The sequence below is a fragment of the Streptomyces sp. AN091965 genome, assembly GCF_022698285.1.
In the GTDB taxonomy this organism is placed as follows: domain Bacteria; phylum Actinomycetota; class Actinomycetes; order Streptomycetales; family Streptomycetaceae; genus Streptomyces.
This window is the reverse complement of the sequence record NZ_JALDMY010000001.1, coordinates 2,040,001-2,097,671: the sequence shown is the minus strand read 5'-3', so window position 1 is coordinate 2,097,671 and position 57,671 is coordinate 2,040,001. Positions and strand designations below refer to the sequence as shown.

General features: G+C 73.8%; 44 protein-coding genes (1 of these 44 running past the window's edge). 21 read left to right on the top strand and 23 right to left on the bottom strand.

Annotated elements, in window-relative coordinates; translation table 11 throughout:
* Positions 1-584, bottom strand: partial view of a glycerophosphodiester phosphodiesterase gene (locus MQV74_RS08360; RefSeq protein ID WP_242715390.1) — the 5' portion only. 184 nt of this gene lie to the left of the window's left edge; 584 of the gene's 768 nt are visible here — the first part of the coding sequence; its start codon is at positions 582-584; its stop codon lies beyond the left edge, outside the window.
* Positions 581-1,234: a membrane protein YczE gene (gene yczE, locus MQV74_RS08355; protein WP_242728545.1), complete on the bottom strand. Its 654-nt coding sequence runs from the start codon at positions 1,232-1,234 to the stop codon at positions 581-583. Before yczE ends, MQV74_RS08360 begins: the two co-directional genes overlap by 4 nt.
* 163 nt (positions 1,235-1,397) lie before the next feature.
* Between yczE and MQV74_RS08350 the strand changes: the two genes are divergently transcribed.
* Positions 1,398-2,894: an SCO1417 family MocR-like transcription factor gene (locus tag MQV74_RS08350; protein WP_242715389.1), complete on the top strand. Its 1,497-nt coding sequence runs from the start codon at positions 1,398-1,400 to the stop codon at positions 2,892-2,894.
* Between the two features lie 42 nt (positions 2,895-2,936).
* Here MQV74_RS08350 and MQV74_RS08345 read toward each other — a convergent pair whose 3' ends face one another.
* Together MQV74_RS08345 and MQV74_RS08340 are read right to left on the bottom strand one after the other, a co-directional pair.
* Positions 2,937-4,514, bottom strand: a complete 1,578-nt coding sequence (locus tag MQV74_RS08345) for a type IV secretory system conjugative DNA transfer family protein (RefSeq protein WP_242715388.1) — start codon at positions 4,512-4,514, stop codon at positions 2,937-2,939.
* Between the two features lie 37 nt (positions 4,515-4,551).
* Positions 4,552-4,746 carry a hypothetical protein gene (locus tag MQV74_RS08340; RefSeq protein ID WP_030674661.1) on the bottom strand — a complete coding sequence of 65 codons (195 nt, stop codon included), beginning with the start codon at positions 4,744-4,746 and terminating at the stop codon, positions 4,552-4,554.
* Between the two features lie 324 nt (positions 4,747-5,070).
* On the opposite strand from MQV74_RS08340, the gene MQV74_RS08335 reads away from it, so the two are divergent.
* From MQV74_RS08335 to MQV74_RS08310, 6 genes are all read left to right on the top strand, one after another.
* Entirely contained in the window at positions 5,071-5,463 is a 393-nt protein-coding gene (locus MQV74_RS08335) for an ankyrin repeat domain-containing protein (RefSeq protein ID WP_242715387.1), read from the top strand.
* A 300-nt stretch (positions 5,464-5,763) separates the two neighbouring features.
* A complete protein-coding gene (locus MQV74_RS08330) occupies positions 5,764-7,182 on the top strand; it encodes a HEAT repeat domain-containing protein (protein WP_242715386.1) in 1,419 nt (472 codons plus the stop codon).
* Between the two features lie 85 nt (positions 7,183-7,267).
* On the top strand, positions 7,268-7,564 hold the full coding sequence (locus MQV74_RS08325; protein ID WP_242715385.1) for a hypothetical protein: 297 nt from the start codon (positions 7,268-7,270) through the stop codon (positions 7,562-7,564).
* 13 nt (positions 7,565-7,577) lie between these two features.
* The gene (locus MQV74_RS08320; RefSeq protein ID WP_242715384.1) at positions 7,578-8,702 is read left to right on the top strand and encodes a glycosyltransferase family 4 protein; all 1,125 of its coding nucleotides are present in this window, start codon (positions 7,578-7,580) and stop codon (positions 8,700-8,702) included.
* A gap of 134 nt (positions 8,703-8,836) precedes the next feature.
* Entirely contained in the window at positions 8,837-10,027 is a 1,191-nt protein-coding gene (locus MQV74_RS08315) for a glycosyltransferase (protein ID WP_242728544.1), read from the top strand.
* Positions 10,024-10,881, top strand: a complete 858-nt coding sequence (locus tag MQV74_RS08310) for an SGNH/GDSL hydrolase family protein (RefSeq protein WP_242715383.1) — start codon at positions 10,024-10,026, stop codon at positions 10,879-10,881. Before MQV74_RS08315 ends, MQV74_RS08310 begins: the two co-directional genes overlap by 4 nt.
* Here the strand turns inward: MQV74_RS08310 and MQV74_RS08305 are convergent.
* The 5 genes from MQV74_RS08305 to MQV74_RS08285 form a co-directional block, all read right to left on the bottom strand.
* Positions 10,853-11,746 carry a biotin-dependent carboxyltransferase family protein gene (locus MQV74_RS08305; RefSeq protein WP_242715382.1) on the bottom strand — a complete coding sequence of 298 codons (894 nt, stop codon included), beginning with the start codon at positions 11,744-11,746 and terminating at the stop codon, positions 10,853-10,855. The two genes, MQV74_RS08310 and MQV74_RS08305, sit on opposite strands and share 29 nt — an antisense overlap.
* Positions 11,743-12,357: a 5-oxoprolinase subunit B family protein gene (locus MQV74_RS08300; protein ID WP_242728543.1), complete on the bottom strand. Its 615-nt coding sequence runs from the start codon at positions 12,355-12,357 to the stop codon at positions 11,743-11,745. Before MQV74_RS08300 ends, MQV74_RS08305 begins: the two co-directional genes overlap by 4 nt.
* Before the next feature lie 23 nt (positions 12,358-12,380).
* Positions 12,381-13,145: a LamB/YcsF family protein gene (locus MQV74_RS08295; RefSeq protein ID WP_242715381.1), complete on the bottom strand. Its 765-nt coding sequence runs from the start codon at positions 13,143-13,145 to the stop codon at positions 12,381-12,383.
* A 125-nt stretch (positions 13,146-13,270) separates the two neighbouring features.
* The gene (locus MQV74_RS08290; protein ID WP_242715380.1) at positions 13,271-14,038 is read right to left on the bottom strand and encodes a putative hydro-lyase; all 768 of its coding nucleotides are present in this window, start codon (positions 14,036-14,038) and stop codon (positions 13,271-13,273) included.
* Positions 14,035-15,336: an MFS transporter gene (locus tag MQV74_RS08285; protein ID WP_242715379.1), complete on the bottom strand. Its 1,302-nt coding sequence runs from the start codon at positions 15,334-15,336 to the stop codon at positions 14,035-14,037. The genes MQV74_RS08290 and MQV74_RS08285 overlap by 4 nt, the downstream gene beginning before the upstream one ends.
* A gap of 234 nt (positions 15,337-15,570) precedes the next feature.
* On the opposite strand from MQV74_RS08285, the gene MQV74_RS08280 reads away from it, so the two are divergent.
* The 4 genes from MQV74_RS08280 to MQV74_RS08265 all read left to right on the top strand — a co-directional run bounded on the left by MQV74_RS08280 (position 15,571) and on the right by MQV74_RS08265 (position 23,637).
* A complete protein-coding gene (locus MQV74_RS08280) occupies positions 15,571-16,275 on the top strand; it encodes a GntR family transcriptional regulator (protein WP_242715378.1) in 705 nt (234 codons plus the stop codon).
* A 93-nt stretch (positions 16,276-16,368) separates the two neighbouring features.
* Positions 16,369-17,895, top strand: a complete 1,527-nt coding sequence (locus MQV74_RS08275; RefSeq protein ID WP_242715377.1) for a hypothetical protein — start codon at positions 16,369-16,371, stop codon at positions 17,893-17,895.
* Positions 17,896-17,971: 76 nt separating this feature from the next.
* Positions 17,972-18,865 carry a hypothetical protein gene (locus tag MQV74_RS08270; RefSeq protein WP_242715376.1) on the top strand — a complete coding sequence of 298 codons (894 nt, stop codon included), beginning with the start codon at positions 17,972-17,974 and terminating at the stop codon, positions 18,863-18,865.
* 89 nt (positions 18,866-18,954) lie between these two features.
* Complete coding sequence (locus tag MQV74_RS08265; protein WP_242715375.1) at positions 18,955-23,637, top strand: hypothetical protein; 4,683 nt, start codon at positions 18,955-18,957, stop codon at positions 23,635-23,637.
* A 44-nt stretch (positions 23,638-23,681) separates the two neighbouring features.
* On the opposite strand, the gene MQV74_RS08260 is transcribed toward MQV74_RS08265, so the two are convergent.
* The 5 genes from MQV74_RS08260 to MQV74_RS08240 all read right to left on the bottom strand — a co-directional run bounded on the left by MQV74_RS08260 (position 23,682) and on the right by MQV74_RS08240 (position 30,879).
* Positions 23,682-24,797: an aromatic ring-hydroxylating oxygenase subunit alpha gene (locus MQV74_RS08260; RefSeq protein ID WP_242715374.1), complete on the bottom strand. Its 1,116-nt coding sequence runs from the start codon at positions 24,795-24,797 to the stop codon at positions 23,682-23,684.
* A gap of 10 nt (positions 24,798-24,807) precedes the next feature.
* Positions 24,808-25,986, bottom strand: coding sequence for an N-methyl-L-tryptophan oxidase (gene solA / locus MQV74_RS08255; RefSeq protein ID WP_242715373.1), 1,179 nt, complete (start codon positions 25,984-25,986; stop codon positions 24,808-24,810).
* Positions 25,987-26,052: 66 nt separating this feature from the next.
* On the bottom strand, positions 26,053-28,530 hold the full coding sequence (locus tag MQV74_RS08250) for a GcvT family protein (protein WP_242728542.1): 2,478 nt from the start codon (positions 28,528-28,530) through the stop codon (positions 26,053-26,055).
* A 134-nt stretch (positions 28,531-28,664) separates the two neighbouring features.
* Positions 28,665-29,750: an S-(hydroxymethyl)mycothiol dehydrogenase gene (locus MQV74_RS08245; protein ID WP_242715372.1), complete on the bottom strand. Its 1,086-nt coding sequence runs from the start codon at positions 29,748-29,750 to the stop codon at positions 28,665-28,667.
* Between the two features lie 385 nt (positions 29,751-30,135).
* Positions 30,136-30,879 (bottom strand): IclR family transcriptional regulator, encoded by a 744-nt coding sequence (locus tag MQV74_RS08240; RefSeq protein WP_308402376.1) that lies wholly within the window; start codon positions 30,877-30,879, stop codon positions 30,136-30,138.
* 749 nt (positions 30,880-31,628) lie between these two features.
* Here MQV74_RS08240 and MQV74_RS08235 point away from each other — a divergent pair.
* Entirely contained in the window at positions 31,629-31,985 is a 357-nt protein-coding gene (locus MQV74_RS08235) for a bifunctional 3-phenylpropionate/cinnamic acid dioxygenase ferredoxin subunit (RefSeq protein ID WP_242715370.1), read from the top strand.
* Positions 31,982-33,340 (top strand): NAD(P)/FAD-dependent oxidoreductase, encoded by a 1,359-nt coding sequence (locus tag MQV74_RS08230; protein ID WP_242715369.1) that lies wholly within the window; start codon positions 31,982-31,984, stop codon positions 33,338-33,340. Before MQV74_RS08235 ends, MQV74_RS08230 begins: the two co-directional genes overlap by 4 nt.
* 191 nt (positions 33,341-33,531) lie before the next feature.
* Here MQV74_RS08230 and MQV74_RS08225 read toward each other — a convergent pair whose 3' ends face one another.
* Entirely contained in the window at positions 33,532-34,161 is a 630-nt protein-coding gene (locus tag MQV74_RS08225; protein WP_374120771.1) for a hypothetical protein, read from the bottom strand.
* Between the two features lie 714 nt (positions 34,162-34,875).
* Between MQV74_RS08225 and MQV74_RS08220 the strand changes: the two genes are divergently transcribed.
* From MQV74_RS08220 to MQV74_RS08200, 5 genes are read left to right on the top strand one after another with little or no spacing between them, the layout of a single operon-like run.
* A complete protein-coding gene (locus MQV74_RS08220; protein WP_242715368.1) occupies positions 34,876-37,878 on the top strand; it encodes a sensor histidine kinase in 3,003 nt (1,000 codons plus the stop codon).
* Positions 37,875-38,315 (top strand): roadblock/LC7 domain-containing protein, encoded by a 441-nt coding sequence (locus MQV74_RS08215; protein WP_138958487.1) that lies wholly within the window; start codon positions 37,875-37,877, stop codon positions 38,313-38,315. Before MQV74_RS08220 ends, MQV74_RS08215 begins: the two co-directional genes overlap by 4 nt.
* A 9-nt stretch (positions 38,316-38,324) precedes the next feature.
* On the top strand, positions 38,325-38,732 hold the full coding sequence (locus MQV74_RS08210) for a DUF742 domain-containing protein (RefSeq protein WP_138958486.1): 408 nt from the start codon (positions 38,325-38,327) through the stop codon (positions 38,730-38,732).
* 25 nt (positions 38,733-38,757) lie between these two features.
* A complete protein-coding gene (locus tag MQV74_RS08205) occupies positions 38,758-42,486 on the top strand; it encodes a hydantoinase B/oxoprolinase family protein (RefSeq protein WP_242715367.1) in 3,729 nt (1,242 codons plus the stop codon).
* Between the two features lie 17 nt (positions 42,487-42,503).
* A complete protein-coding gene (locus MQV74_RS08200; RefSeq protein WP_242715366.1) occupies positions 42,504-43,109 on the top strand; it encodes a GTP-binding protein in 606 nt (201 codons plus the stop codon).
* A 227-nt stretch (positions 43,110-43,336) separates the two neighbouring features.
* On the opposite strand, the gene glpK is transcribed toward MQV74_RS08200, so the two are convergent.
* The 5 genes from glpK to MQV74_RS08175 all read right to left on the bottom strand — a co-directional run bounded on the left by glpK (position 43,337) and on the right by MQV74_RS08175 (position 48,613).
* A complete protein-coding gene (gene glpK / locus MQV74_RS08195) occupies positions 43,337-44,872 on the bottom strand; it encodes a glycerol kinase GlpK (RefSeq protein WP_242715365.1) in 1,536 nt (511 codons plus the stop codon).
* 76 nt (positions 44,873-44,948) lie between these two features.
* Positions 44,949-45,704 carry an MIP/aquaporin family protein gene (locus MQV74_RS08190; RefSeq protein ID WP_242715364.1) on the bottom strand — a complete coding sequence of 252 codons (756 nt, stop codon included), beginning with the start codon at positions 45,702-45,704 and terminating at the stop codon, positions 44,949-44,951.
* A 408-nt stretch (positions 45,705-46,112) separates the two neighbouring features.
* Positions 46,113-47,303, bottom strand: coding sequence for a lipid-transfer protein (locus MQV74_RS08185; RefSeq protein ID WP_242715363.1), 1,191 nt, complete (start codon positions 47,301-47,303; stop codon positions 46,113-46,115).
* Positions 47,300-47,725: a Zn-ribbon domain-containing OB-fold protein gene (locus tag MQV74_RS08180; protein ID WP_242728540.1), complete on the bottom strand. Its 426-nt coding sequence runs from the start codon at positions 47,723-47,725 to the stop codon at positions 47,300-47,302. The genes MQV74_RS08185 and MQV74_RS08180 overlap by 4 nt, the downstream gene beginning before the upstream one ends.
* Positions 47,726-47,809: 84 nt before the next feature.
* Positions 47,810-48,613, bottom strand: coding sequence for a M15 family metallopeptidase (locus tag MQV74_RS08175; RefSeq protein WP_242715362.1), 804 nt, complete (start codon positions 48,611-48,613; stop codon positions 47,810-47,812).
* Between the two features lie 71 nt (positions 48,614-48,684).
* Between MQV74_RS08175 and MQV74_RS08170 the strand changes: the two genes are divergently transcribed.
* Positions 48,685-49,218: an NUDIX domain-containing protein gene (locus MQV74_RS08170; protein ID WP_242715361.1), complete on the top strand. Its 534-nt coding sequence runs from the start codon at positions 48,685-48,687 to the stop codon at positions 49,216-49,218.
* Positions 49,219-49,261: 43 nt separating this feature from the next.
* On the opposite strand, the gene MQV74_RS08165 is transcribed toward MQV74_RS08170, so the two are convergent.
* Entirely contained in the window at positions 49,262-51,652 is a 2,391-nt protein-coding gene (locus MQV74_RS08165) for a glycoside hydrolase family 31 protein (RefSeq protein ID WP_242715360.1), read from the bottom strand.
* A gap of 214 nt (positions 51,653-51,866) precedes the next feature.
* Between MQV74_RS08165 and MQV74_RS08160 the strand changes: the two genes are divergently transcribed.
* Together MQV74_RS08160 and MQV74_RS08155 are read left to right on the top strand one after the other, a co-directional pair.
* Positions 51,867-53,849 carry an acetoacetate--CoA ligase gene (locus MQV74_RS08160; RefSeq protein WP_242715359.1) on the top strand — a complete coding sequence of 661 codons (1,983 nt, stop codon included), beginning with the start codon at positions 51,867-51,869 and terminating at the stop codon, positions 53,847-53,849.
* 76 nt (positions 53,850-53,925) lie between these two features.
* Positions 53,926-54,816 (top strand): hypothetical protein, encoded by an 891-nt coding sequence (locus tag MQV74_RS08155; RefSeq protein ID WP_242728539.1) that lies wholly within the window; start codon positions 53,926-53,928, stop codon positions 54,814-54,816.
* A 96-nt stretch (positions 54,817-54,912) separates the two neighbouring features.
* Here MQV74_RS08155 and ptsP read toward each other — a convergent pair whose 3' ends face one another.
* Positions 54,913-56,583, bottom strand: coding sequence for a phosphoenolpyruvate--protein phosphotransferase (gene ptsP, locus MQV74_RS08150; RefSeq protein WP_242715358.1), 1,671 nt, complete (start codon positions 56,581-56,583; stop codon positions 54,913-54,915).
* Between the two features lie 80 nt (positions 56,584-56,663).
* Complete coding sequence (locus MQV74_RS08145; protein ID WP_138958474.1) at positions 56,664-57,113, bottom strand: PTS sugar transporter subunit IIA; 450 nt, start codon at positions 57,111-57,113, stop codon at positions 56,664-56,666.
* Between the last annotated feature and the right edge of the window lie 558 nt (positions 57,114-57,671).

Below are 57,671 nucleotides of genomic sequence, written 5' to 3'. Positions count from 1 at the left end.
CCCGACTGCGCCTCGGGCACCTGTGCGCACACCGCGGACGCCCGCGGCACCGCCGGGAGCCCCAGGGAGCGCAGCCGCAGCGCCAGGACGCCGCGCGTGCCGTACGACGTGGCGAGGCGCGGCCCCGCGAGCCGCTGGGCCCGCGCCACCCGCGCCTCGGAGAACGAGCCGACGCAGACCCGGCCCCACGCGGAGGCGCGCTCGATCAGGTCGAGCAGCGGCACGAGGGCGGGCTCGGCCTTCACGTCCACGTTCCAGCGCGCCTCGGGGAACGTCTCCAGGAGGTCCTCGAAGAGCGGCACCGGCTCACGGCCCGCCACGCGCGCGTGGCTCACCTCACGCCAGGGCAGGTCCGCGATGCCGCCGGTCCCGTCCGTGACCCGGTCGAGCGTGGCGTCGTGGAACGCCACGAGCCGGCCGTCCGCCGTGGCGTGCACATCGGTCTCCAGGTACCGGTAGCCCTGGTCGACGGCGCGCCGGAACGCCGTCGCGGTGTTCTCCAGGCCCTCGGCCGCGCCTCCCCGGTGGGCGAAGGCCAGCGGCCCCGGATGGTCGAGGTACGGATGGCGTACGCGCGTGGTCACCGATGCAGTATCGCCCGCTCCGATGGCCTCCCCGCGGCCACCACGCCTCCGGCGGACGGGGCGGGGAGGGCGAACAGGCGCAGGAAGAACTGGGCGAGCGGGCCGATCGTCACGGCGTACACGACGGTGCCCACGCCGACGGTGCCGCCGAGCGCGAAGCCGGTGACGACCACCGCGATCTCCACCAGCGTGCGCATCAGCCGGATCGAGCGGCCGGTGCGCTCGTGCAGGCCCGTCATCAGGCCGTCGCGGGGGCCGGGGCCGAACCTCGCCGCGATGTAGAGGCCGGTCGCCACGCCGTTGAGGACGATGCCCGCCACCATCAGCGGGATCCGGACGCCAAGCCCGTGTGCGTCCGGGGCGAGCGCGAGCGTGCCGTCCATCGCCAGGCCCACGACGAAGACGTTCGACACCGTGCCGAGGCCCGGCCGCTGCCGCAGCGGGATCCACAGCAGCAGCACCGCGGCGCCCACGAAGATCGAGACGACGCCGATGGACAGGCCGGTCCGCTCGGCCAGACCCTGGTGCAGCACGTTCCACGGCTCGAGGCCGAGGCCCGAGCGCACGAGCAGCGCCGAACTCGCGCCGTACAGGACCAGACCCGCGTACAGCTGGACGATCCGCCGGGCGAGGCGGTCGCCGCCCGCCAGCCTGGGTACGGACCGGCCCCGGCGCTCCGGGGCCAGGACGGACGGAACTGGATGCTCCCTGGACAAGTGGTGCCCCCGTGGTGGTAGTGGCCTGACTCATGACACTCTGTGGCTTGGCGCAAGGCGCCATCCATGGCCAATTCGATGAAGGTGGACTGGGATCATGGCTCAGTGGACATCGGCGGTGGGCGCGACTCAGCTCGCCCGGCTGCTCACCTCCCAGCAGGCGCGTCCCGCGGGCGCGGGCAGTCGCCGCCCGCCCGCCTACCGCGCCCTCGCCGACGGCATCAGGCTCCTCGTCCTGGAGGGACGCGTTCCCGTGGCCGCCCGCCTGCCCGCCGAGCGGGAACTCGCGGTCGCGCTCTCCGTGAGCCGCACCACGGTGGCCGCCGCCTACGAGGCGCTGCGCACCGAGGGGTTCCTGGAGTCCCGCAGGGGCGCGGGCAGCTGGACCGCCGTCCCCGCCGGCAACCCGCTCCCCGCGCGCGGGCTCGAACCCCTGCCGCCCGAAGCCGTCGGCTCCATGATCGACCTGGGCTGCGCGGCCCTGCCGGCCCCCGAGCCCTGGCTCACCCGCGCCGTGCAGGGCGCCCTGGAGGAGCTGCCGCCTTACGCCCACACCCACGGCGACTATCCGGCGGGGCTGCCCGCCCTGCGCGCCATGCTCGCCGAGCGCTACACCGCGCGCGGGATCCCGACCATGCCGGAACAGATCATGGTCACCACCGGCGCCATGGGCGCCATCGACGCGATCTGCCACCTCTTCGCGGGCCGCGGCGAGCGCATCGCCGTCGAGTCGCCCTCGTACGCCAACATCCTCCAGCTGATGCGCGAGGCGGGCGCCCGTCTGGTGCCCGTCGCGATGGCCGAGGGGCTGCGCGGCTGGGACCTGGACCGCTGGCGGCAGGTGCTGCGCGACGCCGCGCCGCGCCTCGCGTACGTCGTCGCGGACTTCCACAATCCGACCGGCGCGCTCGCCGACGAGGACCAGCGCCGCCAGCTCGTCGACGCGGCGCGCTCCGCGGGCACCGTCCTCGTCGTCGACGAGACCATGAGCGAACTCGCCCTCGACGACGTCGAGATGCCCCGCCCGGTGTGCGGGTTCGACCCCGCGGGCGCCACCGTCATCACCGTGGGCTCGGCCAGCAAGGCCTTCTGGGCGGGCATGCGCATCGGCTGGGTGCGGGCCGCGCCGGACGTGATCCGCAGCCTGGTGGCGGCGCGCGCGTACGCCGACCTCGGCACGCCCGTCCTGGAGCAACTGGCCGTCAACTGGCTCCTGAGCACCGGCGGCTGGCGCGAGGCCGTGAACGTGCGCAGGGAGCAGGCCCGCGACAACCGCGACGCGCTGGTCGCCGCCGTGCGCAGGGAGCTGCCCGGCTGGGAGTTCGAGGTGCCGCACGGCGGCCTGACCCTGTGGGTGCGCACCGGCGGCCTGTCCGGGTCGCGCCTGGCCGAGGTCGGCGAACGTGTCGGCGTCCGCGTGCCGTCCGGGCCCCGCTTCGGCGTGGACGGCGCCTTCGAGGGCTATGTGCGGCTGCCGTTCACCGTCGGGGGAGCGGTCGCGGACGAGGCGGCGGTGCGCCTCGCCGCGGCGGCCCGTCTGGTGGAGAAGGGGGCGGGCGGGGGGATGCAGGCCCCGCAGTCGTTCGTGGCCTGAGCGGGCGGGCCCGGTCCGCGCGGCGGCCGGTCCCGCCGCGCCTCAGCTCTCCGCGGCGGCGGGTGCCGCGGTGAGGGCCGCGTCCGCGGGCCTCGTGCGCCCCGGGACCAGCTCCAGGACCGCCCGCCGGTGCGCGTCGCTCGTCGCGTCGTCGTACGGGTCAGGTGTCGCCGGGACCTGGAGGCGGTGCACCGGGCCCGTGCCGAGGCGGGCGTAGCCGCGGCCCGCGGGGACCTCCGCCGTGGGGGTCGTGGGCGGCGCCGCCCCGAGGATCTGCTCCAGCTGGCCGGGGGTGGCCGGGCCGAGCACCACGCGCGCGCGGGTGTGCTGCCGCACCGCGTCGCTGAGGGCGTCCACGCTGTCGAGCTGGTCGGCCACCACGATGGTGACGCCTGCCGCGCGGCCGTGCCGCAGCGGCACCTGGAGCAGCGACTGGGGGTCCCGGTGCCCGTCGGCCGCGGCCAGGTGGCCGAGCGTGCTCGGGCGGTCGAGGAGGATCCACAGCGGGCGCCGGGTGTCCTCGGGCGGCGGCTGGCCCGCCTGCCGGGCGCGGTTGGCGGCGATGAGCCGCCGCTCCGTCTCGTGCGCCGCCCACTCCAGGCTCGCGAGGGCCCCGGTGAGCCCGCACTCGACGGCCAGGACGCCGTCGCGGCCGGTGAGGCACGCGTAGTCGCCGGTGCCGCTGCCTTCGACGATCACCACGTCGCCGTGTTGGAGGGCCTGCAGGGCGATCGAGCGGAGCAGCGTGGTGGTGCCGCTGCCGGGCGTGCCGACGGCCAGCAGGTGCGGCTCGGTCGAGCGCGGGCCGGTGCGCCACACGACGGGCGGCACGTCGCGCTGTTCCTCGCCGTCGGCCACGGGCAGCGTGCGCTGGACCGACGTCGGGTCGGTGAAGCCGAGGACGGTCTCGCCAGGAGCGGTGACGAACCGCTGCGCGGCGATGTCGGTGGGCAGCGGCGGCAGCACGTCCACGGTGAGAGTGTTGCCCTCCTCGTCCCACTCGAAGTGGTACTCGCGGCCGCGGCCCGACTTGGCGTGCAGCAGCTGCTCGATCCGCGCGCGGGACTCGGCCTCCCCGTCCGTGAAGTACGCCGGGTAGCGCACCACGAGGTGGGACACGCGGCCGGTGTCGTCGAACTCGTGGGCGGTGAAGGCCTTCTCCCACTCGCCGCCGTGCGTGAACAGCGGGCTGGGGTCCTCCGGGACGGAGAAGTACGGCACCAGCGCTTCGTAGAGGGACTGCAGGCGCTGCACCTGCGCCTCGTCCGGGCCGGTGGGCGCGGGGACGGTGCGCTCACGGCCCTTCCAGGCGGCCGCCGCCATCAGGCTGATGACGGCGAGCAGCGGCCCGTAGGGGATGAGGGCCACCACCAGGATCACCGAGGCCACGAGGAACAGCAGCGGGCCCCGCCGGTCCTTGGGGGTCGCGGACCACTTGCGCCGCCCGGCTCCGGCGAGGCGGCGCAGCCCTCGGGTGATGGTGATCAGCGGGTGCAGGACGTCGGTGGCGCTGTCGGCGGCCGACCGGGCCAGCTCGCGGCTGCGCGCGATGTGCTCCCGGCCCCGGGCGATCTGGGCGGTGCCGGTGCTCAGGATGCGGGGGAGAGGGCGCCGGGCCACGTCGGTCTCCTGGAGGTGGTGGTGAGGGGCTCAGCCGTCAGAACTTGATGCCGCCGAGCAGGCTCGCGAGGCTCGCGCTGCCCGCCTGGATGCTCGGCGCGATCGCGGTGCCCGCGAGGAAGAAGCCGAAGAGGGCGCAGACCAGGGCGTGGGAGGCCTTGAGTCCGTCCTTGCGGAAGAAGAGGAAGACGATGATGCCGAGCAGCACGACTCCGGAGATGGACAGGACCATGAGAGTTCTCCTGATTGAGGGGGACAGTCACCATCAGTACTTCCAGGCTCACAGCATGTATCCATACGAGATGGGGTGCAAATGGGGGAAATTATCGAAATTTCCCCTGAACGGCGGCGGGTCGCCGGGCCGTCCTGGGGGAGGGGCGGGCGGTCGGCCGCGCCCGCGGTGATCTTTGCCGCGGACGCGGTCGGTCATGTGCCGTGACGGGCAGTACCCTGTCGATTCACTCGTACGGCTGCACGGCTGCGCAGCCGGGAACCATCTGGGTCCCAGCACGCGCTGGGGCCCGGCTCACGCGCATCGCGAAAGGCGGGCACCACCATGGGCGAAGCCCTCGACCCCGAGGTCATGGAGCTGGCGGGCAAGATCTTCGATCTGGCGCGCGCCGGCGACACCGACGCCCTCACCGCGTACGTCGACGCGGGCGTCTCCGTGAACCTCACCAACGACAGCGGCGACTCGCTCCTCATGCTCGCCGCCTACCACGGGCACGCGCCCGCGGTGCGGGCTCTCGTCGAGCGCGGCGCGGACGTCGACCGCGCCAACGACCGGGGGCAGACGCCGCTCGCCGGTGCCGTCTTCAAGGGCGCGGACGACGTGGTCAGGGCGCTGGTCGACGGGGGTGCCGATCCGGCCGCGGGCACGCCCTCGGCCATCGACACCGCACGGATGTTCGACAAGATCGAGCTGCTCACGCTGTTCGGGGCCGCCTGACCGGGTACCCGACCTGGTGCGACGGGGGCGCCGGAAATGTGGTCGCGGCGGGTGGAACCGCTGGGTCATCATGACGACGTGATTCACGGACACGACGTCGGGGCAGGAGTTGCCGCAGCGCGTGGCCCGTGATCGGCCCGAACCCGGACCTGGTGTCCGGCATCCCCCCGGGCCACCGACGAAAGGCAGAGGAAAATGGTCTTCGACAAGCAAGAGACGGCGGGCGGCCCGACGTGTTGGCGCACGGCCAGGTAATGCGGATTCCCGGTTGCGTCGACGCTTGATGTGAGGCTGTTTCCCATGTTCGAACCGGTCATAGCGCCCAGCGGTACGCTGCTCGGCCTGCTGCAGAGGGGCCGCGGCGACGGCACCCTGCACGCGCTCACCGCACCCCGGGCCGAGGCGCTCGCCGCCCTCGACCACTGCGTGCTCAACGACCCGCGGCACGACTGGCAGGTGGAGAACCGCTCCCTGTACTACGCCCGCCTGTACCTCGATCTGAACGGTGAGCTCGACGCTGTCGAGCGCCACCTCTTCGACCCCGAGGACGCCCTGGTCACGGACGACTCGCGCACCGGCCTCGCGCTCTCGGTGCTCGGCCACCTCGCCTCGTACGACCGCCTGGACGCCCTCAGGCTGCTGCGCCGCTACGCGGAGTACGGCAGCAACTGGGCCTGGGCCCTGGACGAGCTGGCCCTGCGCGACGACGACGCGGCGCTGCGCGCCCTCGCCGGGCCCGTGCTCGCCCGCTTCTCACCCGACGCCGAGGGCGAGGCCGCCCTCACCGTCGCCGTCCGCGACGCCTTCGAGCCGCGGCCCTGGCGGCTGTGGGCCGAGGACCCCCGCCCGGAGATCGGCGCCCGGGTGCGTGCCGCCCGGGAGCGCGGCTCCTTCGACCGCTGGCAGCGCCAGCTGGAGCCGTCCGGGCCGCGGCCCGGCTGGAGCGTCAAGGCCGTGCTCGACTGGGCCCAGGAAGGGCTCGAACGCGGCGCCGCGCTGCACGTCCCCGCGGCCCGCTGTCTGGGCGCCGTCGCCGGGCCCGAGGACCGCGCCGAGATCATCGCGGCGGCGCGGTACGGCGCGGACGGGGCGCGCGGCACCGCCCTGCGCTATCTCGCCGACGCGCACGACCCCGACGTGCTCGACCTCATCGAGGAGGCGGCGCGGAGCGCGTCGTCCGTCGTCGTGGACGTCGCCGCCGAGACCTTCGAGCGGATGCGCTCCGTCGCCGCCGTGCAGCGGGCCCGGCAGTGGGCCGGACGCCCGGACGTGCTCGGCGCCGCCGCCGGGCGCGTGCTCGCCTGCCGGGGCGGCGCCGAGGACAGCCAGCTGGTGCTCGCCGCGCTGCGCGAGGCCGTGCGCGGCGAGGGGCCCGACGCGCCGACGCTGTGGCCGCTGGTCGACGGCGCCGGACGCCTCGGCATCGGCTGCGCGGCGCCCGTCCTGCGCCACGTCTACCGCGAGACCGCCTCCTCCCACCTCAGGGGCCGGGCCGCCGGGGCGCTCGCCGTCACCGACCCCTCCTTCGCCGCGGGCTTCGCCGTCGAGTGCCTCTGGGACTGCGAGGAGACCACCCGCGAGGTCGCCGCACGGCACGCGGAGACCGGCGACGCGCGCGTCGTCGCCCAGCTCCGGAGGCTCGCCGCCGATCCCGCCGAGGAGGACGAGGTCCAGTCCGCGGTGCGCAACCGCATCGGTCCTGACGCACCCGCCGTGTGAGCACCCGGCGCGCGGCGGCGGTGACCAGGACCTGGGGGCCGCCGCCGCGCGCATGGCGTCCCGGCTGTGAGCCGCCCCCGCGCGCGTGACGTTCCTGCCGTGGGCCGCCGCCGCGCGCATGATGTCCCGGCCGTGGGCCGCCCCCGCCCATGTGGCGTCCCTGCCCTGGGTCGCCCCCGCCCACGTGGCGTCCCGGCCGTGGGCCGCCCCCGCCCACGTGGCGTCCCTGCTCTGGGTCGCCCCCGCCCACGTGGCGTCCCGGCCGTGGGCCGCCCCCGCCCACGTGGCGTCCCTGCCCTGGGTCGCCGCGCGCGGAGCGGAACGCTCATGGGACGTTCCTCGCCAGGAAAGATCCACGTTGACGTGGGCACGCCCCATCTGACGACAACATCGGTATGCGTGTCGTCATCGTCACCGAGTCCTTCCCGCCCGATGTCAACGGCGTGTCGCACTGCGCCCTGCAGACCGCGCGGCAGCTCGTCGCCCGCGGCCACGACCCCCTCGTCATCGCCCCGGCCGCCGTGCCCGGGGCCGAGTCCGACGGCCGCGCGCCGTGCCCCGTCATCCGCGTGCCCTCGCTGCCGCTGCCCGGATACCCGCAGGTCAGGGTGGCGCTGCCGAGCCGCCGCCTGGCCGCGACGCTGAGCGCGCACCGGGCCGAACTCGTCCACCTCGCCAGCCCGTTCGTGCTCGGCGCCCGGGGCATGACCGCCGCGGCCCGCCGGCGCATCCCCACTGTCGCCGTGTACCAGACCGACCTCGGCGGCTACGCGCGTACGTACATGGGCATGGGCGAGGCCACCGCGTGGCGGCGCATCCGGGCCGTGCACGCCGCCGCCGACCGCACGCTCGCGCCGTCCTCCGCGGCCCTCGCCGACCTGGTGGCCCACGGCGTTCCCCGGGTGCGCCTGTGGCCGCGCGGCGTGGACACGGACCGCTTCCGCCCCTCACTGCGCGACGAGGCGCTGCGGCGCGAGCTCGCCCCCGGCGGCGAACTCCTCGTCGGCTACGTGGGGCGGCTCGCCCCGGAGAAGCACGTCGAGCTCCTGGCACGGGTGTGCGACCTCCGCGGAGTACGCGTGGTCGTCGTGGGCGACGGACCGAGCAGGGCCGCGCTGGGCACGGCGCTGCCGGGCGCGCTGCTGCTCGGGCGCCGTACCGGCGGCGAACTCGCCCGGATCTTCGCCTCCTTGGACGTCTTCGTGCACACCGGGCCCCTGGAGACGTTCTGCCAGACCGTGCAGGAGGCCATGGCCAGCGGCGTTCCGGTGGTCGCCCCCGCCGTGGGCGGGCCGCTCGACCTGGTCGTCCCCGGCCGCACCGGGAGCCTCGTCCCGCCGGGCGACGCCGAGGCCCTGCGCGACGCCGTCTGGGCCGTGGCGGCCGACCCCGGTCTGCGCGCGGCGTACGGCGCAGCGGGGCGCGCCGCGGTCGCGGGGCGGACCTGGGACGCAGTCGGCGACCAGCTCGTCGGGCACTACGAAGAGGTCCTCGCGAAGCGCACGGCGGTGGCGGCGTGAGGCCCGGGACGAGGCAGGGGCCCGGAGCGGGTGCCGCGGCCGAGGCGGCGGGGCCGGGGGTGGTGCGGCGCGGAGGCCTCGTCCTGGTGCCGCGCACCGGCCCGGCCCCCGTACGGCCCGACGGGCCGTTCCCCGTGCGGCACACGGGCCCCCTGCGTATCGTGCGCATCGCCAACTTCGTGACGCCCTCGTCGGGCGGCCTGCGCACCGCCCTGCGCGAGCTGGGCCGGGGCTACCGGGCCGCCGGGCACGAGCCCCTCCTGATCGTCCCCGGGGAACGCGCCTCCGTGGCCGACACCGACCAGGGGCGCGTCGTGACGGTGCCCGGGCCCGAACTGCCCGGCACGGGCGGCTACCGCGTCCTCGCCGACCGGCGCGGGGTGGCCCGCCTCCTGGAGCGCCTGGCCCCGGACCGCCTCGAAGTCTCGGACCGTACGACGCTGCGCTGGACCGGGGCGTGGGCGCGCCGCGCCCGGGTTCCCGCCGTGATGGTCTCCCACGAGGCCGCCGACGCGGTGATGCGCACCTGGGGGCTGCCGCCGCGCCTGGCCCGCCGGGCCGCCGACTCCCTGAACTCCCGTACCGCGTACGCCTACGCGCGCGTGGTGTGCACCACCGAATGGGCCGAGCGTGAATTCGTCCGCATAGGGGCGAGCAATGTCGTACGGGCTCCCCTGGGGGTCGATCTGCGGGACCGGCACCCGGGGCTGCGGGACGCCCGGCTGCGCGCCGCCCACGCGCGCGAGGGCGACGTCCTGCTCCTGCTGTGCTCCAGGCTCTCGGTGGAGAAGCGGCCCGGGAGAGCCCTCGACGCCCTGGCGGAGCTGCGGGGGCGCGGCGTGCGCGCGGTGCTCGTCGTCGCCGGGGACGGGCCGCTGCGCCCGCGCCTCGAACAGCGGGCGGGGGAGCGGCGGTTGCCGGTGACCTTCCTGGGGCACGTCGCCGACCGGGCCGTGCTCGGCGCGCTCCAGGCCACCGCCGACGTGTGCCTGGCGCCGGGGCCCTGCGAGACGTTCGGGCTCGCCGCCCTGGAGGCGCTCGCGTGCGGCACCCCCGTCGTAGCAAGCGCCTCGTCCGCCCTTCCGGAGATCGTGGGCGGGGCGGGAGCGGTGGCCGCCGACACGGCGGTCGCGTTCGCGGACGCGGTCCAGACCGTCCTCGACAGGCCCGAGCGGGACCGGAGGCAGGGCGCACGCGCGCGTGCGGAGGGCTTCGGCTGGGACGCCGCGGTGGCGGCCTTCCTGGCGGCGCACGACGCGGGCGCCGTGGCGGAGCCGCAGGCCCCGGGCGCCGTGGCGCTGCCGGGGCCCGGCGGTGCCGGATGAGCGCCCGCACCTACGTGGCCCTGGGGGACTCCCTCACCGCGGGCGTGGGCGACCCCGTGGACGGCGCCTGGCGGGGCTGGGCGGCCCTGCTCGCCGCGGGCATCGGCCCGCCCGAACGGCCCGTGGAGTTCCACAACCTCGCCGTGAACGGCGCCCGGACCTGGGACGTCCTGCACCGTCAGACGCCCGAGGCGCTGACCCTGCGACCCGGCCTGGCGTCCGTCGTCGTGGGCGTCAACGACACGCTGCGCCACACCTTCGACCTGCACGCCGTGGCCGCCCGCCTCGACGAGGTCTACGGCACGCTGACCGGGCGCGGCGCCGCCCTGCTCACCGCCTGTCTGCCCGACCCCGGGGCGATGCTCGGGCTCCCCGGCGCCCTCGGCCGTCCGCTGGCCCGGCGCCAGCGCGCGGTGAACGCGGTCGTGCACGCGCTGTCGGAGCGCCACGGCGCGCTGCACCTGCACGCCGCCGACGAGGAGTGGGTGGCCGACCGCACCCTGTGGAGCGCGGACCGGCTGCACCCCGGCGAGCGCGGCCACCGGGTGTTCGCCGCCCGCTGCCACGCCCTGCTCGCCGCCGAAGGCCTGGCCGTGGGCGCCGCGCCCGGGCACGAGCCCGAACTGCCGCCGCCCACCCGCTCGGCGAGTCTGTGGTGGCTGGCCACGGCGGGCACGGGGTGGGTCGCCCGGCGCTGCACCGACCTGCTGCCCCAGCTCCTCGCCCTGGCCGCGACGGAGGTGCAGCACGGGCTGTGCGGCACCAGCGGCGGCCTCGACGCACGGGCCGCGCGGTCGGTCGCGGCGGCGCTCACCGGGCTCACGGTCACCGAGGCCCGGCCGGAGGCGGCGTGAGCGCCCCCGCGACCACGAACCGCACGGGCGTCCCCGGCGCCGCCTGGGCCGCTCCCGCCAGGTCCGCGCGCCGCACCACGCCCACCACCGGATAGCCGCCCGTGGTCGGGTGATCGGCGAGGAACACCACGGGCCTGCCGTCCGGCGGCACCTGGACCGCGCCGAGCACCATGCCCTCGCTGGGCAGTTCCCCGCTCACCGCCCGGTCGAGCGGGGGCCCTTCCGTGCGCAGGCCGATGCGGTTGCTCGCCGACGCCACGCGGTACGCGCGCGTGGTGAGGGTCCGCAGCGCCCCGGGCGTGAACCAGTCCGCACGCGGCCCGGCCGTCAGACGCAGCACCAGTTCGCTCGGCGGCGCCGGGTGCGGGACGACGTCCACGCGCGCGTGAGCCGGGGCCGCGTCCCCCAGGGGAAGCACCGCCCCGTCCGTGAGGGGCGGCGGCCCGAGGCCCGAGAGCAGGTCCGTGGAGCGGCTGCCGAGCACCGGCTCGACGGCCACGCCGCCGCTCAGGGCGAGGTAACCGCGTACTCCGGAGACGGCGGTTCCCACGTCGAGCAGGGCCCCGGCGGGCACCCGTACCGGCATCCCCCAGGGGGCGGGCCTGCCGTCCACCGTCACCGGGCACGGCGCGCCGCCCACCGCGACGGTGACCGCGCAGCGGGGCCGCACCGCGCAGCCGTTGAGGGTGGTCTCCAGGACGGCCGCTTCGGGAGGGTTGCCGACGAGACGGTTCACGAGGGCTGCGGCCGGCCGGTCGAGGGCTCCGGAGTGCGGCACCCCCAGATGGGCGTGCCCGGGCCGCCCCTCGTCCTGCACGGTGGTCAGCGCCCCGGAGCGCACGACGGCGAAGGCCCGGTCGGTCATCGGGCCTCCGGGACGAAGCGGACCCGCGCACCGGGCGTCAGGAGCGCGGCCGGTACGCGCGCGTGGTCCCACAGCACGGCCTCCGTGGTGCCGATCAGCTGCCAGCCGCCGGGCGACGTACGCGGGTACACGCCTGTGTAGGGCCCGGCGAGGCCCACGGAGCCCGCGGGCACCGCCGTGCGCGGCGTGGCCCGGCGCGGCACGTCGGGCAGCCCGCCGAGGCCCGTCAGATAGCCGAAGCCGGGGGCGAACCCGCAGAAGGCGACGCGGAACTCGGCCGCCGCGTGGATCCGCGGCACCTCCCGCACCGGCACCCCCCACAGCGCGGCGACGTCCGCCAGGTCGGGGCCGTCGTACCGCACGGGGAGTTCGAGGACGTCCTGCGCGCGCGGGGACAGCGGCGGGATCTCCCAGGAGGGCAGGCGGGCGGCGAGCCGCTCCGGGGCGTCGAGGCCGTCGAGCAGCACCGTACGGGCCGCGGGGACGATCTCCCGCACCGTGAGCTCCCCGGCGGCGCGGCGGCGCAGCAGCTCGGCGTGCAGGGCCTCGGCCGCGCTGCCGTCGGACAGCTCGACGAGCAGCGCGCGTTCGCCCATCGGCAGCACCGTCATGCGCGGCCGCGAGGGGGAGGCGCTCACGCGAACGCCTCCACCCGGACGCCCGCCGCCTCCAGGCGGGCGCGGACCTGGCGGGCCAGTCCCACCGCCCCCGGTGTATCGCCGTGCAGGCACAGGGAGCGCGCGCGGACCGGGACGCGCTCTCCGCTGTGCGCGGTCACGGTGCCGGAGCGGGCGATTTTGACGGAGCGTTCCACGACGGCGTCGGCTTCGGTGATGACGGCGCCGTCCGTGCCGCGCGGCACCAGGGTTCCCTCGGCGGTGTACGCGCGGTCGGCGAACGCCTCGGTGACGACGGGGAGTCCGGCCTTCTCCGCCGTCTCCAGGAGGCGCGATCCGGGCAGGCCGAGCACCGGGAGGCGGTCGTCGGCGAGCAGCACCCCGTCCACGACGGCCGCCGCCGGCTCGGCGTCGTGGACCACGCGGTTGTAGAGCGCGCCGTGCGGCTTCACGTACGACACGCGCGTGCCCGCCGCCCGGGCGAACACCTCCAGGGCGCCGATCTGGTAGGCCACCTCGGCCGCGAGCTCCAGGGGCGGTACGTCCATCGCGCGCCGCCCGAAGCCCGCCAGGTCGCGGTACGAGACCTGGGCGCCGATCCGCACGCCCCGCTCGGCCGCCCGCTCGCACACGCGCCGCATGGTGGCCGCGTCGCCCGCGTGGAAGCCGCACGCCACGTTGGCGCTGGTGACCACGGACAGCAGCTCCTCGTCGTCGGTGAGCCGCCAGCGTCCGAAGCCCTCGCCGAGGTCGGCGTTGAGGTCGATCGAGGCCCAGGTCATGAACGTCTTCGCTCCTGTTCGTTGTCGCGTGCCCACGCGCGTGTGGGTGTGGCGTCGATGTGCGCGCCCGTGATGCCGACGAGCAGCGCGTGCCCACGCGCGCGTGGGTGTTGCTGCCGGTCCGGTCAGGCCACGCGGTACTGCTCGTCGCGCGCGTCGGTGAGGAACATCCGGCCCGGCGCGTGCGTGAGCGCGAACGGCGGCCGGGAGGCCGTCACGGCGGCCTGCGGCGTGACCCCGCACGCCCAGAAGACCGGGATGTCGTCGGGCTCGGCGTCCACCGGGTCGCCGAAGTCGGGCTCGCCGAGGTCGGCGATGCCTAGCCCGGCCGGGTCCCCGCAGTGGACGGGGGAGCCGTGCACCGCGGGCATCAGGGAGCTCTCCTCGATCGCCGCCGCCAGGTGCGCGGGCGGGACCGGTCGCATGGAGACCACCATGGGTCCCTTCAGGCGCCCCGCGGGCCTGCACGGGCGGTCGGTGACGTACATGGAGACGTTGCGGCCCTGCTCGATGTGGCGCAGCGGCACGCCCGCCGCCGCGAGGGCCCCCTCGAAGGTGAAACTGCACCCGATGAGGAACGCCACCAGGTCGTCCCGCCAGTGCGCGAGCACGTCGGTGGGCTCCTCGACCAGCTCCCCGTGGACCCACACCCGGTAGCCCGGCAGGTCCGTGCGCAGATCGGCCCCCGGGGCGAGCGGCGTGGTCCAGGAGCCCGCGTCGGTGACGTCGAGGACGGGGCAGGGCTTCGGGTTGCGCTGGCAGAACAGCAGCATCTCGTACGCCCAGTCGGCGGGGACGGCGATCAGGTTCGCCTGGGTGTGCCCCGGGGCCCAGCCCGCCGTCGGGACGCTCAGGCCCGCCCGGAACCTCCCGCGTGCCTCCCCGGGGGTCACAGCAGCTCCCTGCCGCGCGTCTCCGGAAGGCCGAGCAGGGCCACGACGGCGAGCGCGTACCCGAACGCGCCGAAGATCAGCGCGCCGCCCGTGCCCCAGCTGTCCGCCAGGAAGCCCACCGTGGTGGGGAACACGGCACCGATCGCGCGCCCGGTGTTGTACGTGAAGCCCTGTCCGGTGCCGCGCACGGCGGCCGGGTACAGCTCGCTGAGGAACGAACCGAAGCCGCTGAAGATGGCCGACATGCAGAAGCCCAGCGGAAAACCGAGCACCAGGAGAAGGCCGTTGGCGCCGTCGGGGATGTTCGTGTAGGCGACGATGCTGGCCGCGGAGAGGAAGGCGAACAGAGTGATGTTGCGCTTGCGGCCCAGTTTGTCGGTGAGGTACCCGCCGGTCAGATAGCCGAGGAAGGCGCCCGAGATCAGGAACGTCAGATACCCGCCGGTGCCGACGACCGTGAGGCCGCGGTCGTCCTTGAGGTAGGTGGGCACCCAGGTGGCGAGCGTGTAGTAGCCGCCCTGGACGCCGGTGGACAGCAGGACCGCGAAGCAGGTGACGCGCAGCAGGTCCGGCCTGAAGATGGCGGTGAAGGAGCCCTTGTCGGTGCTCTTCTCGCGCGCGGCGGCCGCCTCCGGGGCGTCGTGGACGTTGCGGCGTACGTAGACCACGAGCAGCGCGGGCAGGGCGCCCGTCCAGAACATCACGCGCCAGGCGACGTCGTCGTCCAGGAACTGGAAGACCAGGGTGTACACGATCGCGGCGAGGCCCCAGCCCACGGCCCAGGCGCTCTGGATCGCGCCGAGCGTGCGGCCGCGGTTCTTGGCGCTCGCGTACTCGGCGACCAGGATGGCGCCGACGGCCCACTCGCCGCCGAAACCGAGGCCCTGGAGGGCGCGGAAGACCAGCAGGGTCTCGTAGTTGGGCGCGAAGCCGCAGGCGACGGTGAACACCGCGTAGGTGACCACCGTGATCATCAGGGCCTTCACCCGGCCGATGCGGTCGGCGACGACGCCCGCGACGGCGCCGCCCACGGCGGAGACGACCAGCGTGACGGTGGTGAGCAGGCCGGTCTGGCCGCTGTTCAGGTCGAAGTACGCCTTGAGGGCGACCATCGTCAGCGGCAGCGTGAAGTAGTCGTAGGAGTCGAGCGCGTACCCGCCGAAGGCGCCGGTGAAGGCGCGGCGGCCGCGTGGCCCGAGCGCACGCAGCCAGCCGAACGCGCCGTCGTCGTCGGGAGGTCGGGCCTCGCCCCGGGGGCCGTCGACGGATATCGGGGAGGGCGGTGGGGTCGTGCTCATGGGCACCTCGCAGAGGGGTTGGCGGTGCTGGAGGGTGCTTCTGATGAGCGGTGCCGAAGGGGGTCCGGGAGCGCCGCGGGTGCTGTTGACGGGCTGAGCATGGCGGCCCCCGGCGGGGAGCGGGAGCCGCTTGCCGGACAACGTAGAGGATTGTTCAACGATCCCTCAATACCCGTGTTGTTTCGTTCTTGTCTCTGCGGTTGAATCCGGGCATGGCTGAGGGGATCGCTGAGCATGGCTGAACTGACGGGTCTCGCCGACGACCGCGCGCTGCTGGGCCGCACCAGCACCGCCGAACGCGTCGCGGACATCCTGCGGAGCCGCATCGCCGAGGGGTACTTCCCTCCTGGAACACGCCTCTCCGAAGACAGCATCGGCGGCGCGCTCGGCGTCTCCCGCAACACCCTGCGCGAGGCCTTCCGGCTCCTCACCCACGAGCGGCTCCTGGTCCACGAGCTCAACCGGGGCGTGTTCGTACGCGTCCTGACCGTCGACGACGTCGAGGACATCTACCGCATCCGGAGCCTGGTCGAGTGCGCCGTCGTCCGCGGCCTCGGACCGCCGCCGTACGCCGTCGACGGACTCGCCGACGCGGTCGCCGAGGGCGGGGCGGCGGCCCGCGCGCGGGACTGGAAGGGCGTGTCCACCGCCAACATCCACTTCCACCGCGAACTGGTCGCGCTCGCCGGCAGCGACCGCACCGACGAGCTGATGCGCAGCGTCTTCGCCGAACTGCGCCTCGCCTTCCACGTGGTGGACGACCCGCGCCGCCTGCACGAGCCCTACCTCGCCCGCAACCGGCAGCTCCTGGAGGCCCTCCAGGCCGGTACCGCGCCCGAGGCCGAGCGGCTGCTCGCCGCGTACCTGGACGACTCGCGCCGCGGCCTGGTCGACACCTACGCGCGCCGGGTGGCGGAGGGCGGGCTCGGCGCCAGGTGAGGCGGAGGCGGGACCCGGCGTCGCCGCCGGGCCCCGCACGGTGCATCTGCGTCGTTTCGACCGTTGTCAGACCGAGGACCTAGTCTGTGCACCGTGACTTCGCCTGCCGTATCGGACACCGCTCCGCCCCAGCTCAGCGCGGGGCCGAGGCCCGCGCCGGGCCCGGCCGCCGACGAGGGCCTGGCGCGGCGCCTGCGCGCGCTCGCGTGCACGGCGCCGCTGCACGACCTGGACGCCCGCAAGGCCAACCTCGCGGGGGAGTACTCGGTGTACGCGATGGCCGAGGTGGCCCTGTCCGCCATCGACCTCGTCACGCTGAACATGGACTTCGACACGGGCGCCGACCACGAGCAGATCGTCGCCCGCCTGCTGCCCCGCGTCGCCGCCCAGGCCCCGCGCCGCCCGGCCGCCGAGCACGAGCGCGTCGCCCGCTGGGTCCTGGAGAACCTGATCAACGTCGGCAGCGTGGACCGCGGCTTCCGCGCGGTCTACGGCACCTTCGACCCCGACGGCACGTACGTCCGCAGGGACTACGACTTCAAGCTCATCGAGGAAGTCCCCGGATACGGCGGCGGTGTCTACCTCCGCACCACCGACGAGGCCGTGAACGTCCTGGTCGGGGCCCTCGACACGGACGTCACCAGCGCCCAGATCGCCGCCGAGGTGAAGCTGGAGGTGCTCATCAGCAGGGGCCGCCTCGCCGACGCCCAGCTCGCCGCCGAGCAGGCGCGCTACCGCACGGTCCAGTACTCGGAGACGCTCCGCAAGGCCCTCGACGCCACCCGGCGCAACGTCCGCGCGGTCGACTGGCTGCGTGCCGTCCCCGACATGATCGCCGAGGCCCTGGACCACGTGGCCGACCGCTACCGCCACGAGAACGCGATCCTGACGAACATCCGCAAGGCCCGCGACGAGTCCGAGGACCCCGAGCAGAAGCGCCGCGCCGCCGAGCTCGTCGACATCGTCAAGGACTGCATCCGCCGCCACACCCAGCTCCAGTCCCGGCTCCTCGAAGCGGGCCCCCTGTTCCGCGCGGAGCAGGACCGGCAGGCCTTCGCCACGCCCGCCGCCCGCACCGGCCTCGACCTGTACGGCCAGCTCGTCGCCCCCGTGCTGCCGCTCCCCGCCGAGCAGGCCACCCGGGTCACGGACGCCTTCTTCGCCCACGGCACGGGCCTGCGCACCCCCGTGTCCGTCCGCGTCGGCGACCTCGTCGACATACTCCTGACGCCGCCGCTGGAGCGCGAGCACCTGGGCGCCGAGATGCCCGAGCCCGACCTCATCGCCACCCCCGACGACAGCCGGTTCAGCGAGGAGCAGCTGGCCAGTGCCATGGAGCTGCTCGCCCTGCCGCCGGACGCGCCGCGCAGGCTCTCCGGGCTGCTCGCCGACGCCCGCCGCCGTGACCCCGAGCTGCCGTACCTGGTCGCCCTGCTCGCCGTGCACGCGGCCAGCCCGCCGGTGGGCACCGCCTACCGCCAGGGCGAGGAGCAGCTCCTGTTCGCCGTGGACGACGGCACGGAGCTCGACGACCCGGAGTTCGGCGGCGCCGACCTCGTCGTCGGCACCGCGCTGCTCGACGCCGCGGGGATGGCCGCCGACCGCACGGAGGCGGCGTGACCCCCCGGGCCCGCGGCACCGCCCCGGGCGCCCCAGGAGACGTACGACCGACCCACCGCAGCAAGGAGCCGCAGCCGTGACCGACCACCCCGCAGAGCACGCCGCGTGGGGCGAGCCGGACTCCGCCCCGGCCCCGGCCGCCGCCCCCGCCGTCACCCCGGCCGACGCCGCCGACGCCGCCCGGCTCGTCGCCTTCGGGCTCCAGCCCAAGCTCCAGCCCGCCCGCGACCAGGAGTACGGCGAACTGCTGCGCCGCTACCGCGAGGACCCGGCCTTCGGGCGCCTCGCCGACGCCGTCGCCACCGGGCTCGGCCTCGTCGTGCTCGAGGTGTCCCCGCGCGCGGGGATGGCGGTCACCGCCGCCGAGGACTCCGTGTTCGCCGTCCGCATGGGCGACTACGCGCGCCGCGCCGCCGCCGACTCCACCGACCGCTTCCTGCACGGCCTCGCCCACCTCGCCGTCGCCGCCATGGCCTTCCCGCGCCCCGAGGACCTCGCCGACGACGGCTACATCGGCCGCGTCACCGTCAACGGGGTCGACGCGTTCGTCCGCCAGGCCTGCCGTCGCCTGGAGGAGCGCGCCGAGGAGCAGGGCGAGAACACCGACCCGGCGACGCACGCCCCCGGCCTGGAGGCCGCCTGGCGCGTCTGGGCCCGGCGCAGCTCCACCGGAGCCACCAAGGACGCGCGCAGACTGGCCGGTTCGACCACCGGCATCGTCGGCAAGGCCGCCGCGTTCCTCACCGACTCCGGCTTCCTCCAGCGCACCGGGGACGACTCCGGCGGGACCTACCGCACGACGGCCCGCTACCAGCTCCAGGTGCGCGACATGGCGGGCAGCGCCGCCATGGCCGAGCTCCTGGAGCTCGGCGTCGTCCCGGTCACCGACGGCTCCGCGACGCTCCTGCCCCCCGACGACACCGACGACCTGGAGCTGGTGGCCGACGCGGGCCTGCCGTTCCACTCCTGACCCCCGGGCGGGCCCCCACCACCGGGGACCCGCCCCCACCGCCCCTCCGTTCCGCACGAGTCACCGACTTACGACGAGAGTCCGCCGCCATGTACGAGCTGTCCCGGGTCCGCCTCTACTCCATCGGACCTGCCGGTGCCCGCTACGCCGACACCGTCCTCGACCTGCGCGGCGTCGGCGACGTGGTGCCCGACCCGGCGCCCGCGCAGGCGGAGTTCTTCGAGGAGGAGCCGGTCGGCCCGCCGCGCAGGCCCGCGCCCGCGGGCGTGCTCTTCCTGGAGAACGGCGGCGGCAAGTCGGTCCTGCTCAAGCTGATCTTCTCGGTGATGCTCCCGGGCCACCGCAACACCCTGGGCGGCGCCAGCTCCGGCGTCCTGCGCAAGTTCCTGCTGGCGGACGACTGCGGCCACGTAGCCCTGGAGTGGCAGCACACGCTGACCGGCGAGTGCGTCGTCGTCGGCAAGGTCAGCGAGTGGCGCGGCCGCCAGGTCTCGAACGACCCGCGGAAGTTCGCCGAGGCCTGGTACTCCTTCCGGCCGGGCCCCGGCATGAGCCTGGACTCGCTGCCCGTCGCCGAGTCCACCGCCGTCAGGGCCGCCGCGGAGGGCGCGTCCGGGGCGCAGGGCCGCCGCCGCACCATGAAGGGCTTCCGGGACGCCCTGACGGAGGCGGGCAAGGCGTACCCGCACCTCGAAGTGCACTGGGAAGAGATCCACGACCGGTGGAACGAACACCTCGGCGACCTGGGCCTCGACCCCGAACTCTTCCGCTACCAGCGCGAGATGAACGCCGACGAGGGCGAGGCCGCGGGCCTGTTCGCCGTCAAGAAGGACTCCGACTTCACCGACCTGCTGCTGCGCGCCGTCACGGACACGCGCGACACGGACGGCCTCGCCGACCTCGTCCACGGCTTCGGCAACAAGCTGGGCCGCCGCGCCGAGCTCATCGCCGAGCGGGACTTCACCGCGGGCTCCGTCGACCTGCTCGGCCGCATCGTCGAGGCCGCCGAGACCCGGGCACGCGCGCGTGACGTGCACGCGGGCGCCGAGCGGCGCACCCGCACCCTCGCCCGGCGGCTGTCCGCCCGCGGCGTCGAGGAGCGCGGCCGCGCCGCCGACCTCGCCGAGCAGGTCACATCCGCCGCGCACACCGTCACCTCGGCCGAGCAGGCCCGCGAGCGCTCCGCGCTCATCTCCGCCGAACTGGCCTACCGGCACGCCTCCCTGGCGCTGACCGTCGCCGAGAAGGCCGCCACCGCCCAGCGCCGCGAGCTGGCCGACGCCCGCACCCTGCACGCGGCGTGGCAGGCCGCCGAGGCCGTCCTGCGCCACCGGGCGGCCGCCGACCGCTCCGCGCGCGTGGCCGTCGCCATCCGCGAGGCCGAGCGGGACGCGGCCCCCGCGCTCGCCGCCCGCGCCAAGGCCGCCGCCGACCTCGTCCGGGCGCTGCACACGGCGGCCGAGGGCGCCGAGGCGCACGCGAACGAGGAGGAGGAGCGCTCCGCCGTCCTCCAGGAGACCGGCGAGGCCGCCCACCGCGACGCCACCGCCGCCGCGACCGAGGCGCAGCGCGCCCGCAGCGAGACCGGCCACCTGCGCCAGCGCCTGGCCGAGGTCGAGCAGGAGACCGCCGAGGCCGTCCGCGCGGGCTGGCTCGACGACAGCGAGCCCGACGCCGACCCGGCGCGTGCCGCGCTCGCCGCGAGCGACGCCGAGAAGTCCGCGGTCGCCGCCTGGGACACCGCCCGCGAGACCGGGAGCAGGGCCGCCGAGCACGCCAGGGAGGCCGCCGCCGCGGAGGCCCGCGCCGAGCTGACGGCGGCCCGCGCCGCCGACGCCGCGACGGCCGCCGAGCAGGCGTACGAGGGGGAGCGGCGCACCGCCGAGTCCCTCGCGCGCGACGAGCGGCTCGCGGAACTCCTCGGCCTGCCCGGCACCGCGAGCGCGGGCACGCCCGGCGCCGGGGTGCCGCAGCCGCGCCGCGCGGCCGCTGACGCCTCCGGCGGCACGCCCGAGAGCGAGGCGCCCGCCGACCACGAAGGCCCGGCCGACGAGGCCCTCACCGCCGAGCACCTCGACCACAGTGCCGACGATCTGCGCGTCCTCCTGGAGGACGGGGTGGCCGCCGCCGAGCGACAGCTGTTCGAGCTGCGCACCGCCGCCGCCGACGACTCCCGCATCCTCGGCGCGCTCGGCGACGGCGGGCTGCTGCCGCCGGGGCCCGACGTCCTGGCCACCGTCGAGTTCCTCGGCGAGCACGGCATCCCCGCGCTGCCCGGCTGGCGCTATCTGGCCCAGGCCGTCGACCCCACCGACCACGCGCGCGTGCTCGCGGCCCGGCCCGAGCTCGTCGACGGCGTCATCATCACCGACCCTGACACGCACGTACGGGCCCGCGATGCGCTCTCCGGTGCCGCCCTGCTGCCGCGCTCGACGGTCGCCGTCGGCACCGCCGCCGCCCTCCTCGCCCCGGCCCCCGCGGCCGACGCGGAAGCCGACGGCGACGTCTTCCTCGTACCGCCGAACCCGGCCATGCACGACGAACACGCCGCCGACGAGGAGCGGCAGGCCCTGCGCGCCCGCGCCACCCGGCGCGACGACGAGATCCGCGTCCTCGCCCAGCGCCTGGCCAAGGACCGGGAGCTGGCCGCCCGGCTCGCGTCCTGGCGCTCCGGCTGCCCGGCCGGACGCCTCGCCGAGCTGGCCGTCGCCGCGCGCGCGGCCCGCTCCTTCGCCGAGGAGGCCGAGGCCGAGCTCGCCGAGGCCCGTACCGCGCGCGCCGAGGCCGACGAGGTGGCGGGCGACGCCGCGCGCGTGCGCGACGAGCGGCAGGAGGCCGCCCAGCGCGCCCGTCGCGCCGCCGACGCGCTCGCGGGCCTGGCGTTCCGGCTGCGTGAGCGCGCCGGATGGCAGACGAAGCTGCGCGAACTGGCCGACGAGGCCGTGGAGTCCGAGGCCCGCGCCCAGGCCTGCCTCGACCGGGCCCGCGCCGCCGACGAGGATCGCCGTGCCGCGCAGCGCGCCGCCGACGACGCCCGCCGCACCGCCCGCGCGCTGCGCGCCGAGCGCGCCGAGATCGCCGGCGCCCCCGAGGACATCGCCCTCGACGAGGACGCCGCCCCCAAGACCTCGCTGCCCGCTCTGCGCGAGGCCTACCGCGCGGCCTCGCAGCTCTACGAGAAGGTCGGCGTCGGCGCCGACCTGCGCGCCGAGCAGGCCCGCGCCGAGAGCGACGAGTCCGCCGCGCTCGCCGAGCTCGACCGGCTCAGCAACAAGGTGCGCACCCGCGCCGCCCAGCTCCTCGAAGGCACCGACGGCGCCGACGGCCCCTCCCGGCAGGCCGCCGCCGCGCGCGCGGAGGCGCAGGTCCAGCTCATCGAGTCCCGCGCGTCCGCCGCCAGCGAGCAGCTCGGCCGGCTGCGCGGCGAGGCCGAGCGGCACGCCCCCGAGGACGGCGACGCGCACACCGAGCTGCCCGCCGAGCTGGTGCCCGCCGACGCCGAGCACGCCCAGGCGCTGCTGCGCACGGCCACGGGCGAACTGGCCGCCCACAGCGCGGCCCTGACCCGGGCCAAGGAGGCGCACGCCGCGCTGCTGCGCACCCACCGCGCCACCGAGGACGCGGCCGGAGGCTTCGACGAGACGGCCGCGCTCCTGCGCGACCTGCTGCGCGAGCACCCCGACGGGGACGGGGAGGAGCAGCCCGAGCCCCACCCCGGCACCCTGGAGGAGGCCCGGCAGGCCGCCGCCGAGGCCCGCCGCTCGCTGCGCGGCTGCGCCGCCGACCTGTCCGGCGCCGAGACGGCTGTCCGCGAGGCCGGCGACGTCCTCGTCCGGCACGCCAACTCCACCCGGTACGAACAGGTCCGCACGCCCGCCCGCCAGCAGATCCGCGAGCTGCCCGCCGCGGCGCTGCCCGAGCACGCCAAGAAGTGGGCGGACGCCTTCGCGCCCCGGCTGCGCGTCCTCACCGACGAGCTGGAGCAGCTGGAGCGCAACCGCGACAGCATCGTCGACCGGCTGCGCGGCCTCGTGGAGTCGGCCCTCGCCACCCTCAGGTCCGCCCAGCGCCTGTCCCGGCTCCCCGAAGGCCTCGGCGAGTGGTCGGGCCAGGAGTTCCTGCGCATCCGCTTCGAGGAGCCCGACCAGGCCACCCTGGTGGAGCGCCTCGGCGTGGTCATCGACGAGGCGACGCGCGCGGCCGTGAAGAAGAACTCCGACCTGCGAAGGGACGGAATGTCCCTGCTGCTCAGGGGAGTTCAGGCCGCCCTGGAGCCGCGCGGCATCGCCGTGGAGATCCTCAAGCCCGACGCGGTGCTGCGCGCCGAGCGCGTCCCCGTCGGCCAGATGGGCGACGTGTTCTCCGGAGGCCAGCTGCTGACCGCCGCCATCGCCCTGTACTGCACGATGGCCGCCCTGCGGTCGAACGACCGGGGCCGAGACAAGCACCGCCACGCGGGCACCCTGTTCCTCGACAACCCCATCGGCCGCGCCAACGCCACGTACCTCCTGGAGCTCCAGCGGGCTGTGTCGGACGCCCTCGGCGTGCAGCTGCTGTACACGACGGGACTGTTCGACACGACCGCGCTCGCCGAGTTCCCGCTGGTCATCCGCTTGCGCAACGACGCGGACCTGCGGGCGGGCCTGAAGTACATCAGCGTCGAGGAGCATCTGCGCCCCGGCCTGCCGCAGGAGCAGCAGGCCCCGGCCGAGGAGACCGTGCACGGAGAGATCACGGCGACGCGGATGTACAAGCGGCCCGTCACGACCTGAGGGCGCGCGGGGCGGCGGCCTCACGAGCTCCGGGGGCGCGGCGTTCAGGCGAGCCGTCGGGTCACCCAGTCGTGGAACTCCCCGATGTGGTGCTCGGTCGGCACGAGCACCCCGCCGTGCCGGTAGGCGCGGGAGCTCATCGCGGGCTGGGTGCGCTCGCACGCCGCGAAGTCCTGCTCGTTGACCCGGTGGAAGAGCTCCACGGACTTCGACAGATCGGCCCCGGAGGCCACGACGTCGGGTGCGTACAGCCAGTCGCACTCGACGACCGTGCGGTCCGCGGCCAGCGGGACCATGCGGTGCAGGATCACGTGGTCCGGTACGAGGTTCACGAACGCCGTCGGCCTGACGGTGATCGCGTAGTAGCGGCGGTCCTGCTCGTCGGCGACCCCCGGGAGGCGCCCGAAGCCCGCGCTGCCGTCGACGGTGAAGCCGCGCACCTCGTCGCCGAAGGCCGCGCCGTGCCCGACGTAGTACTGCGCGGCGAAGCCGTCGGTGAACTCCGGAAGCACGTCGGTCAGTTCGGGGTGGATGGTCGCGCAGTGGTAGCACTCCATGAAGTTCTCGACGATCAGCTTCCAGTTGGCGCGCACGTCGTAGCGCACCCGCCGGCCGAGGGCCAGGTCCTGGAGGCGGTAGCGCTCGACGGCCGCCGGGTCGCCCAGGCGCGCGGTGACGTCGCCGACCACGGTCTCCTCGAAGGACGGCGGCTCGTCGGCCAGACACACCCAGGCGTAGCCGAGCCACTCCCTCAGCGCCACCGCCACCAGGCCGTACCCGGTCCGGTCGACGTCGGGCATCCCGGTGAGGTTCGGCGCCGCGACGAGCCGGCCGTCCAGGTCGTACGTCCAGGCGTGGTACGGGCACCGCAGGCCGCGCCGCACCTCGCCCGCGTCGTCGGCGCACAGCCGGGCGCCCCGGTGGCGGCAGACGTTGAGGAAGGCACGCAGTCCGCCGTCGCGGGCACGGGTGACCAGGACGCTCTCGCGGCCGATCTGGACGGTGCGGTACGCGCCGGGCCTGTCGAGGTCGGCGGCGCGTACGGCGCACGCCCACAGCGCCTCGAAGACGCGCTCCTGCTCGCGGGCGAAGACCTCGGGGTCGGTGTACGAGCGGCCGGGCAGGGTCGCGATGAGACTCCTGGACACCTGGGTCGTCACGTCGGTCCTCCTAAGCGGGCGCCGCTGCGGGCAGCGGGCCGGTGATCCGGCGCGGGTCGAACAGCTCGACGGGGTGCGCGGTGGCGCCGTCGAGCGCCAGGTCGGCGAGGATCTCGCCGACGACCGGCACGAACTTGAAGCCGTGCCCGGAGAAGCCGCAGGCGACCGTCACCGAATCCGGGTGGACGGGGTGGCGGGCGATGACGAAGTGCTCGTCGGGCGTCGTCGTGTACATGCAGGTCGCGGCCTTGATCAGGCGCCCGGGAAGCAGCGGGATCTGGCGGGACATGTGATCGGCCATCGCGGCGGCCTCGTGCGGGTGGACAGTGCGGTCGATGGTCTCGGGCGTGCAGACGGCACCCTTGCGGAAGAAGGCGACCTTCGCGCCGAGTTCGGGACCGTCGATCGCCGGGAAGCCGTACACCTGGACGCCCTCCGGGTCCTCCCACACGTAGATCGGATGGTGTGCGGGCAGGAAGGGGCCGACGCCGCCGGTCGGCTGGAACCAGTACATGACCTGTCGCTCGATCGTGAACGGCACCCCGAGGTCCGCGAGCAGCTCGGGCGCCCACGCACCGGGGCAGATCACCAACTGGCCCGCGGTGTACGTGTCCTCGGGCGTGTGCACGCGGACGCCGCCCCCACACGGTTCCCATCGGACGACCGGTTCCTCGAAGCGCAGCTCGGCGCCCTGCCGGGTGGCGAGCTGGAGGTGCGCGGCGACGGTGTTCTCCGGCCGCAGCAGGCCCGCGCGCCGCTCGAAGAGCGCCACCTCGTCGGCCCGGGGCGTGAGCGTCGGGAAGCGGCGGCGGATCTCGTGGGCGTCGAGCATCTCGTGCGGCAGGCCCCAGGTCTCGGCGGACAGCCGCGCCCCGGAGACGACGCGCCCGTCGGGACGGCCGACCATCACACCGCCGCACAGGATCGCGATCTCGCGCCCGGTGTCCCGCTCCACCTGTTCGTACAGCTCGTAGGCGCGCAGAAGCAGCGGTACGTACGCGGGGTCCTCGAAGTACGACTGGCGCGTGACCCGGGAGCCGCCGTGGCTGGAGCCGCGCTGGTGCACGGGGCCGAACCTCTCCAGGCCGAGGACGCGGGCCCCGCGCGCGGACAGGTGATGGGCGGCGGCGCTGCCCATGCCGCCCAGACCGATCACGATCACGTCGTACGTGGGGGTGGTGCGGGACATGCGGTCTCCAAGAGAGGCGACGGGGCGGGAAGCGCGGAGGAGGAGGGCTCGGGGGCCGGCCGGTGGCTAGCAGCGGATGCGGGTCATCTCGGGGTCGAAAAGAGGTTCGTCGGCGACCGTCGCGGGCAGACGCTCGCCGACGTACTCGATGCGGACGGGCGTTCCGGTGGGCAGCGGCGGCAGCCAGGCGTAGGCGACGCAGCGGCCCAGCGTGTAGCCGTACGCGGCGCTGGTGACGTATCCGGCCGGGGTGCCCTCGACGTACACGGGCTCCTTGCCGAGGACGACGGCGGCCGGGTCGTCGAGGAGCAGGGGGGTCAGCCTTCGGGTGCTGGTGCTGGTGCTGGTGCTGGTGCTGGTGTCGGGGGTGGGGGTGAGGTCGGGGGCGCGTCGCCGCAGGGCCGTGCGGCCGACGAAGTCGCCCTTGTCCTGGCGTACGGCGAAGCCGAGCCCTGCCTCGTAGGGGTCGTGCTCGGTGGTCATGTCCTGGCCCCAGGCGCGGTATCCCTTCTCCAGGCGCAGGCTGGTGAAGGCGGACCGCCCGGCCGCGACGACGCCGAGGTCCCGGCCCGCTTCCCACAGCGTGTCCCACAGGCGCAGGCCCAGGTCGGCGGTGGTGTACAGCTCCCAGCCGAGCTCTCCGACGTAGCTCAGGCGCAGGGCCGTCACCGGGACGTCGCCGATGTGCGTCCGCCGGGCCTTGAAGTAGCCGAAGGCCCGGTGCGAGAAGTCGTCGAGGGTGAGCGGCTGGACCAGGGCGCGGGCGCGCGGACCCCAGACGCCGACGCAGCACGTCCCCTGGGTGATCTCCCTGATGTGGACGTCGTCCGGCGCGTGCCACAGTAGCCAGGTGAGATCGGCGGGGGAGTTGGCGCCGACTTGGAAGTGGTCGGGGGCGAGCCGTGCCACGGTCAGGTCGGAGCGGATGCCGCCCGCCTCGTCGAGAAGGAGGGTGTAGGTGACCGAACCGGGCTTCTTGTGAAGGTTGTTGGTGGTCATGCGCTGGAGGAAGGCCAGGGCTCCGGGGCCCGTGACCTCCAGGCGGCGCAGCGGCGTCATGTCGTACAGCGCGACGCGTTCGCGTGTCGCCCGTGCCTCGGCGGCGGCGACCGGTGACCAGTGGCGGGCGGACCAGGCGTCCCGCGCGGGCAGCTCCAGGCCCGCGGTGAGCGGCGCGTTCGCCTCGTACCAGTGCGGGCGCTCCCAGCCGCCGCCTTCCAGGAACACCGCCCCCAGTTCGAGCTGGCGGGCGTAGAAGGGGCTGACGCGCAGGGGCCGTGGCTGGTCGATCGGCTGCTGCGGGTGGATCACGTCGTAGACCTCGACGAATTGCTGGGCGCCGCGCCGCGCGACGTACGCGGGGGAGCGCTGCGCGTCCTCGAAGCGCGTCAGGTCGCAGTCGTGGACGTCCGTGGAGGTCCTGCCGTCGACCATCCATTCGGCGACCGCCTTGGCGACGCCTGCCGAGTGCGTGACCCACACGGCCTCGGCGAGCCAGAAGCCGCGCAGTGCCGGGGACGGGCCGAGCAGGGGCATGCCGTCGGGAGTGAAGGAGAAGACGCCGTTGAAACCCTCGTCGACCGTCGACTCCTTGAGCGCGGGCAGCAGGCCGCAGCAGTCCTGCCAGCTCGGTGCGAAGTCCTCCTCGGTGAAGGGGTGCGCCGACGGCATCGCGGGCACGGCACGGCCGCGCCCGGCGGCCTCGTCGTACGAGTCGATCGTGAACGGGTCGACGGGCAGCGGCCGGTGGGCGTACGAGCCGATGCCGATGCGGTCGGTGTGCTCGCGGAAGTACAGATCCCTGTCCTGGAACCGGAGGATGGGCCGGGAGGCCTCCGTGCGCGGATCGTTGACGCCCGCGAGCTCGGGCAGCGGTCGCGTCTTCGCGTACTGGTGGGCGAGCGGCAGCAGCGGCAAGTCGACGCCCGCCATCCGTCCGATCACCGGGCCCCAGAAGCCCGCGGCCGACACCACGCGGTCGGCGGGGAACGCGCCGCGGTCCGTGACCACGCCGGTGACCCGGCCCTCGGCGCGCTCGATGCCGGTCACGGTGTGCCGGTCGAGGAAGCGGGCACCGCGCCGGGTGGCCCGCTCGATCTGCGCGCGGCAGGCGGGCACGGCCCGGGCGAGCCCGTCGTCGGGCGTGTGCAGACCGCCGAGGACCTGCCCGCTGTCGAGCAGCGGCCACAGCTCCGCGCACCGCTCGGGGCCGACGAGCCGCGCGCGAACGCCCCAGGACGCGGCGAGCCCGGCCCTGCGGCGCAGATCGGCCCAGCGCTCCTGCGTGGTGGCGAGCTCCAGACCGCCGACGGGGTGGAAGCAGGGAAGCCCGTCGACGCTCAGGGAGCTGAACTTCCGCACGGTGTAGGCGGCGAACTCGCTCAGCGTCTTGGACGGGCTGGTCTGGAAGACGAGTCCGGGCGCGTGCGACGTGGAGCCGCCCGGGGCGGGCAGCGGCCCCTGTTCGAGGACGGTGACGTCGCTCCAGCCGCGCGCGGTGAGCTCGTCGGCGAGGGAGCAGCCGACGATTCCGGCGCCGATGATGACGACGCGGGGGCCGCGAGGGCTATGGGGGCGGCGGTCTTGTGGGGCGAAGGCGGTGGCCTTCGGCGTGCTCTGCTGGGGGGCGGTCGGTGTGTCCTGTCGTGGGGCGTTGCGGTCCCGGTCCGGCGCGCCTGTCACAGGACCACCACCGAGCGCAGCACCGTGCCCTCCCGCATCCGGTCGAAGGCCGCCTCGACCTGGTCGAGGGCGATCCGTTCGCTGACGAAGGCGCCGAGGTCCAGCCGGCGGCGCACGTACTCGTCGACGAGGATCGGGAAGTCCCGCGTGGGCAGACAGTCGCCGTACCAGGAGGACTTGAGCGCGCCGCCGCGCGAGAAGAGGTCGATCAGCGGCAGCTCGATGGTCATCGCCGGGTCGGGCACGCCGACCTGGACGAGGGTGCCCGCGTGGTCGCGCATGTAGAAGGCCTGGCGATAGGTGTCAGGGATGCCCACCGCGTCGATCGCCACGTCGACGCCGAAGCCGCGGGTGAGCCCGCGCACCGCCGCCACCGGTTCCGTACCGCGGGAGTTGACCGTGTCCGTCGCTCCGAACCGCGTCGCGCCGTCGAGCTTCGCGTCGTCGACGTCGACCGCGATGACGCGTCTGGCTCCGGCGAGCGCGGCCCCGGCGATCGCCGCGCAGCCCACACCACCGCAGCCGATGACGGCGACGGTGTCGCCGCGGCGTACGCCGCCCGTGTGCACGGCGGCCCCGTACCCGGCCATCACACCGCAGCCGATGAGGCCCGCCGCCTCCGGGCGCGCCGCCGGGTCGACCTTCACGGCCTGGCCCGCCGCGACCAGGGTCTTCTGCGCGAACGCGCCGATGCCGAGGGCGGGGGTCAGCGGGGTGCCGTCGAGGAGCGTCATGGGCTGGGCCGCATTGCGGGAGTCGAAGCAGTACCAGGGGCGGCCCCGCAGACAGGAGCGGCACGTTCCGCACGGTGCGCGCCAGGCGATGACCACGTAGTCGCCGGGCCGCAGGCCCTCGGCGCCCTCGCCGACCGCCTCGACCGTCCCGGCGGCCTCGTGCCCGAGCAGGAACGGGAAGCCGTCGCCGACCGCGCCCTCCCGGTAGTGCAGATCGGTGTGGCAGACCCCGCAGGCCTGCACGGAGACGAGTACCTCTCCCGGTCCGGGATCCGGCACGACGATCGTCTGCACCTCGACAGGTGCGCCCTTCTTCGCGGCGACGACGCCACGGACCTCGTGTGGCACGGCCAGGCTCCTCTGCGGGACCGTTGCGCGACTCCGCGCAAACGCGGCTGCTGTTGCGTACTCCACGACTTGTTGCGCTATCGGGAACATCGTGCGAGCGGCATCAAGGGGCCGTCAAGGGGCGGACGCGAAGGCCCGGGAAAAGGCCGGGGCGGCTTCGGGACGCGGTGGGGCGGGAGGCCTGACGGAGGGGTGGCCGGGCGGTGTTGCCGGGTGCCCCTCCGGGCTGTGAGCGGTGGGGCGGATGGTGGTAGCGGGGCTGGGCGGGCTCCGGGCGGTGTGGCGGAGACCGGCCGTGGAGTTGGCCGCCGGGCGGTGTGGCGGCAATCGGCCGCTGAGCTGACTTCCGGGTGGTGTGGCGGCGGCGCCCCGTCCCGGTCTGTGGTCAGAGGCCGTAGCCCATGCGGCGGGACAGGTCCACGGCGGCCGTGACCGTGCGCTTGGCGAGCTCGGTGAGCCGGTCCTCGGTCAGCCGGTACACCGGCCCGGACGCGCTGAGTGCCCCGATCACCTTGCCGTCGTGCGCCCGCACCGGCGCGGCGACCGCGGCGAGCCCCACCTCGAACTCCTCCACGGCCGTGGCGAAGCCCTGCTCGACGACGGTCTCCAACTCGCCGCGCAGCGCCACCGTGCCGGTCACGGTGTGGTCGGTGAGCCGTGGCAGCGTACGGGCGACCAGGCCCTCGCGCAGGGTCGTCGGCAGATGGGCGAGCAGCACCTTCCCGCTGGAGGTGGCGTGCAGCGGGGTGCGGCGGCCGAGCCAGTTCTGCGCGGTCACGGACGCGGGGCCGCGCGCCTGCATGATGTTGACCGCGGCGTCGTCGTCGAGGACCGCGATGTTGACCGTCTCGCCCAGCTCGTCGGCCAGCGCGCGGCAGACGGGGGCGCCCTCCTGGGAGATGTCCATGCGCACGGCCGCGGCGCCCGCGAGGCGCAGCACGCCCGCGCCGAGGAAGTACTTGCCGCGGTCCTTGGCCTGACCGACCAGGCCGCGGTTCTCCAGGACGCCGAGCAGCCGGAACGCCGTCGACTTGTGCACGCCCAGCTCGTCGGCGATCTCGGTGACTCCGGCCTCGCCGTGCCGCGCGAGGATCTCCAGGACGCTCACGGCCCGGTCCACGGACTGCACCGAGCCCGCGGCCGCCCCGGACTGCCGCGCCCGGGATCTGCCCGCCCCGGGCTGGTCCTGGTGCGGCTCACCGTTCTGGTCAGGGCTTTTCGGCGTGCGGGTCATATCTCAACTCTCACCACTCGGCGGCGGTTGAAGCCGCTTCTCAGGGAAGCCCTTGACTCCGTGGGCGTCCCACCGGATTCTGTTGCGCATAGCACTACGCGGTGCGTCATATGGAACTCCATGTTACCGAAGAGTCCCTTGTCGAAACGGGGCCGGACAGGACTGGGGCCTCCTGGCAGGGCTGGGCGTTGAGTCGGCGTCGAGGCCATGACCGTGGCTGTCGCCGCGGCCGGGCTCCGACCGGGCTTCGGCCGGGATCCGGCAGGCTCCGGGCGGGAGTTGAGGCCTGGGACCTCGCCGGTGCCGGACCTGGCCGGGGGCCTGGCACCTTGGCCGGACTCGACGCTCCGGGCCCGGCCGGACCTCTCCTGACCCTGTGCACCCGGCCGAGTCCGGAACCCGCGCCCCGGCTGGGACCTGAACCACCGAGCCAGTGACCGAAGCCTGAACCCTCCGAGCCTGAGCGAAGCCAGAACTTCTGGGCCTGACCAAGGCCTTGGCCAGGCCCAGAAGCCCCAGACCCCCTTCGGGAGCCCGAGGCCCCACCGGACCCGACGGACCGAGCCAAGCACCGACCCGGCCCGACCGCCCCGCTTCGAGCCGAGCCTTCCACCACATCCGACCGAGAGATCCAGAGGGACGCCATGATTCCCGTCTGCCGCCTCGACGAGCTCCCCGCGGGCGAATCCGTCCGTCTCGACACCACCCCGCCCATCGCGGTGTTCAACGCCGACGGCGCCCTGTACGCCATCGACGACACCTGTAGCCACCAGGACGCCTCCCTTGCCGCGGGCTGGCTTGAGGGCTGCCTGGTCGAATGCCCCTTGCACGCCGCCTCGTTCGACCTCAGGACGGGGCAGCCGACCTGCCTGCCCGCGCGCCGCCCCGTGCGCACCCACCGCGTGAGCGTCGTGGACGGCATGGTCCACGTCCATGTGACAGGCGCCCCTTCGGTCCCGGCCGAGGCGGGCGCGGCGGCGGGGGAGGGCTCCGCCGCATGAGGACGGTCATCGTCGTGGGTGCCTCCCTCGCCGGTCTCTACGCGGTCCGCGAGCTGCGCGCCCAGGGTTTCGACGGCCGCCTCGTCGTCATCGGCGCGGAAACTCACCTTCCCTACGACCGCCCGCCCTTGTCCAAGGCCTTCCTCACGGGCCCCACGCCCGGCACCGGCACCGGGCTGGGCCCCGGCGCGGCCGTCGAGCCCGACCTCGCCCTGGCCGACACCGAGGAACTCGCGGAACTGGACGCCGAGTGGCTTCTCGGCGTCCCCGCGAGCGGGCTCGACACGGGCAGCCGTACGGTGCTGCTCGCCGACGGCCGCGCGGTCGTCGGCGACGGCGTCGTCATCGCCACCGGCGCGCGGGCCCGGCCCCTCCCGGGCCCACCCCTCACCGGGGTCCACACCCTGCGCACCCTCGACGACGCCCGCGCCCTGCGCGCCGCGCTCACCCGCGGCCCCCGCCGGGTCGTGGTGATCGGCGGCGGTTTCATCGGCGCGGAGACGGCTTCCTCGTGCGTGACGCTCGGCCACGACGTCACCGTCGTGGAGGCCGCCCCGCTGCCACTGGTCCCCCAACTGGGCGCTGACATGGCCGCGTTCTGTGCCGAACTGCACCGACGGGGCGGCGTGCGACTGCTCACCGGCACAGGCGTGGCGAGCCTGCGCCCCGCACCGCGCACGGCCTCCGTGTCCGCCCCTGGCGCGCGGGTCGCCGCCGTGGAACTCGCCGACGGCCGTCTGCTCCCCGCCGACGTGGTGGTCGTCGGCATCGGCGCACAGCCCAACACCACCTGGCTGGAGGGCACATCGCTCGACGGCGGCGCCGGGGAGCTGCGCGGCGGGATCCCGTGCGACGAGGGCTGCGTGACGGCGTTGCCGCAGGTCGTGGCAGTGGGGGACGTTGCCCGCGTCGGTGGCGTTGGCAGAGCCGGAGCCGGAGCCGGAGCCGGAGCCGGAGCCGGAGCCGGAGCCGGAGCCGGAGCCGGAGCCGCAGCCGGAGCCGCAGCCGGTGGTGTCGCCCGCGTCGGCGGCGTCCGCGCCGAGCACTGGACGAACGCCACGGAGCAACCTCGCGTAGCCGTACGCAACTTGCTCGCCGCCCGCACCGTGGAGACCGTGAACTCCCTCCCGTACTTCTGGTCGGACCAGTACGGCTCCCGCATCCAGTTCGCGGGCCACCGCCCCGCCTCGGCCACGGTCCGTGTGCGGGAGGGCGGTCCCGCGCCGGACGACGGTGGCTTCTTGGCGGTGTACGAGGACGAGGGTCGCCCGACGGCCGTCCTGGCCGTGGACCGCCCGCGCGCGTTCATGCGAGTCCGCAGAGAGCTAAGGGCCGGACACCCGGCCGCGGTGTGACGGCGCCGCTCACGGCCCGGGGCAGGTGATACCCGCCCGGCGGAGCGCGGGTTGGGCCCCGCAAGCCCGCAAGCCCGCAAGCCCGCAAGCCCGCAAGCCCGCAAGCCCGCAAGCCCGCAAGCCCGTGATCACTAGCCCGTAGCGGGCAGCCGGTAGTCGACGATGCCCGGGAAGCGAGGCGCGGCGCGCCGTCAGGAGTGTGACAGCTGTCGCGCCGCGCCCCGCCCCCGTATGCCCTCCTTCGTGCGGGCGGCCGCACGAGCCGCACGGCGGGCCCTGCGTCGCTCGCGCCGGAGCCGGCGTGCCGTGCTGTTGGGCGCCGACACCACGCCGTTGCGCTGGCTCCAGACCTGGCGGGTCACCCAGACGTCGAGGACGCCCCAGGTGGCCACGACCGTGCTGGCGACGCTGCTGAGGACCATGGGGAAGGCCAGCCAGGACCCGGCCATCGCACAGAAGAACGCTGTCATCGCTTGGATGAGGGTCAGCGCCACGATGAGCACGGCCCGCACGGCGACGGCGCGCACCGGGTCCGGCAGGCGCGGCCGAGTCGCGGGCTCCTCGACCCACAGGGGCCGCCGCGCGTCGTATGCGTCGTGTCCCGCGTATGTGTCGTATCCCAAGCGGTGGCCTCCCGTTGGCGTGGCGGCGACGGCCGCTGCTGTGGCATCGGCTCTCCGCTGCCCGGCTTGCCCCAGGGCGCTGTGCCCAGGTGCGGCCCGAGGGTCGGCCCCCGGCCTTTCCGAGCTCCGGGGCTCGGCACCTCCTGCTCTTGCTTCATCCGCTCTTGCCTCGTCGTCGCGCTCGGCGGCCCGGCGCAGCTCTCGTCTGCGTGCGCGCTCGGCCCGCCACGGCTGCCCCGGCACGGCCCGCTCGTCCTTCTGTCGCGTGGCCAACTGCGTCTCCAGCCCCGCCGATTCGCCGCTCGCGTGCTTCTCGGATGTCTTGTCGCGCTCCGTCGTACCCATCAACCCGTCACTCCCCCCGCTGCCTTACGGCGCGACGCGTGTCGCACGCACGCTGTCCCGCGCCCCGCGGCCACCGAGAGTCTCCTGTCCGACTCTCTGGCTGCTGCCCGTTTTACGCTGCTTTACGCCGCCCGCCAAGCCGTACATCGCAGCTCGGTCCCGCGCCCCTCGTCATTCGGCCCCCGTGCGCCCCGCTCGGTCGCCCCGTCCATCCATTCGACCTCGTGCTCACCTTCCGTACTGATCGACGAACGAGCCCCGCCGATGATTCCCGCTCCGCATGAGACGTCACCCGGAAGAGTGATCGGTTCCCGTTGGCGCACACTTCAGGCCAACTGGCGCGCGGCGTAAGGGGGATGGGGGCGCGTGGGCTGCGCCGCAGGCGGGAGGCAATCTCCCGCAATGGGCGGACAACTCCCGACGTCCGTTTCGCGTCACGGCTGAAAAGTGTCCGGACGTGTCTTCGAGTTGCTCGTGTGTCAGTAGTAGGCTCACGCCGTTTGTTGACGCACATGCGTGCCCCTGGGCCATTCGCGCGGCCGCATGGGGCCCGATCTAGGGGAGGCCATGCGCTTTCGCGGGAAGTCGATCCGCCGGAAGATCGTGGCATTGCTGCTCGTGCCGCTCGTGTCCCTCACGGCGATCTGGGGCTTCGCCACGTTCGTGACTGGGCGTGAGGCCAACAAGCTGATCGACACCGCGTACATCATCGACGACTTGGCCAAACCCATCCAGGACACCGTCCAAGTGGTCCAGGAGGAACGGCGTCAGACGCTCATCCACCTCGCGGACCCACGGGCGTCGGACGCGCTCGCCGCGCTGCGCAGCAGCCGCGACGCCACGGACGAACTCATCGCCAAGGTCAGGTCCGCCGCCAAGGACTCCAAGTCCCGGGACGTCCTCGACGGCCACTCGGAGGAACGCCTGACCGCGGTCCTCGACGCCTTCGACGGCATCGGGGCCCTGCGCCGCACGGTCGGGGAAGGCACCATCAGCCGCGACGAGGCGCTGAAGATGTACACGCGCCTCACCGACCCCTGCTACGGCTTCCTGACGACGCTCAACGCCCTGGACGACGTCAGCATCACCGCGCAGAGCCGCGCCCTCATCGGCGTCGACCAGGCCCGTGAACTCCTCTCCCGCGAAGACGCCTTGATCGCCTCGGCGCTGACCACGGGCACCGTCACGAAGACCGAGGTCCGCCAGGTCACCGACCTGATGGCGCAGCGCTCGCTGCTCCTCGACAACAGCCTCGCCCAGCTCCCCGACGGCGAGCGCGCCCGCTACGAGCGCTACTGGAACGGCGCCGAGACCGCCCGCCTGCGCGATGCCGAGAAGACCCTCGCGGAGTCCGGCCCCGGCACCCCGCGCGCGGTCACCTCCTCCGACTGGAACCAGGAGGCGAACAAGGTCCTCCTCGGCCTCGCCGAGCGCAACGACGCGGCCATCGACCGGCTGCGCGACCGGGCACGTCCCGAAGCCGTCAAGGTGATCGTGCAGCTGGCCGTCGCCGGCGTGGTCGGTCTGCTCGCCGTGGTCGTCTCCATCGTGCTCTCCGTGCGCATCGGCCGCGGTCTCATCCGTGACCTGCGCCGGCTGCGTCTGGAGGCCCACGAGGCGTCCGGCGTGCGCCTGCCCGGCCTGCTGCGGCGCCTCGCGGCGGGCGAGCAGGTCGACGTGGAGACCGAGGCGCCTCGCCTCAGTTACGAGAAGGACGAGATCGGCCAGGTCGGCCAGGCCATGAACACCCTGCAGCGCGCCGCCGTCGAGGCCACCGTCAAGCAGGCCGACCTGCGCCGCGGCGTCTCCGAGGTGTTCGTCAACCTCGCCCGCCGCAGCCAGGTGCTGCTGCACAAACAGCTGACGCTCCTCGACACCATGGAGCGCAGGACCGAGGACACCGACGAACTGGCCGACCTGTTCCGCCTCGACCACCTCACCACCCGCATGCGGCGGCATGCCGAGGGCCTCGTGATCCTCTCCGGCGCCGCGCCCTCCCGGCAGTGGCGCAAGCCCGTCCAGCTCATGGACGTCGTCCGCGCGGCCGTCGCCGAGGTCGAGGACTACGAACGCATCGAGGTACGCCGACTGCCCCGGATCGCCGTCACCGGGCCCGCCGTCGCCGACCTCACCCATCTGCTCGCCGAGCTCTTGGAGAACGCCACGGTGTTCTCGCCCCCGCACACCGCGGTGCAGGTCCTGGGGGAGCACGTGGCCAACGGCTTCACCCTGGAGATCCACGACCGGGGCCTCGGCATGACGTCCGAGGCCCTCCTCGACGCCAATCTCCGCCTCGCCGAGACGCCCGAGTTCGAACTGTCCGACACCGACCGCCTCGGCCTCTTCGTCGTCAGCCGTCTGGCCCAGCGCCAGCGGGTCCGCGTCTCCTTGCAGCCCTCCCCGTACGGTGGCACGACCGCCGTCGTCTTCATCCCGGAGTCCCTGCTCACGGACGACGTACCCGACACCGGAGGCGTCGGATTCCGCCTCGACCGGCCGCAGCCCGCCACGCCCGTGGGCGACCGCACCTCGGCCCTCGCCCAGGTCCCCGTCCAGCTCCCCGGCCTGCCCGCGTCCATCCTGGACGGACCGGTCGAACTGGAGGCGCCGGTCGGCAGGGCGAGCCTGGAGGGCTTCTCGGGCTCCCTCGGCGAACTCGGTGACCTGGAGGATGCCGACAGCGAGCGCGGCGGCCTGTTCCGCCCCCGCCGCCGCGCCACCGATGCCCCCGGAGAGCAGCATCAGCAGGCGCGTGAACCGGTCCTCGACGAGCCCGCCCGAGCCACCGACCCCGTCGGCTACGGCACCTCCGGCCGCGACGACCTCCTGGACAACGAGCGTCCTCCTGGGGCCACGGTCCCCCTGCCGCGCCGCAGCACGCCGAAGCTGGTCTCCTCGCACGGCCGCCGCGTCGGCCCGACCCGCACGCGCGACACGGACGCCCTCGACACCGCCGAGACCGGAGACGACGTACGGTCCCGCCGCGAGGCCCCGGACGGGCGCCCCGAACGCGGCCCCGCCCGGGACACACGACCGGCCGACCGCGCGGGCCTCGAACCGCCCCGCCGCCCGCGCCTCGACGACGGCTGGCCCGACCTGACCCCGCCCCGCCCGGAGCGGAGCGAGCTCCAGACGGACCCGCGGCCGCTGCCCCGGCGGCGCCCGGCGGCGGACCCGCCGCGCAGCACCACCCGCACGGAGACAGCGCCCGGTGCGGACCGGGCGGCGAGGACGGACAGGGACGCCATGGACCGGGCCGCAGGCAGCACCGAGACGCCGCCCCGCACGGCGCCCCAGGCCCCCGGCAGGCCCGCCCTCGGAGGGCTGCCGCGCAGGGTCAGGCAGGCGAACCTCGCCCCGCAGCTCAAGGACGGCCCCGTCCGTCCCACGGAACGCGACACCACCGCCCCGGCCGCCGGGAGGCCGGACGAGCGCGACGCCGACGAGGTACGCAGCCGCATGGCCTCGCTCCAGCGCGGCTGGCAGCGCGGCCGCGAAGAGAACGCCGCGGGCGACAGCGCCCCTGACGGCGCAGCACCAGGAACGACATCTGAGGGGGACGGTCGATGACCGCACCGAAGGCCGACGCACGCACCACCGCGACCGGGGCGGCGGGAGAGCTGAACTGGCTCCTCGACGACCTGGTGGAGCGTGTCGCCAGCATCCGCAAAGCGCTCGTCCTCTCCGGCGACGGCTTGCCGACGGGCGTGTCCAAGAACCTCACCCGGGAGGACAGCGAGCACCTCGCCGCCGTCGCGTCCGGCTTCCACAGCCTCGCCAAGGGCGTCGGCCGCCACTTCGAGGCGGGCAAGGTCAGGCAGACCGTCGTCGAGCTCGACGACGCGTTCCTCTTCGTCACGGCTGCGGGTGACGGCAGCTGCCTCGCCGTCCTCGCGGACGCGGACTCCGACGTCGGCCTGGTGGCGTACGAGATGACGCTGCTGGTCAAGAGGGTGGGTGTGCACCTGGGTTCGGCGCCGCGCACCGACCTGCCCACGGGAGGGTAGCGGGAGGGCATGAGCGACGACGACGGTCAGGCCCCTCCCTCGACGCCTCGCTGGTTCGACGACGACGCCGGTCCGGTGGTGCGCCCGTACGCGATGACGCGCGGACGCACCACCAGCCCGGCCCAGCACCGCCTCGACCTGATCGCGGTCGTGGTCGCGGAGTCGCGCGCCGATGACACGGAAGCCGATCAGACGCTGTCACCGGAGCACGTGGACATCGTCGACCTGTGCCGCGACAGCCCTCAGTCCGTCGCGGAACTCGCCGCGGAACTCGACCTTCCGATCGGCGTGATCCGCGTCCTGATCGGCGACCTCGTCCACGACGAACTGGTGCATGTCACCCGCCCCGTACCCCCCGCCGAGCTGCCGGACGAGAGTATTCTGCGCGACGTGATCGACGGCCTCCGGGCGCTCTGAACAGCGCGAAAGCGGGGATTGAGACGTGACTGGCTGGCAGTTCTGGGTCGACAGGGGCGGCACGTTCACGGATGTCGTCGCGCGCCGTCCGGACGGCCGCCTCCTCACCCACAAGCTGTTGTCCGACAACCCCGCGCGCTACGCGGACGCGGCCGTCGCCGGCATCGCGCACCTCCTCGCCGAAGCGGGTGCCCTGGAGCCGACGGGCGCCCAGGAGCCGAGCGCGGGCGACAGCCGCGCGCCGCGCGCCCCCCAGGACCTCCTGCGCGCCGCCGATCCGCGCTCCGTGCCGATCGCCGCCGTCCGAATGGGTACCACCGTCGCCACCAACGCCCTTCTGGAGCGCAAGGGAGAGCCCACGGCGCTCGTCATCACCCGGGGCTTCCGCGACGCCCTGCGCATCGCGTACCAGAACCGCCCGCAGATCTTCGCGCGCGAGATCGTCCTGCCCGAAGAGCTGTACGCGCGCGTGCTCGAAGTCGACGAGCGGGTGGCCGCCGACGGCGAGGTGCTGCGCGCCCCCGACCTGGACGCGCTCGACGGACCGCTGCGGCAGGCCTACGACGACGGCATCCGCGCCGTAGCCGTCGTGTGCCTGCACAGCCATCTGTACCCCGCCCACGAGCAGGCCGTCGGCGAGCTCGCCCGCGCCGTCGGCTTTCCGCAGGTCTCGCTGTCCAGCGAGGTCAGCCCGCTGATGAAGCTCGTGCCGCGCGGCGACACCGCGGTCGTCGACGCCTACCTCTCGCCTGTCCTGCGCCGGTACGTCGAGCACGTCGCCCACGAACTCAGCGGCGTGCGCCTGATGTTCATGCAGTCCAACGGCGGACTCGCGGAAGCCGGGCAGTTCCGCGGCAAGGACGCCATCCTCTCCGGGCCCGCGGGCGGCATCGTGGGCATGGCCCGCATGTCGCGGCTCGCCGGGTTCGACCGCGTCATCGGCTTCGACATGGGCGGCACGTCGACGGACGTGTCGCACTACGCGGGGGAGTACGAACGCGTCTTCACCACGCAGATCGCGGGCGTGCGGCTGCGCGCCCCCATGCTCGACATCCACACCGTGGCCGCCGGCGGCGGCTCCGTGCTGCACTTCGACGGCAGCCGCTACCGCGTGGGCCCCGACTCGGCGGGCGCCGATCCCGGTCCCGCCTGCTACCGCGGCGGCGGCCCCCTGACCCTCACCGACGCCAACGTCGCCCTCGGCCGCATCCAGGCGGCCCACTTCCCCCACGTGTTCGGCCCCGAAGGCGACCAGCCGCTGGACGAGGACCGCGTCCGCGAGCGGTTCGCCGCGCTGGCACGCGAGATCACCGGGAGCACGGGCGACGACCGCACGCCGGAACAGGTCGCCGAGGGCTATCTCCAGATCGCCGTCGCCAACATTGCGGCCGCCGTCAAGCGCATCTCGGTCCAGAAGGGCCACGACGTCACCCGCTACGCCCTGACGACGTTCGGCGGCGCGGGCGGGCAGCACGCGTGCATGGTCGCCGACTCGCTCGGCATCCGCACCGTCCTCGTGCCTCCCATGGCGGGCGTGCTCTCCGCCCTCGGCATCGGCCTCGCCGACACCACGGCGATGCGCGAGCAGTCCGTCGAGGCACCCCTGGAGGCCACGGCGATGCACCACGTCCTCAAGACGGCCGGCGACCTGGAGGAGGCTGCCCGCGCCGAGCTGCGCGCGGAGGACGTGCCCGCCGACCGCGTGCGCGTCACGCGCCGCGCGCACCTGCGCTACGACGGCACCGACACCACGCTGGCCGTGGAGCTCACCGAGCCGGAGGCGATGCGCCGCACCTTCGAAGAGCGCCATCGCGCCCACTACTCCTTCGCCCTGGACCGCCCCGTCGTCGTCGAAGCCCTCTCCGTGGAAGCCACCGGTCTCACCGAGCCCCCGGACCTCTCCGGGCTCGGCGGCGCCACCGCACCTAGTGCCACGGCCCCTGCGCGCTCCGTACGCCTGCACACGGGCGGCGCCTGGCGTGACGTCCCTCTGCACCACCGCGAGGAACTGCCGCCCGGCCGGACCGTCACAGGCCCCGCGATCATCACCGAGGCCGGCGCCACCACGGTCGTCGACGACGGCTGGCAGGCCGCGACGACCGAGGACGGGCACCTGATCATGGAACGGGCGACGGCGCCCGCGGGTTCCCGCGCGAGCACGGAGGCCGACCCCGTCCTCCTTGAAGTCTTCAACAACCTCTTCATGTCGATCGCCGAACAGATGGGCGCCCGCCTGGAGTCGACGGCCCAGTCGGTCAACATCAAGGAGAGGCTCGATTTCTCCTGCGCCCTGTTCGACCCGGACGGCAGCCTCGTGGCCAACGCCCCGCACATCCCCGTGCACTTGGGCTCCATGGGGACCAGCGTCAAGGAGGTCATCCGCCGCCGAGGCGCCGCCATGCGCCCCGGCGACACGTACGCGGTGAACGACCCGTACCACGGAGGCACCCACCTCCCCGACGTCACCGTCATCACCCCGGTCTTCGACACCCCGGGGGAGCGGATCCTCTTCTACGTGGCCTCGCGCGGCCACCACGCCGAGATCGGCGGCATCGCGCCCGGCTCCATGCCCGCGCACAGCCGCACCATCGACGAGGAGGGCATCCTCTTCGACAACTGGCTGCTGGTCGAAGGCGGCCGCTTCCGCGAGGACGAGACCTCGCGCCTGCTCACCGAGACCCGCTACCCCTCGCGCAACCCGGCCACGAACCTCGCCGACCTGCGTGCCCAGATCGCCGCCAATCAGAAGGGCGTCGACGAAGTGGCCCGCATGATCGACACCTTCGGGCTCGACGTCGTCCAGGCGTACATGCGGCACGTCCAGGACAACGCCGAGGACTCCGTGCGGCGCGTTATCGACGCCCTAGAAGAGGGTGAGTTCACCTACGAGACCGACTCGGGTGCCGTCATCAAGGTCCGCGTCACCGTGGACCGTGAACAGCGCGAGGCGACGATCGACTTCACCGGTACGTCACCCCAGCTGACGACCAACTTCAACGCGCCGTTCGCCGTGGTCAACGCGTCCGTCCTGTACGTCTTCCGCACCCTGGTGGCCGACGACATCCCCCTCAACGACGGCTGCCTGCGGCCCTTGCGCATCATCGTTCCGCCCGGAACGTTCCTGTCGCCGGAGCCGCCCGCAGCCGTCGTCGCGGGCAACGTGGAGACCTCACAGGCCCTCACCGGCGCCCTCTACGCGGCGCTCGGCGTCCAGGCCGAGGGCTCCGGCACCATGAACAACGTCACCTTCGGCAACGACCGCCACCAGTACTACGAGACCGTGGCCTCCGGGTCCGGCGCGGGCGACGGCTTCCCCGGGGCGCCCGTCGTGCAGACCCACATGACCAACTCGCGCCTCACCGACCCCGAGGTCCTGGAGTGGCGGCTGCCCGTCCTGCTCGACGAGTTCGCCGTACGCCGCGGCAGCGGCGGCGACGGCCGCTGGCGCGGCGGAGACGGCGCCGTACGCCGCATCCGGTTCCGGGAGCCCATGACGGTCTCCACGCTGTCCCAGCACCGCAGGGTGGCGCCGTACGGGATGGCGGGCGGCGAGCCCGGAGCCCTGGGCTCGGGCCGCGTCGAGCGCGCCGACGGCACCGTCGTACGGCTCGACGGCAGCGACACGGCGGACGCGGGCCCAGGTGACGTCCTCGTGATCGAGACCCCCGGAGGCGGCGGGTACGGCCCGCCACCCGCGTCGGCCGGCCCGGCGTCCTCCGCCCCGACCGAAGCACGCGACACCACTGATGACTGATGCAGGAGAAGAGAGCAATGATCTTCAAGCGTTCTGAGCGCGGTACGGCCCCCGTGGAGCCGGTCACGCTGAAGATCCTGGTGGCGGGCGGCTTCGGCGTGGGCAAGACGACGCTCGTCGGCGCCGTCAGCGAGATCAAGCCGCTGCGCACGGAGGAGACGCTCAGCGAAGCGGGGCGCCCCGTGGACGACGTCGACGGCGTCCCGGGCAAGCACACCACCACCGTGGCCATGGACTTCGGCCGGATCACGCTCCGCGAGGACCTCGTCCTGTACCTCTTCGGGACCCCCGGCCAGGACCGCTTCTGGTTCCTGTGGGACGAGCTGGCGACCGGCGCGCTCGGCGCCGTGGTGCTCGCCGACACCCGCCGCCTGGAGGACTGCTTCGCCGCCGTCGACTACTTCGAACGCCGCTCCATACCCTTCGTCGTCGGAGTCAACTGCTTCGAAGGAGCGTCCCGTTACCCGGCCGACGAGGTGCGCCAGGCGCTCGATCTCGACCCGGGCACCCCCGTGGTGCTGTGCGACGCGCGCGAGAAGGAGTCCGTCAAGGAGGTCCTGATCGACGTGGTGGAGCACGCGATGGCGGTCGGCGCCGCGGCCCGCGAGCCCGTCGCCACCTGAAGCCCGCCGGGATTCTGAACCCCGGCGAGAGCCTGAAGCCCGGCGGGAGACCTGAGGCCAGCGGGAGTCTGTGGCCCGATGAGCCCGTGGAGCGCCGTCGCCCGCGCGCCGCGAGCGGCCCGCACCCCCGCCGACCGGGGTACGAGCCGCTGCCACGCACGCGCGCGTGAGCCTCGATGGCCCCCTACGCGCGCGTGCCCGCCGCCGTCACTTCGGCGCGCGGGGTCTCAGCCATCGGCGTTGCCGTCCGTGCCGTCGTCGTGCCAGCCGAAGCTGCGTTCCACGGCCTTGCGCCAGTTGTGGTACTCGCGGTCGCGTGCCTGGGCCTCCATCCGCGGCGTCCACTCGGCGTCGCGCTGCCAGTGGGCCTTCAGCTCGTCCAGGTCGTGCCACACGCCCGTCGCGAGCCCCGCGGCGTACGCGGCCCCCAGACACGTCGTCTCGGCGATCTGAGGGCGGATCACGGGCACGCCCAGCACGTCCGCCTGGTGCTGCATCAGCAGGTTGTTCTTGGTCATGCCGCCGTCCACCTTCAAGGTGGTGATGCGCACTCCGGAGTCCTGGTACATCGCGTCGACGACCTCGCGGGTCTGCCAGCTCGTCGCCTCCAGGACCGCGCGCGCCAGATGTGCCTTGGTCACGTACCTGGTCAGGCCCGTGATGACGCCGCGCGCGTCGGAGCGCCAGTACGGGGCGAACAGACCGGAGAAGGCGGGCACGACGTACGCGCCGCCGTTGTCCTCCACGCTCGCCGCCAGTGGCTCGATCTCGTCGGCCGTACGGATGATGCCGAGCTGGTCCCGGAACCACTGCACGAGTGCCCCGGTGATCGCGATGGACCCCTCCAGGCAGTAGACGGGCGCCTCACCGCCGATCTTGTACCCCATCGTGGTGAGCAGCCCGCTCTTGGACGGCACGGGCCTGTTCCCGGTGTTGAGCAGCAGGAAACTGCCCGTCCCGTACGTGTTCTTGGCCGTGCCGGTGTCGTAGCAGGCCTGACCGAAGACGGCCGCCTGCTGGTCGCCCAGGGCAGAGGCCACGGGCACCCCCGCCAGCTGCCCCACGGCCGTCCCGTACACCTCGGCGGACGACCTGATCTCCGGCAGGACCGCCTCCGGCACGTTCATGGCGGAGAGGATCGAGGGGTCCCACTGAAGCGTTTCCAAGTTCATCAGCATCGTGCGCCCGGCGTTGGTGACGTCCGTGACGTGGACGCCGCCGTCGGTGCCCCCGGTGAGGTTCCAGATGAGCCAGGTGTCGATCGTGCCGAAGGCGATGTCGCCCCGCTCGGCACGCGCGCGCAGCCCCGGCACGTTGTCCAGCAGCCAGGCCGCCTTGGGCCCGGAGAAGTAGCTCGCCAGGGGCAGGCCGGTCTGCTCGCGGAAGCGGTCCTGGCCGTCGGTGCCGCCCAGCTCGTGGCAGAGCGCCGACGTTCGGGTGTCCTGCCAGACGATGGCGTTGTGCACCGGCTTGCCCGTGGCGCGGTCCCACAGGACCGTCGTCTCCCGCTGGTTGGTGATGCCGAGGGCGCTGAGCTGGTCGGCGCGCAGCCCGGCCTTGGCGATCGCGCCCGCCACCACGGCCTGCACCTTCGACCAGATCTCGGTGGCGTCGTGCTCCACCCAGCCGGGTTTGGGGAAGATCTGACGGTGTTCGCGCTGGTCCACGGCGACGATCGCGCCGTCCTGGTTGAAGATGATGCAGCGGCTCGAGGTGGTGCCCTGGTCGATCGCGGCGACGAATTTCTCGGAGCTGTCCGTCATGGCTCCTCCTTGTCGGAAGCTGCTCGGGGCGCGTGGGAGGCCGCCCGGGAGCGCTGGAGGTCTCCCGGGCGGCCGCTCAGAAGGCTGCGTTGTAGATGACGCCCGCGAGGGCGCCGCCGATCAGCGGACCGGCCACCGGAATCCAGGCGTAGCTCCAGTCGGACGTGCCCTTGTGGGGGATCGGCAGGAACTGGTGCACGATGCGCGGGCCGAGGTCACGGGCCGGGTTGATGGCGTAGCCGGTGGGCCCGCCGAGCGAGAGGCCGATGCCGACGACGAGGAAGGCGACGATCAGCGTCTGTATGCCCGACTCCCCGAGGCCCTTGGTGAGCCCGAAGGCGAGGATGGGGAGGACCAGACCGACCGTCGCGATGACTTCGGTGATCAGGTTGGCGACCGGGTTCCGGATCTCCGGGATGGTGGAGAAGATGCCGAGCGTCGGCGTGGGCCCTGTGCCGCCCGCCCGGTCGCCCTTGCCGCCCGTCGGCACGTTGGCGTTGAACTGCGCGAGGTACGTGAGGTACGCGAGGACGGCGCCGAGCATCGCGCCGACCATCTGCCCGGCGAGATAGATCCAGACCTTGCCCCACTTGTCGGTGTCGATGGCGATGCCGATCGTCACGGCGGGGTTGAGGTGGCCGCCGGACAGCGGCCCGGCGGTGTAGGCCCCCGCCAGGACGCCGAAGCCCCACCCGAAGGCGATGACGACCCACCCGGAGGCCTTGGCCTTCGAGTGGTTGAGGGTGACGGCGGCGCACACGCCGGCGCCGAAGAGAATCAGAATCGCGGTGCCGATGACCTCACCGACGAAGATGTCCCCGTTCGAGTACATGGCGGCTCCTAGTCCCTCGCCCGGGGCGACGAGCCCCGGTCCTCCGTGCAGGGTGTGCTTCCCACGACTACAGCCCGCTCACGCACAGCGGCATCCGCTGTGGCAGGGGACTCCCGCGCCCCGGAGACGAGCGTGCCGTCACAGTCGCATCGCCCATGGGGGGATAACCCGCTGAACAGGCCCTTTCTGTGCAGAGCCTGGGAGCACACGGGCCCTGAGCGGCACGGAGCCGAAGAATGGCGATGCCGACTGACACCGGGAAGTGTTCACCGCCCGTGATGGAGCGTCAAGGTCGCCGACACCACCGGTTAACCGGCGCACACTCTTCCGCGCCCGGCCGCCCGTGCGGTGCGGTGAAACGGCCCTGTGCCGCATGGCGGAACGGCTCCTTGCCGCCCGGCGCGGGGTTCAGCGCACCGCGATCACCGAGGAGCCGTGCCCGAACAGTCCTTGGTTCGCGGTGAGCCCCACCCGCGCCCCCGTCACCTGACGGCCACCGGCCTGGCCCCTCAACTGCCATGTCAACTCGCAGACTTGGGCGATCGCCTGCGCCGGAACGGCCTCCCCGAAGGAGGCGAGACCGCCACTGGTGTTCACCGGTATGCGCCCGCCGGGGCAGGTCGCTCCCTCGCGCAGCAGCTTGACTCCCTCGCCCTCGCCGCACAGCCCCAGGTCCTCGTACCACTGGAGCTCCAGAGCGGTCGACAGGTCGTACACCTCGGCCAAGGAGAGGTCGTCCGGGCCGATGCCCGCCTCCTCGTAGGCGGCGTGTGCGACGGAGGCCCGGAACGTCCGCTCGGCGGGCGGCACGGCGACGGCCGAGTCGGTGGCGATGTCCGGGAGGTCCAGGACCGTGTTCGGATACGTCGGCGTGACCGTGGACACCGCGCGGATGCGCACCGGGGCGGGCGCGCCGTGCCGCCGGGCGAACTCCATCGTGGACAGCACCAGGGCCGCCGCCCCGTCGGACGTCGCGCAGATGTCGAGCAGCCGCAAAGGGTCCGCCACGACGGCGGAGGCGGCGACCTCCTCGGCGGTGACGGCCGTGCGGTAGCGGGCGTGCGGGTTCAGTGCCCCCAGAGCCGCATTTTTCACCTTGACCTGAGCGAAGTCCTCCAGCGTGTCACCGTGCACGGCCATGCGGCGGCGGGCGTACAGGGCGAAGTACGCCGGGTTCGTCGCTCCGAGGAGCCGGAAGCGCAGCCAGTCCGGGTCGTCCGGCCGGTCGCCCCCCGCGGGCCGGAAGAACCCCTTGGGGGCCGCGTCCGCGCCGACGACGAGCACGACGTCCGCGAGCCCCGCGAGCAGTTGCGCGCGGGCCGTGGCGATGGCCTGGGCCCCGGACGCGCACGCCGCGTACACGCTCGCCACGCGCGCGCCCTGCCAGCCGAGCGCCTTGGCGAAGGTCGCCCCCGCCACGTACCCCGGATAGCCGCCGCGCACCGTGTCCGCGCCGACGACCGACCCCACGTCCCGCCAGTCGACACCCGCGTCCGCGAGGGCCGCGCGGGCCGCCACCGTGCCGTACGTGACGAAGCCGCGCCCCCACTTGCCCCAGGGGTGCATGCCCGCGCCGAGGACCGCCACCTCGCCCGTCACACCCTCACCCCCACCGGAATCCAGTGCCACGTGGTCCAGGCCGTCTCCGCGTCCTCATGGAGCACGCCGGGCACGACCTCGACCTCCATCCCGACCTCCAGGTCGGCGACGGTCACGCCGGGAGCCCCCTGGCCGAGCACGACCATGCGCTCGGCTTCGAGCTCCACAGCGATCAACGTGTAGGGCTGCCAGGGAAGTTCCGGATCGGAGAGGTACGGCTCCGGCGGGCGATAGCGCCCGTCGGTGTACGACCACACCCGCCCGCGCCGCGACAGCGCGACCTCGACCAGCTCGTCGCTCGCACACCCCGGATTGCGGCAGAAGCCGTCCTCGCGGGGGAAGTGGACCGCGGCGCACCGCGCGCACCGCGTTCCCAGGAGCCGGAAGGAATCCCCTTCCCCGGCGAACCACTGCGCCACCACAGGCGCTCGCTTCGGCGACATGAGTCCTCCAGGAGCACGGATCTGACGGGACGTCAGAAGTGTGACATGGAGGCCCCTGTCACGTCAGTGGGGCAGCGAACGGCGTGACACCGGGAAGTCGAAGTACGTGTCCGGGAAGAGCTCCGGCTTGTACGTGAAGTGCCACCATTCCTCGGGCAGATTGACGAAGCCGGTCTTGGCCAGCGCGCTCCGCAGGAGATCCCGGTGCGCGCGCTGCTTGCCGGTGACGCGCGGGTCGTCCGTGTGCGACAGCGTGTCGAAGCAGTCGTAGCCCGTGCCCATGTCGAGGGAGTTGTCCGGAAAACGCTCGCTCCGGGGCGCGTAGCACGGCTTCAGGGGCTCCCCGGGGACGTACGGGCGGGTGGGCAGCGCGGGCAGCGGCACCACCGTCAGATCGACCGTCGAGCCCCGGCTGTGCCCGGACTTCTTCGCGATGTAGCCGTCCTCGAAGAGCCGCGACTTGTCGACCCGGGGGTAGAACTCCGCCTTCATCCGCTCGTCGCCCAGGTCCTCGGCCCAGCGCACGAAGTGGTCGACGGCCCGCTGCGGCCGGTAGCAGTCGTACACCTTGAGGGAGTAGCCCTTCCGGAGGAGAGCGCGCTGCGCCGTGCGGAGGGCCTTGGCGGCCGGCTCGGTGAGGATGCACATCGGCTGCCGATAGCCGTCGATCCGTCGTCCCACGAAGTTGTGCGGCGTGAAATAGCGCATCTCCTGGATGATCGTCGGGTCGACGTCCCGCAACGCCACGAAGCCGTCCGGGGCTTGCGGTTCGGTACGTGCCTCGGCGGGCGCGGGCGCGGCCGCCACCGCGAAAAGGGCGACGGCGGCAAGGGCGAGTCTCCGTAGAGCGGGAGCGAATGTCGTCATGCCCGTGCGTCTATCAGCATCTCCGTACTCCACGGAAGACCGACGCCCGGAGATCGGCTACAGTCCGCCGCGTGTCCCCATCCCAACACCCCACCAACTCCGCGCCGGACGCCCACTGCTCGAGCTGCGGCGCGCGCTACGGAGACCACGTCACCGGCTGGCCCCGCACCTGCGCCGACTGCGCGGCCGTGGTCTACCGCAACCCGCTGCCCGTGGCCGTCGCCCTCCAGCCGGTGTACGACACGAAGGGCACCTCCCTGGTCGTCGTGACCCGTTCCATCGCCCCCGCGCGCGGGGGCTCCGCTCTGCCTGGCGGCTACGTGGACCACCGGGAGGACTGGCGCCACGCCGTCGCCCGGGAGCTCAAGGAGGAGACCGGCATCGGCGCCGCGAGCCGCGACGTACGCATCGTGGAGGTCCTCAGCTCCCCCGACGGCCACCTGCTCCTCTTCGGCCTGCTCCCGGAGCGCCCCGCGGCCGACCTGCCCCAGTCCACCCCCACGGACGAGACCGAAGGCTGGGAGCTCCTCTACCGCCCCGCCGAACTCGCCTTCCCGCTGCACACGTCGGTGGTGCGGGCCTGGTTCGAAGGGCGCTACATCTGAGCCCCTGAGCACGCGAGAGCGGCCCCTGGGCGCCGCGCGTCCGCTAAGAGGCGTCGTGCGTCCCCTGGGGCCTCGCGAGCCCCCGGATCCGCACCGGGTGCTCCGCCGGGTACCCGCCGCCCTTCTCGCCCTCCCGTTCGACGAGCAGCCCGTCCCCGCTCCAGCGCACCCCGTAGCGCTGGAGCTCCGCCTCGTCCCACCCGTCTCCGGGATCGGCTATCACCAGACCCCCGCCGGTGCGCCCCTTGGCCGGAGCCCAGACCTCCAGGGCGAGTCGCCCGTCCTCGCCCCGCACGGGCAGCACCGCACCGGCCCGCGCGAGCACCGGAACGCGGGACAGTGGCGCCTCCAGGACAGCCTTGCCGGGCCCCTCGTACGCCGTCCCGGTAGCGGTGTCGTACCACCGCCCCGGAGGCAGCCGTACGGCCCGCTCCGTGTCCCCCTCCGACAGGACCGGCGCCACGAGCAGCGCGTCGCCGAGCAGGAACGCGTCCTCGCAGTCCCGTAGTGCCCTGTCCTCGGGGGCGACCCACCACAGAGGGCGTACGTACGGTGCCCCCGTACGCCGCGCCAACTGCGCCAGCGTGACGAAGTACGGCAGCAGCCGACGCCGCTCGGCGAGCGCCACGCGCGCGTGCGCCAGCACCTCGGGGCCGAACTCCCAGGGCTCCCTGCGGCCGGCCCGCAACGCCGCATGCGTACGGAACAGCGGCAGATACGCGCCGAGCTGGAACCACCGCAAGAACAGCTCAGGGGAGGGGCTGCCGTCGAACCCGCCCACATCAGGCCCCGAATACGGCACCCCGCACAGGCCGAGCCCCAACACCAGCGCGAGCGAGGCCCGCAGCCCCGCCCAGGTGGAGGCCACGTCACCCGACCACGTCCCTCCGTAGCGCTGCATCCCCGCCCACCCGGAGCGCGAGAACAAAAACGGCCGCTCCGTAGGCCGCAGTTCGCGCATCGCCTCGTACCCCGCCCGGGCCATGCCCAGGGCGTACACGTTGTGCGCCTCCCGGTGGTCACCGCCGCGGCCCTCCAGCGCGTGCCGGGCCGAACGCGGCAGCGTGGTCTCCCCGAAGGCCGCGAACGACACCGGCTCGTTCATGTCGTGCCAGAAGCCCGAGAAGCCCTGCGCGAGCCGCTCGTCGTACAGGCCGCCCCACCACTTGCGCACCCGTCCCGCCGTGAAGTCCGGGAACACCGAGTCCCCGGGCCACACGAGGCCCCGCACGACCCGCCCCGCCGCGTCCCGCACGAACGCGTCCGCCGCCGTCCCGCTGTCGTACACGGCATTGCCCGGCGCGGCCTTCACCGCAGGGTCCACGATCGACACCAGCCGGACCCCGTCCCGGCGCAGCTCCCCGGCCAGCTGCGGCAGCGTCGGGAAGCGCTCCTTGTCGACCGTGAACACCTGGTGCGCGTCGAAGTGGTCGATGTCCAAGTGGACGGCGTCCAGGGGCAGCCCGCGCTCCTGATACCCCGCCACGACTCGCCGCACCTCACGCTCGCTGCCGAAGCCCCACCGCGCGTGGTGGTGGCCCAGAGCCCAAGCCGGCGGCACCGCGGGCGCGCCCGTCAGCGACGCCCAGGAGTGCAGCACGCGCGCGGGAGTCCCCACCATCACCCAGCAGCGCAGCGGCCCCCCGTCCATCCGCACCTCGCACGACCCCGGCCGGTCGTGACCGGAACCGGCACCCTCCAGGCCCTCGCGCAGCCGCACCGAGCCGTCCCAGCTGTTGTCGTGGAACACCAGATGCGTGCCCACGTCGGCGACCACCAGCTGCACCGGCATCGTGATGTACAGCGGGTCGTCACCGGGCTCGAACGAACCGCCCGGATCGGTGTTCCACAAGCGGTACGTGCCATTCCGTAGCCGTGGCCCCGCAGCCCTCCCGCCCAGCCCGAAGAACCGCGCGTCCGCCGCCACCTCCGACCGCTGCACCCACCGAGCCGTCCCCCCGTCCACCGGCTCCCACCAGCGGGGCGGCAGATCACGCCGCAGCACCACACCACCGGGCGTCCGCAGCTCCACCGCGCCGTGGCGCGAGACGACCACCGTCGCCCGCTCCGACACCACCCGCCAGCCGCCCTCCTTGTCGGGCTCGAGAACCGCCCTGGGGTCCGCCTCCGGAGCGCCGCCCACCAGCGCGTACGACGGCGACGGCTCGGCCCCGTCCCAGCCCCAGAACACGGCCCCGCCCGCCGCCACCCGCACCCGCAGCTCGGACCGCGCGAACCGCACCACACCACCGCCGGGCCCCGGCTCCACCAGCGTCACGGGCCCCGGCGTCCGGGCCCGCTCGGCGCCCCGGGGGGCAAGACCGGCCGCGTCGGCCCGCCGCCGACGCCATGCGGAGCGCACCTCGCGCACCCTTTGGGCCGGGTCGGACATGCCGACCGCCTTCACCGAACGCACCAGGTCACGACCGTTCATGCTGCTCACCCTGCCATCGAAGGAGGAGCGGGTGCACCGCGTTCAACTGCCGTTCACTCAAGGGTCCGGCACGCCGTCGCCCGGCCGCCTCCGGCGCGGCAGACCCTGGTGCGGAAGTCGATCACGTGGCATCGTCCTGTCAGCCGTGTCACGCGCACACCGAGCCCGTGCGCACGACAGCCGCCCACAACGCGTAGAGCCCAGGAGCAGCCGCATGTCCACAGCGAACCCCTCGCCGCTCTGGCAGCCGGACCAGGAGCGGATCGCCGGCGCCCGGATCACGCGCTTCCAGGCCTGGGCGGCCGAACACCACGGAGCCCCCGCCACCGGCGGCTACGCGGCCCTGCACCGCTGGTCCGTGGACGAGCTCGACACCTTCTGGAAGGCCGTCACCGAGTGGTTCGACGTGCGCTTCACCACCCCCTACGCGCGCGTGCTCGGCGATCGCTCCATGCCCGGCGCCGAGTGGTTCCCGGGCGCCACCCTGAACTACGCCGAGCACGCCCTGCGCGCCGGCGAGGACCCCACGCGCGCGGACACCCCCGCCCTCCTGTACGTCGACGAGACCCACGACCCGATCGACGTCACCTGGTCCGAGCTGCGCCGCCAGGTGGGCTCCCTGGCCGCCGAGCTGCGCGCCCTCGGCGTCCGCCCAGGGGACCGCGTCAGCGGCTACGTGCCGAACATCCCGCAGGCCGTCGTCGCGCTCCTGGCCACCGCGGCCGTCGGAGCCGTCTGGACCTCCTGCGCGCCCGACTTCGGCGCCCGCAGCGTCCTCGACCGCTTCCAGCAGGTCGAACCGGTCGTCCTCTTCACGGTCGACGGCTACCGCTACGGCGGCAAGGAGCACGACCGCCGCGACACCGTCGCCGAGATGCGCCGCGAACTGCCCACCCTCCGCGCGGTCGTCCACATCCCGCTCCTCGGCACCGACGCCCCCGAAGGAGCCCTGGAGTGGTCGGCGCTCACCGCGGGGGACACGGCCCCCGTCTTCGAGGCCGTCCCCTTCGACCACCCCCTGTGGGTGCTCTACTCCTCCGGCACCACGGGCCTGCCCAAGGCCATCGTCCAGTCCCAGGGCGGCATCCTCGTCGAGCACCTCAAGCAAGTCGGCCTGCACTGCGACCTCGGACCCGACGACCGGTTCTTCTGGTACACCTCGACCGGCTGGATGATGTGGAACTTCCTCGTCTCCGGCCTGCTCACGGGCACGACCATCGTCCTCTACGACGGCAGCCCCGGCCACCCGGACACCGGCGCCCAGTGGCGCGTCGCCGAACGCACCGGAGCCACGCTCTTCGGCACCTCCGCGGCGTACGTCATGGCCTGCCGCAAGGCGGACGTGCACCCCGCGCGCGACTTCGACCTCTCGCGCGTGCAGTGTGTCGCCACCACCGGCTCGCCGCTGCCCCCCGACGGCTTCCGCTGGCTCCACGACGCCTTCGCCGAGGTGACGGGGCCGGTGTGGATCGCCTCCGTCAGCGGCGGCACCGACGTCTGCTCCTGCTTCGCCGGAGCCGTGCCCACGCTGCCCGTGCACATCGGCGAACTCCAGGCCCCCTGCCTCGGCACCGACCTCCAGGCCTGGGACCCCCAGGGCAAACCCCTCGTCGACGAGGTCGGCGAGCTCGTCGTCACCAACCCCATGCCGTCGATGCCCATCCACTTCTGGAACGACCCGGACGGCAGCCGCTACCACGACAGCTACTTCGACACCTACCCCGGCGTCTGGCGCCACGGCGACTGGATCACCCTCACCGCCCGCGGCTCGGTCGTCATCCACGGCCGCTCCGACTCCACGCTCAACCGCCAGGGCGTCCGCATGGGCTCGGCCGACATCTACGAAGCCGTCGAACGCCTCCCGGAGATCCGCGAATCCCTCGTCATCGGCGTCGAGCTGCCCGACGGCGGCTACTGGATGCCGCTGTTCATCCACCTCGCCCCCGGCGCCGTGCTCGACGACGACCTGCGCGACCGCATCAAGACGACCATCCGGGCACAGCTCTCGCCCCGCCACGTCCCCGACGAGGTCTTCGAAGTCCCCGCCGTCCCGCACACCCTCACCGGCAAGCGCATCGAAGTCCCGGTCAAGCGCATCCTCCAAGGCACCCCGCTCGACAAGGCCGTCAACCCGGGCTCCGTGGACAACATCGAGCTGCTCCGCTTCTACGAACAGCTGGCCCGCGACCGCGCCTGACGCCCGCTCGGCGCCCGTTGTCAGTGCCTCCCGTTACGTTGGGTGAGCACTGATGAACGGATCGCAGGGGGACATCATGGGGAACACCCAGCACCACACCATGCGCCGCGCGCTGCGCCGCGAAGTCGCCGGGACCATCGGCCTGCTGGCCGACGAGGGCGACTTCGCGGCGATGCGCCGGTACCGCACCTTCACCTTCGACGACCACGTGACCTACCTCCAGGAAGTGGAGGGCCTGCTCAAATCCCTGGCCTCCCAGGGCAGGCTCACGAGCATCGCGCTCTTCGACCCGGAGGAGTACGAGGAGTTCTGCGCGGACACCGGCCTCGCCCCGGACGCCTCCGCCAGCCGCGCCCGCTTCGCCGCCGAACTGGCGACAGCGGGCCCCACCGTGCCGTACGAGGGACAGGCGCTGGCCGACCTCGTCCCCGGCCTCGTCGACGAGACCGTCCGCCAGACGACGTGGGAGTACGCGACGATGCTCCTGGCCGGCATCGGCGCCTGCGCCGAGTGCGGCGTGGACATCGGCAGGTCCGCCTTCGCCCGGGCCTCCGACCTCCTGATGCGTGTGCTCGAAACGGCCGGTCCTGGCCCCCGCCACCTCGTGTGCAGCGTTCCGTGCGACGGCCAGACGCTCCTCGCCGCCCTGCACGCCGGACACGACCACGCCGGGACCGCCCGCCTGGACGAGGCCGAAGCCCTGGAGTTCACGACGGTCCTCGCGGTCGGCATCGCCACCCGCAGCGCGGGCGGCCTCGTCATGCGCACCAGCGGCGAGAGCGGCGACCGCGTCCAGGGCTGGCGTCTGGAGGGCGAGCGCCTGCGCCCGCTCACCGCGGCCGAGGTCTTCGACGCCTACTGCACCGACGCGCTCTCCGGCGACCTGATCGCCCCGGAGTCGGGCGTCGACTACAGCGCGGCACCCGACCTCGGCGACGACGAGCCAGGGTCGGGACACCACCACTGAACGCCGAAGGGGCGCCCCACCCTGCGGTGGAGCGCCCCTCGGAACAGCGGTCCTGCGACGGGCCCGCCGATCAGGCCGGCCCGTTCGTACGGATCGTCACTCGCCGGACAGCACGGCCTGCGCGGCCTTGCGCGCGTCCTCGGCGCTGTCCGCGGCCCGTGCCGCGGCCGCGGCCCGCTCGCACTGGGCCAGCGTGTACTTGCCGAGCGTCGCCCGCACGTAAGGAATCGAAGCGGCACCCATGGACAGGGAGGTGACACCCAGCCCCGTCAGCACACAGGCCAGCAGCGGATCCGACGCGGCCTCACCACAGACGCCACAGCTCTTGCCCTCGGCCTTCGCCGCCTCGGCGGACAGCGCCACCAGGTCGAGCAGCGCGGGCTGCCACGGGTCCTGGAGCCGGGACACCGCACCGACCTGACGGTCGGCGGCGAAGGTGTACTGCGCCAGGTCGTTGGTGCCCAGGGACAGGAACTCGACCTCCTGGAGGATCGAGCGCGCGCGCAGCGCGGCGGAGGGGATCTCCACCATCGCGCCGAACTTCGCCTGCAGTCCCGCCGCACGGCAGGCGTCGGCGAACGCCTTGGCGTCGGCGCGGTCCGCGACCATCGGCGCCATGACCTCGAGGTAGACGGGCAGCCCCTCGGAGGCCTTGGCCAGCGCGGTCAGCTGCGTGCGCAGCACGTCGGGGTGGTCGAGCAGCGACCGCAGCCCGCGCACGCCCAGAGCCGGGTTCGGCTCGTCGGCGGGCGTGAGGAAGTCCAGCGGCTTGTCGGCGCCCGCGTCGAGCACACGCACGACGACGCGCCCCTCGGGGAAGGCCTCGAGCACCTGGCGGTACGCCTCGACCTGCTTCTCCTCGGTCGGAGCCTTGCTGCTGTCGTCGAGGAAGAGGAACTCCGTACGGAACAGACCGACGCCCTCGGCGCCCGCCTCGACCGCGGCGGGGACGTCGGCGGGGCCGCCGACGTTCGCCAGGAGGGGCACCTTGTGCCCGTCGGACGTCGCGCCCGGACCGGTCGACGCGGCGAGCGCGGCCTTGCGCTCGGCGGCCGCGGCCTCGAGCTCGGCGCGCTTCTCCGTGCTCGGGTCCACGAAGATCTCGCCGGTGCTGCCGTCCACGGCCACGACCGTGCCCTCGGCGAGCTCACCGGCGCCGGGCAGCGCCACGACGGCGGGGACGCCGAGCGCCCGCGCCAGGATCGCGCTGTGGCTGGTCGGGCCGCCCTCTTCGGTCACGAAGCCGAGCACGAGCGCCGGGTCGAGCAGCGCGGTGTCCGCCGGAGCGAGGTCACGGGCGATGAGGACGTACGGCTCGTCGCTGTCCGGGACGCCCGGCATCGGCACGCCGAGGAGCCGGGCGACGATGCGGTTGCGCACGTCGTCGAGGTCGGCGACGCGACCCGCCATGTACTCACCCGCGCCCGCGAGCAGCTCGCGGTAGTAGGAGAAGGCGTCGTAGACGCCGCGCTCCGCCGAGCTGCCCACCGTGATGCGCCGGTCCACGTCGGCCATCAGCTCGGGGTCCTGCGCGATCATCGCCTGCGCCTCGAGCACGGCCTGGGCCTCACCGCCGGCCAGGTTGCCGCGGGCCATCAGGTCGGCCGCGACAGCCTCGACGGCCTGACGGGCGCGCCCCTGTTCGCGCTCCGCCTCGTCCGCCGGAATCTGCTTGGCAGGCGGTTCGAGCACCGCCGTCCCCATGTGCCGAACCTCGCCGATGGCCACCCCGTGGCTTACGCCGACGCCTCGCAGCGTTGTCTCCATCTCACCGTCTCCGATAGTGCGGCGGGCCCAGCCGCCGCGGTGGTTGTACTGCCTGCCGTCGCACACGGACGGCGCCGACGTCACTTCCAGCTGAAGAGAGCGTCGCCGGACTTCACGTCGCCGTCCTCGACGACGTCGGCCAGGGACTCGGCCGTCGCCTCGAGGGCCACGACGGGGCACACCGGAGACTTGCCTGCGGCCTCGACGGCCGCGGGGTTCCAGCGCACGACGGCCTGGCCGCGCTGTACGGTGTCACCCTTATTGACAAGAAGTTCAAAACCCTCGCCGTTGAGCTGAACGGTGTCGATGCCCAGGTGCGTCAGCACGCCGTGGCCCTGGTCGTCGACGACGACGAAGGCGTGGGGGTGGAGCGAGACGATGATGCCGTCGACGGGGGCCACGGCCTCGGACGCCTCGCGCACGGGGTCAATGGCCGTGCCGGGTCCGACCATGGCGCCCGAGAAGACGGGGTCCGGTACCGCCGCGAGTCCGATGGCGCGTCCGGCGAGCGGGGACGAAACGCTGGTCATGGCAAGCCTCCCAGGGGGTGGAGATGGGTAACCGCCGCCACTACCTGTCCTGGACGACGCACTGTTCAGAAGGGTAAGTCATAGGAAGTCCCGGTTCCGCACGAAGGTCCTGGTTGGCGGACGTAGGAGCGCAGCACTAACGATTTGCGCCGCCCGGAACCCCGAGGTAGAGTCGGGACCCTGCCCGGGGCCAAGCGACGCGATCAGCGTCCCGGCTCGGCAGCATCTTTCAAGTTCAGATCCTACGCGGGGTCTGGTTCCGTATGCCCACGAGAGATCGTGGTCAGCGGGACGGAAAAGACTTGATAGAGTCGGAACCGCCGGAAGGCCGAAAGGCCGGAAAGCACCGAGGAAATTGGAACGGACCGGGAAGCCGGAAAGATCCGATAGAGTCGGAAACGCCGAAAGGCAAAGGCCCTCCAACGGCCACCGGAAATGAAATCCGAACCGGGAACGGAACGGAAAACGGATCTGGTAAGGTTGGAAACACGAAATATCAAAGGGAAGCGCCCGGAGGAAAGCCCGAGAGGGTGAGTACAAAGGAAGCGTCCGTTCCTT

Coding starts and splice junctions, on each gene's coding strand:
- MQV74_RS08235 (WP_242715370.1), top strand. CDS start 31,629: ATGATTCCCGTCTGCCGCCTCGACGAGCTCCCCGCGGGCGAATCCGTC.
- MQV74_RS08165 (WP_242715360.1), bottom strand. CDS start 51,652: ATGAACGGTCGTGACCTGGTGCGTTCGGTGAAGGCGGTCGGCATGTCC.
- MQV74_RS08330 (WP_242715386.1), top strand. CDS start 5,764: ATGTTCGAACCGGTCATAGCGCCCAGCGGTACGCTGCTCGGCCTGCTG.
- MQV74_RS08280 (WP_242715378.1), top strand. CDS start 15,571: ATGGCTGAACTGACGGGTCTCGCCGACGACCGCGCGCTGCTGGGCCGC.
- MQV74_RS08300 (WP_242728543.1), bottom strand. CDS start 12,357: ATGACGGTGCTGCCGATGGGCGAACGCGCGCTGCTCGTCGAGCTGTCC.
- MQV74_RS08320 (WP_242715384.1), top strand. CDS start 7,578: ATGCGTGTCGTCATCGTCACCGAGTCCTTCCCGCCCGATGTCAACGGC.
- MQV74_RS08215 (WP_138958487.1), top strand. CDS start 37,875: ATGACCGCACCGAAGGCCGACGCACGCACCACCGCGACCGGGGCGGCG.
- MQV74_RS08145 (WP_138958474.1), bottom strand. CDS start 57,113: ATGACCAGCGTTTCGTCCCCGCTCGCCGGACGCGCCATCGGACTCGCG.
- MQV74_RS08160 (WP_242715359.1), top strand. CDS start 51,867: ATGTCCACAGCGAACCCCTCGCCGCTCTGGCAGCCGGACCAGGAGCGG.
- MQV74_RS08265 (WP_242715375.1), top strand. CDS start 18,955: ATGTACGAGCTGTCCCGGGTCCGCCTCTACTCCATCGGACCTGCCGGT.
- MQV74_RS08310 (WP_242715383.1), top strand. CDS start 10,024: ATGAGCGCCCGCACCTACGTGGCCCTGGGGGACTCCCTCACCGCGGGC.
- MQV74_RS08305 (WP_242715382.1), bottom strand. CDS start 11,746: ATGACCGACCGGGCCTTCGCCGTCGTGCGCTCCGGGGCGCTGACCACC.
- glpK (WP_242715365.1), bottom strand. CDS start 44,872: ATGACGGACAGCTCCGAGAAATTCGTCGCCGCGATCGACCAGGGCACC.
- MQV74_RS08350 (WP_242715389.1), top strand. CDS start 1,398: ATGGCTCAGTGGACATCGGCGGTGGGCGCGACTCAGCTCGCCCGGCTG.
- ptsP (WP_242715358.1), bottom strand. CDS start 56,583: ATGGAGACAACGCTGCGAGGCGTCGGCGTAAGCCACGGGGTGGCCATC.
- MQV74_RS08230 (WP_242715369.1), top strand. CDS start 31,982: ATGAGGACGGTCATCGTCGTGGGTGCCTCCCTCGCCGGTCTCTACGCG.
- MQV74_RS08335 (WP_242715387.1), top strand. CDS start 5,071: ATGGGCGAAGCCCTCGACCCCGAGGTCATGGAGCTGGCGGGCAAGATC.
- MQV74_RS08190 (WP_242715364.1), bottom strand. CDS start 45,704: ATGTACTCGAACGGGGACATCTTCGTCGGTGAGGTCATCGGCACCGCG.
- MQV74_RS08200 (WP_242715366.1), top strand. CDS start 42,504: ATGATCTTCAAGCGTTCTGAGCGCGGTACGGCCCCCGTGGAGCCGGTC.
- MQV74_RS08210 (WP_138958486.1), top strand. CDS start 38,325: ATGAGCGACGACGACGGTCAGGCCCCTCCCTCGACGCCTCGCTGGTTC.
- MQV74_RS08340 (WP_030674661.1), bottom strand. CDS start 4,746: ATGGTCCTGTCCATCTCCGGAGTCGTGCTGCTCGGCATCATCGTCTTC.
- MQV74_RS08220 (WP_242715368.1), top strand. CDS start 34,876: ATGCGCTTTCGCGGGAAGTCGATCCGCCGGAAGATCGTGGCATTGCTG.
- MQV74_RS08155 (WP_242728539.1), top strand. CDS start 53,926: ATGGGGAACACCCAGCACCACACCATGCGCCGCGCGCTGCGCCGCGAA.
- MQV74_RS08285 (WP_242715379.1), bottom strand. CDS start 15,336: ATGAGCACGACCCCACCGCCCTCCCCGATATCCGTCGACGGCCCCCGG.
- MQV74_RS08175 (WP_242715362.1), bottom strand. CDS start 48,613: ATGACGACATTCGCTCCCGCTCTACGGAGACTCGCCCTTGCCGCCGTC.
- MQV74_RS08295 (WP_242715381.1), bottom strand. CDS start 13,145: ATGACCTGGGCCTCGATCGACCTCAACGCCGACCTCGGCGAGGGCTTC.
- solA (WP_242715373.1), bottom strand. CDS start 25,986: ATGTCCCGCACCACCCCCACGTACGACGTGATCGTGATCGGTCTGGGC.